The following is a 48,723-nucleotide window of genomic DNA, read 5'->3' as shown; positions in this document are numbered from 1 at the left end:
CAGGAGCGGCCCGAGGTGCTGCAGCGCTTCGCCCGCCACTACCAGACCGGCGAGCCGTTGCCGGACGACCTGCTGCAACGGTTCCTCGCCGCGCGAAAATTCAACCAGGGCTTTGCCACGGTCGAGTTCGTCTCCTCGGCGCTGGTCGATCTCGAATTCCACACCCAGCCGGCCTCCGCCGCGCAAGATGTCCGCGCCTTCGAGAAGAAGGAGTTGGAGAAGATCGGCATGCCCGAGGAGATCTCGCTGCGCCACCGGCCCACGCAATTCGGCCATATCTTCATCGGCGATCATTATGCCGCGGGCTATTACAGCTACATGTGGTCGGAGGTGATGGACGCCGACGCCTTCGGTGCATTCGAGGAAGCCGGCGACATCTTCGATCCTGCGGTCGCAAAGCGCCTGCACGACGACATCTATTCGAGCGGCGGATCGGTCGATCCGGAAGCGGCCTACGAGGCCTTCCGCGGCCGTCCGCCGGAACCCGACGCGCTGCTCCGCCGTCGCGGCCTGCTCGACGACGCCAAGGCGGCCTGATCGGCATGCGTGCCCTGCTCAGATGGCTGCTCGCCGTCGGCCTGTCGCTGGCGGCAAGTGCGGCGAGTGCCCATCCGCATGTCTGGATCACCGCGACCAGCGATTTGCTTTACGCCGAGGACGGCACCATCACCGGCGTCCGCCACGCCTGGACCTTCGACGACATGTTCTCGGCCTATGCGGTGCAGGGGCTCGAAAGCAAGACCAAGGGCGCCTATACGCGCGAGGAGCTGGGGCCGCTGGCGCAGACCAATGTCGAGTCGCTGAAGGAATATGCCTATTTCACCTTTGCGCGAGCCGACGGCAAGAAGGAGCGATTCCAGGAGCCGGTCGACTACTTCCTCGACTACAAGGATACGGTGCTGACCCTGCACTTCACGTTGCCGCTGAAGAATCCGGTCAAGCCCAAGCAGCTGATGCTCGAAGTGTTCGACCGCTCCTTCTTCATCGACTTCCAGATGGCCAAGGACAATCCGGTCAAGCTGGTCGGCGCGCCCGCCGGCTGCCAGATGAAGCTGGATCGGCCTAGCGACGGCTCGGCGACCGCCCAGAAGCTCAACGAACAGACCTTCATGAACGGCGAGAACTCGAATTTTGGCATAATGTTCGCCAACAAGATCACGGTGGATTGCCCTTGATCGGTCGTCTTCACTCTCCGCTTGCACGCGCGCTGCTCGCCTGCACTGCGGTTCTCCTCGTCGTGGCCGTGGCCGATGCCGCACTTCACGATCTCCTCGCGCAAAACCCGTTCGGCGCACCGCGCCCTGCGCAGGCGGCCGAGCCCGAGGCCAGCGGCCTCATCGGCTGGCTCTTGGCAAAACAGTCGGAGTTCTATCGCCAGATGTCGGCGACCATCCGCGCCGCCAAGACCGACGGCTCGGCGGTGTGGACGCTGCTCTTCATCTCGTTCGCCTACGGCATCTTCCATGCCGCCGGCCCCGGCCACGGCAAGGCGGTGATCGCCTCCTATCTCGTTGCCAATCGTGAGACCGCCCGGCGCGGCATCGCCCTGTCGTTTGCATCCGCGCTGATGCAGTCGGTGGTAGCGATCCTGATCGTCGGCATCTCGGCCTGGGTGCTGAATGCGACGGCCAAGACCATGTGCAAGGCGGAAGGCGCGATCGAGATCGCGAGCTATGGCCTGATCGCGCTGTTCGGGTTGCGTCTGGTCTGGGTCAAGGGCGGCACTTTCATTCGTGCCCTCCAGGCAGCCCAGCCGGTGCCGGCGATCGCGGGCGCGCCGCATCACCATCATGATCACGGCCACCATCATCATGATGCGCACGATCATGGCCAGCACGATCACAGCCACGGCCACGCGCAGGCCCAACAGCACCACGGGCACGACCACGTCCACGACGAGCATTGCGGCCATTCCCATGGCCCGACGCCGAGCGAGCTCGCCGGCCCCGGCGGCTGGCGGCGCGGGTTTGCCGCGATCCTGACCGTCGGCATCCGTCCCTGCTCGGGCGCGATCCTGGTGCTGGTGTTCGCGCTGGCCCAGGGCCTGTTCTGGGCCGGCATCGCCGCGACCTTCCTGATGGGGCTCGGCACCGCGATCACGGTCGCCGCCATCGCCGTCGTCGCCGTCTCCGCCAAGGACATCGCCGCCCGCCTCAGCGCCGGGCGCGACGGCGGCGGCGCGCTCTTTATGCGCGGCATCGAGCTCGCTGCCGCCGCCCTCGTGCTGCTGTTCGGCGCGGGTTTGTTGCTCGGCTATATCGCGGCCGAACGGACGACGTGTTTTTGAGCCGAACTCTCGCGCCCCGGACACAGGGCAGCGTCCCTTCGACGATGCACTGCAGAGCCGGGACACGGTCCCTCACACCGGGAGAAACTGCTTCAACGCCGGCATGAAGAAGATCCCGAGATTGATCGCAAAACCGATGCTCCAGAGGATCGAGCGCAGCGTCGGGCGGTTGCCGAGATAGGTCAGCACATAGGCGATCCGTACGATCAGGAACAGCGCCGCGAGTTCGTCGATCAGGCGCTGCGGCGAATCCCTGTATTCGGCGAGCAGCACCGCGAAGGCGAAGAACGGAAAGGTCTCGATGCCGTTCTGGTGCGCGCCGAGCGCGCGTTGCGCGATGGCGTCCTCGAAGAAGGCAGGGTCGCGCGGCCGTGAATTGTCGAATCCGCCAAATCTGATCCATTTGATCGAGACGATCGTTATGAGATACAGCAGCAGCGCCCCGAGAACGCACCATTCCGCCAGCGTCATGGTTCTTCCCCCCTACGCTGACCCTAGCGAAACCGGCCCAATCTTGACAAGTTCGGAACAACGCGCGACGCAACGGATCATGATGACAATCGCCCCCACCGAGACCGCGGTGCCGGCCTCGCAGCCCGTCCCCTCGCGCGTCGGCGTGCTGCTGGTCAATCTCGGCACGCCCGATACCGCCGACGCGCGCGGCGTGCGGGTCTATTTGAAGGAATTCCTCTCGGACGCCCGCGTCATCGAGAATCAGGGCTTGATCTGGAAGGTGGTGCTGAACGGCATCATCCTGCGCACCCGCCCCCGCGCCAAGGCGCGCGACTATCTGAAGGTCTGGAACAACGAGAAGAACGAGTCGCCGCTGAAGACCATCACGCGCGCCCAGAGCGACAAGCTTGCAGCCGCATTGTCGGATCGCGACCACGTCGTGGTGGATTGGGCAATGCGCTACGGCAATCCCTCGATCAGATCGGGCGTCGATGCGCTGATTGCGAAGGGCTGCGATCGCATCCTTGCCGTACCTCTCTATCCGCAATATTCCGCCGCGACCTCGGCCACCGTCTGCGACGAGGTGTTTCGCGTGCTTGCGCGGCTGCGCGCGCAGCCGACCCTGCGGGTGACACCGCCTTACTATGAGGACGAAGCCTATATCGAGGCGCTCGCCACCTCGATCGAGACTCATCTGGCGAACTTGCCGTTCAAGCCGGAACTGATCGTCGCCTCCTTCCACGGTATGCCGAAGGCCTACGTGGACAAGGGAGATCCTTATCGGGGCCATTGCGTGGCCACGACCGAGGCGCTGCGGCGCCGGCTCGGCATGGACGAGACGAAACTGCTGCTGACGTTCCAGTCGCGCTTCGGATTCGACGAGTGGCTGCAGCCCTACACCGACAAGACCATGGAGCGTCTGGCGAAAGAGGGCGTGCGCCGCATCGCGGTGGTCACGCCCGGCTTTTCCGCCGACTGCCTGGAGACGCTGGAGGAGATCGCGCAGGAGAATGCCGAGATCTTCAAGCATAATGGTGGCGAGGAGTTTTCGGCGATCCCCTGTCTCAACGACAGCGATCCCGGCATGGATGTGATCCGGACGCTCGTGCTGCGCGAGCTTCAGGGCTGGATCTGATGGGCGCGCCATGAACCGCCGCGAGATTCTGGCGCTTCTTGGGATAACCGCGGCGCTGCCGGCCTCGGTGGTAGCGCAGCAGCCGACTGCGACGCGGCGGCTTGGCGTGCTCTCGGTCACCGCGGCCGACGATGCGATCGGGCAGACGCGCAGCGCCATCCTGGTCGAGGCGCTTGCCGGTCATGGCTGGAAGGAGCACGCTGGCCTCAACATCGATTGGCGCAACGGCAGCGGCGACCGCGCGCGCATCGCGCGGTTCGCCGACGAACTCGTGGCGCTCAAGCCCGACATCCTGCTCGCGGTCGGGACGCCCTCGGTGGAGGAGCTGCGCCGGCGCACCACGACGATCCCGATCGTGTTCGCCGTCGTCACCGATCCTGTCAGCCAGGGCTTTGTCGAGAATCTCGCCCATCCCGGCGGCAACATCACCGGCTTCACCGATTACGACGGTCCGCTCGCCGGCAAATGGCTGGAGATGCTGATGCAGGTCACGCCAAAACTGTCGCGTGTCTTCGTCGTCTACAATCCCGCCACCGCGCCGTTCGCGCCTCTGATGCTGCGTACGATCGAGGACGCTGGCCGCGCGCTCCATGTGACGGTGGAGCCGGCGCCGGTCCATGACGCGGCCTCGATCGCCGCGTTGGCCTCGCGAAAGGACGGCGGCCTGCTGGTGCTGCCGGACTTCTTCACTCTGGCCAACCGCGCGCTCCTTCTGGCCGCGATCGGGGAAGCGCGCGTGCCGGCGGTGTTCTGGAGCCGCACCTTCGTCGACGAGGGCGGGCTGATGTCCTACAGCACCGACAGCGCCGAGCAGATCCGCCGCGCCGCCTCCTATATCGATCGCATCCTCAGGGGCGCACAGGCAGCCGACCTTCCGGTCCAGAATCCCACCAAGTTCGAGCTGGCGATCAACCTGAAGACGGCCAAGGCGATCGGCGTCACGCTTCCGCCAAGCCTGCTCGCAACCGCGAACGACGTTATCGAGTAGGATTGGGTTGCGGCCGCCGGGCTGGCGGGATTCGTTAACGTTCGCCGCTAGGTCTGCGCCCGTACGCTTTCAAGAGCATCTCGCAAATACATAATCGCGACCATTCCCTCTCCTGACGTCTTGTGTAGAATCGCGCCGATGCCGAAATTATCCGCGACCGCTGAACCCATCGCTGAACCCTTTACTGAACCCTCCCCTGAACCCTTGGGGTCGTGATCCCGACCAATGACAGCGCGGGAAAGGGCTTTTTCCCGCCTTGGAGGAAATATGAGCGGTTTCGACATTTTCGCGATTGTTCTGGTGTTGCTCGTCATCGTCACGCTCGTCGCTGGCGTGAAGACGGTGCCGCAGGGCTATGACTGGACCATCGAGCGGTTCGGCAAATACACCCAGACGCTGAGCCCCGGGCTCAATCTGATCGTGCCCTATTTCGACCGGGTCGGGCGCAAGATCAACATGATGGAGCAGGTGATCAACATTCCCGAGCAGGAGGTGATCACCAAGGACAACGCCACCGTGACGGTGGACGGCGTTGCCTTCTTCCAGGTGTTCGATGCGGCCAAGGCGAGTTACGAGGTTTCCAATCTCGAGCAGGCGATCATCGTGCTGACCATGACCAACATCCGTTCGGTGATGGGTTCGATGGATCTCGACCAGGTGCTGTCGCACCGTGACGAGATCAACGAGCGCCTGCTGCGCGTGGTCGATGCCGCGGTCTCGCCCTGGGGCCTCAAGGTCAACCGCATCGAGATCAAGGACATCGTGCCGCCCGCTGACCTCGTCGAGGCCATGGGCCGGCAGATGAAGGCCGAGCGCGTCAAGCGCGCCGACATCCTCCAGGCCGAAGGTGCACGGCAATCCGAGATTTTGCGCGCCGAGGGTGCCAAGCAGGGGCAGATCCTCCAGGCGGAAGGCCGCCGCGAAGCCGCCTTCCGCGACGCCGAGGCGCGTGAGCGGTCGGCAGAAGCCGAGGCCAAGGCGACGCAAATGGTCAGCGAGGCCATCGCCAAAGGCGATGTGGCTGCGCTGAACTACTTCATCGCCGACAAATACATCAAGGCGTTCGGCCAGTTTGCGGATGCACCGAACCAGAAGATCATCATGCTGCCGATGGAGGCCGTGAGCTTGCTGGGCTCGCTCGCCGGCATCGGCGAGATCGCCAAGGCGACGTTCGGCGAAAGCGCTGCATCCGCTTCAGCCGCCGCCCGCCGCGGCTCGGTGCCATCGTCGGCGCCTACGCCGCCGGCGGTGCCGCCGCGGCAGGGATAGTCGCATGCCCCGGAAAAGTGGACGCCGGTTTTCCGATAAGGGCATGCGTCACTACAAAGAGGTCGTGTCATGACCGACATGTTCGTATCGCTCGGCACCTGGAACTGGCTGATCTTCGGCTTCGTCCTGATGGCGCTGGAGGTGCTGGCGCCGGGCGTCTTCCTGTTCTGGCTCGGACTCGCTGCGCTGCTGGTCGGCCTGATCTCGTTTGGCATTGCCGTGTCCTGGCAGATCCAGCTCGTGATGTTCGCGGTGTTCGCCGCAGCCGCGGTGCCGGTGTGGCGCCGGCTCGCGCGGCCGAACCTGGATGCGAGCGCCAGCCCGTTCCTCAACAAGCGCACCGAGGCGCTGTTAGGGCGCGAGTTCACGCTGGAAAAGCCGATCATCGACGGCAACGGCACCGTGCGCATCGGCGACACGGTTTGGCGCGTCGCCGGCCCGGATACGCCGGCGGGGACGCGGGTGAAGGTCGTGCAGGTGGATGGCGCGAACTTGACGGTGGCTGCGGCGTAGGCCACCGTCATTGCAATGACGAGCTTGCTGACGCGGCGCCGCTAGACTCTGGCACCGCTCTTGCTGCGCCACCTCTCCGCAAACCGGTGCAACGGCATGAACGTCTCGCGCAGCTCGCGCCCGAACGGCGTCAGCCCGTAACCGCCACCTTCGCCCAGCTCGACGAACCCCGCTTCGCGCAATTCCGTCAGCCGTGCTTGCAGCACCGTAGGCGAGGCCTCGTCGCAGGCTGTTCGCAATTCGCGCGAGGTGAGGGGCTCGTCGCGTAGTTCCCACAGGATACGCAGGCACCAGCGGCGGCCGAGCAGGTCGAGAAGCGCCATGATCGGCCGTCCGGTGCGTGAGCCGCGGACGTTCCCTGATGCAGCTTGTTTCGCCATTGTCGCCCCTTGCGTCTTGCTACAGATAATGTAGCGTGATGCTACAATAATTGTAGCAACGGAGACGGCCAGTGTCCCAGGCCACACCCCGCATCGCGCCACTCAACCCGCCTTATCCCCCGGAGATCCAGGCGCAGTTCGACCGCATCATGCGCGGTGCGCCGCCGCTGCTGCTGTTCCGGGTCATGGCGGGCCAGACCCGCGCCTGGGACAAGTTTCGCGCCGGCGGCCTGCTCGATCCGGGCCCGCTGTCTTTGCGTCAACGCGAAATCGTCATCGACCGCACCTGTGCGCTGAACAAATGCGAGTATGAATGGGGCGTGCATGCCGCGATTTTCGCCGGGCCTGCGAAGCTCACGAAGGAGGAGGTGCGGGCCACAGTGCAGGGCGACGCGACGTCGTCGTGCTGGTCGCCGGCCGAGCAGGCGTTGATCGCGGCGGTGGACGCGCTGCATCATCGCGCGACGCTCGACGACGCGGAGTTCGCCGGGCTGTCGGCGCACTATGACGAGGCGCAGATCCTGGAGATCATGTTGCTGTGCGGCTTCTATCGCACCGTGTCGTATCTGGCGAACGGGCTGCGGTTGCCGCTGGAGGAGAGCGCGGCAAGATTTCCGGCGTAGCTTTCAATCCCTCATCCTGGGGAGCGCGTCTTCGCGCGTCTCGAAGGATGGAGGCCCGGCTGGTGGCCTCGCCCTTCGAGACGCGCGCGGAGGGCGCGCTCCTCAGGGTGAGGGTCTTCTGATGCTTCGCTGCGCTCGCAATGACGAGTGGAGAGCGCCTTACGCCACGCCCGCGCGCAACAGATCGTGCAGATGCACGATGCCGACCACCTTGTCCGCCTCGGTCACGATCAGCGTCGTGATCTTGCGGGTGTTGAGCACCTCGATCATCTCGGTCGCGAGCATCGAGGGCGGCACGGTCTTCGGCTGCCTGGTCATGATGTCGTCGACCGCCACCGTCAGCAGGTCGGGCCGCATGTGACGGCGGAGGTCGCCGTCGGTGATGATGCCCGCAACCCCGCCGGAATCATCGACGATGCAGACGCAGCCGAGTCCCTTGGCCGACATCTCCATCACCGCGTCCGACATTTTTGTGCCGAGCGGCTTGAGCGGAATCTCGGCGCCGGTGCGCATGTAGTCGCGGACGAATTTCAGCATCGCGCCCAGCTTGCCGCCGGGGTGGAAATGCGCGAACTCCAGCGCAGTGAAGCCGCGGCCTTCGAGCAGCGCGATCGCAATGGCATCGCCGATCGCGACCTGCATCATGGTCGAGGTGGTCGGCGCCAGATTGTGCGGGCAGGCCTCGCGCGCCTTCGGCAGCTCGATCACGATGTCGGCGGCCTGTCCCAGCGAGGATGCCGCGCTCGACGTCACCGCGATCATGGGGATCGCGAAGCGCGCGGAATAGTTCACCAGCGTCTTCATCTCCGGCTGTTCGCCGGACCAGGACAGCGCCATGATGACGTCGTCGGTGGTGATCATGCCGAGGTCGCCATGGGCGGCTTCGGCGGTGTGCACGAAGAAGGCGGGCGTGCCGGTCGAGGCCAGCGTCGCCGCGATCTTGCGGCCCATATGGCCCGATTTGCCGAGGCCGGTGACGATGACGCGGCCCTTGGCGTTGCGGATCAGATCGACCGCCTTGGCGAAGCTCGCGCCCAGCGGGCCGCGCAGGGCGGCGGCGAGCGCGTTGATGCCGCCGCTCTCGGTCTCCAGCGTGCGGAGTGCGGATTCGACGCTGTCGGGGATGGGGCCGGATGATTGGGTCATCAGCGGTTTCGAACTCGGCATGTTCTGGTCCAGGGAGGAGGGACGTTCGCCCGTTGACGTCTGCTTAGCATGCCGCGGCCTTCGAGGCGACGAGGGCGTCCCAGCCCTCAACCGGTCGTTAACCATAATTGTTTTAACTCCATTAACGATGGTCTCCGTCAGTCGGTCGGCGGCCATCGCGAAAGTGTTTGATTTCGTTGGAGTTCTTCCATCGTGGGGTCGTCTCCAGGCACGAGCCGGAGCAAACGCGCGCATCTCCTGCGCGCTGCTTTGCCGTGTCTTGCGCTGACGGCCTTGGGAAGTTTGCCGGCAACCGCCCAGAGCCTCACCCCCGACCTGTTCAATCCCAGCCGCGGCGGTTTCGCCTCGCCCGACACGCTGCCGACGCGCCGCACCGCGGGCGTGCCGCAGGCACCGTCGGATGCGCTGCCGGTGCTGCCCGATCCCAACGCCGATCTGCGCAAGCGCCAGCAGACGCCAGCGCGCGCGGGCCAGAACCCGACCAACCCAAACCCGACCAACCAGGTCCCGATCTACGGCCTGCCCGCGGCCAATGGCGCCAGCGCCTCCGGCTACGATTCGCTCAACCGCAAGCGACAGCAGCCCAAGCTCTATCCCGGACAGCCGAAGCCGAAGCGTCCGGTCGGTCCCGGCTCGCCGGTGCCGCCGGCAACACCGGATCGGACGCTCGGCCCGCCGCGCATCGCGCCGCCGCCGTCCGAGACCGCGCACAAGACGCCGGTGCCGCCGGCGATGGCCGGCAACGTGCCCGGCCAGCCGCTGCGCCGCCGGCTCAAGCTCGACGAGGATCCGTTCGGCGCCGTCGGCGACTATGCCGGCAGCTTCCTGATCAAGGGCGGGCTCGAGCTCTCGACCGGCTACGACACCAACCCGGCGCGCCTCAACAAGCCGGTCGGCTCGCCGGCCTATGTGGTCGCGCCAGACCTTCTCGTGATGTCCGATTGGGAGCGCCACGCGCTGGTCGCCGATTTGCGCGGCTCGTTCTCGGGCTACACCAACAACATGCCGGCCACGATCGACGGCTTTGCCTCGCCCTCGCCGGTCGAGGTCGATCGTCCCGATTTCAACGGCCATGTCGACGGCCGCTTCGACGTCAACCGCGATCTCAAGCTGACGTCGCAGTTCCGGCTGCGGCTCGCCACCGACAATCCCGGCAGCCCGAACGTGCAGGCCGGCCTGCAGAAATATCCGGTTTACGCCACCTATGGCGGCACCGTCGGCTTCGACCAGACCTTCAATCGCTTCCAGGTCGCCGCCGGCGCCACCGTGGATCGCACCGCCTACACCAATTCCAAGCTCACCGATGGCTCGAGCTTCAGCAACGACGACCGCGACTTCAACCAGTATGGCGGCGTCGGGCGCTTCTCCTACGAGCTCAAGCCGGGGCTGAAGCCGTTCGTCGAGATCCAGGGCGACACCCGCGTGCACGACCAGCCAGCCGATCGCAACGGCTACTTGCGCGATTCAAACGGCGGTTATGCCAAGGTCGGCTCGTCCTTCGAGTTCTCGCGCATCCTCACCGGCGAGGTCTCGGTCGGCTATTCCGCGCGCAACTATACCGACCCGCGCCTCAGCCAGCTCGCGGGCTTCCTCACCTCGGGTTCGCTGATCTGGAATGCCAGCGGCCTCACCACGGTGAAATTCGTCACCGACACGCAGATCGCCGAGACCACCATCCCCGGCTCCTCCGGCGTGCTGGTGCGCACCTATGGAGCCGAAGTCGACCACGACTTCCGCCGCTGGCTCACCGCAGTTGGCAAGTTCACCTACGGCACGCTCGACTACCAGGGCCAGAACCGCAACGACAAGACCTACTCGCTCGAAGGCAATCTGATCTACAAGCTCAACCGCAACATCTGGATCAAGGGCACGCTACGTCACGACATCCTGGATTCGAACCAGCCGGGATCGAGCTCGCAGGCGACGGTGGTGATGGTCGGGGTGAGGCTGCAGAATTAAGGTAGCCGTCTTCCTCTCAGGTCTTTTGCGGTGCGGCATTTCGTGTCGAGGCAGGAAGATACTCTCAATCAGTAAGCTTCTAGTAGCTGGCCTATATTGCAGACTTCCGCTACTTTGGCGAGCATAGTGCGAGGCTGCGGACCTATCTTTGTGTGGAGAGGGTATGAGACTTGAGAAAGTTCAGATTAAAAATTTTCGTTCTATTCAGAGTGTAGATTTAGAGCTGACTCCTAGTTGCCGAATCCTTGTAGGTATAAACGAGTCTGGTAAATCCAATATCCTGCGCGCCATTTCGTCACTTGGGGATTTTACTCCTTCAAAGTCAGATGACGTTCGAGAGCCCGCGCCAGGAGAAGGTCCGATCGAAGAATCTTTTGTTAGATTCTGTTTTGCATTGGAGAAAGAAGAAGTTGAAAAGCTCATCGGGATCGTTTCAAACTCTATCTTTGCTACCAATTTGACCCGTGGTGCGATCGCTACTTTTAAGGGCAAGCCGCTTTCTCTGAATGCCTTTGTTCAATCAAGAAGTACGGGCCTCTATGAAGCTGACTTGCTGAACGAGGAAAAAAACTCAAAATATTGGACGATCGGAAGTGAATTCGCATTAGCAGAGGGATGGAGTCGCCCTTCTAAGGCCAGTCCCGATGACCATTACGTTACACGAAGAGATGGGACGAAAGTCCGGTTAAAGAACTTGCGGCTCCTTAGAGCTGCCGATTGTCCGCAGGCGGTTGAGTGGCTCGAGCCTGCCGATATCGGTGACCTTGAATCTCTTGTAGGAGGAGCTCTAGCTAGTCAGATCAAAGCAAATCTTCCTGAGGTGCTGTTTTGGCAATATACTGAACAGAACCTTTTGCCCGGCTCCATCAATCTTGACGGATTTATCGCCGACCCCACTTCCTGCCTGCCCCTCATGAATATGTTCGCACTTGCGGACATAGATGACATACCCGAGGCGGTTGCTAAGGCCCGAGCAGGATCGCGAAACACGCTCCACAATTTCTTTTCTAACATTGCGAGCAAGACTACTGCGCACTTTCGGAGTGTCTGGAAAGAACACAAGTCGATTGAATTCGAATTGGTCCCAGATGGAGCTGAATTGATCGCTGGCGTGCGGGAGAAAAACCGGTTTGACTTCGCGAAGAGAAGTGACGGTTTCAAGAGGTTTGTAAGCTTTCTCCTGCTTATTTCTGCAAAGGTGAAGAGCGGTGATCTATCGGATACGGTCCTGCTTATTGATGAGCCTGACATTAGCTTGCATCCATCAGGAGCGCGGTTTCTTCGCGATGAGCTAATAGAAATATCGAAGACAAATACGGTGGTGTACAGCACTCACTCAATCTTTATGATCGATCGAGAGAATGTGGGTCGCCACATAATCGTAACTAAACAGCACGAGAAGACCCGGCTTTCAGAGGCGAATGAATCGAACGTCGTAGATGAAGAGGTTCTATTCAACGCAGTTGGCTACTCCATTTTTGAAAGTCTTCGGAAGAAAAATTTGGTCTTCGAGGGCTGGCGCGACAAGCATCTATTTCAGGTCGCGATAACGCGGATGCCTAAATCTGCGGTCTCGGCAGCGAGGATTCTAGCAGAAGTCGGCGTCTGTCATGCAAAAGGCGTCAAGGATATCAGAAATATTACCCCGATGATGGAGTTGGCAAATCGCTACTGCTTGATCATCAGTGATGGCGATGGTCCAGCCCGGGAAAGGCAGCGAGACCACGTTGAGAGCCGTGGATATGGCCTCTGGAAGCGATACGACGAGGTCTTGGATGCCGAGCAGGCGATCGGCATCGTAACGAGCGAAGATTTTCTAGAGATCGCTGCGTTCAAGCCGGGCTTGCAAGACGCTCGCGATCGACTAGGGATTACCGACTTTGACGACCAGAAATGGGGCGGCCCGCAGGGATCGCTTTATGCCATAGGCGAGTGGCTTAGAGCGGGAAACGTAGGGAAAGATATCCGCGAGAAGGAAATTCAGCGTATCAAAAAGGCGGTTTGGGATGAACTCAGCGCGCGAGATATTCGTGAGCTGTACTACACTTACCTCGTTAAGCTCGCTGCAGATGTAAAAGGTATGAAATAGAGATCGCCAGAATCTGGACGCCGTCGAAGCACCTGCGAGCGTTCGCGCCGGATCGCCCGCATTCCCGGACAATGACAGATCGTAAGACTGACAGCAGAGCCGAGCAGCTACCGCGGCAGATCCGTCTTCCCCATCAAGAACGTGTCGATCGACCTTGCGCACAGCCGCCCTTCGCGGATGGCCCAGACCACCAGCGACTGTCCCCGCCGCATGTCGCCGGCGGTAAACACGTTCGGGCGCGAGGTCTGGTAGTCCAGCGTATTGGCCTTGACGTTGCCGCGAGGGTCGAGGTCGACCGAGAGCAGCTTGAGCAAGCCCTCGTGCACGGGATGGACGAAGCCCATGGCGAGCAAGACCAGGTCGGCGTCGAGCTCGAACTCGGTGCCGGCGATCGGCTTGAACTTGTCGTCGACGCGGACGCAGTGCAGCTTCTTGACTTGGCCGTTCTCGCCGGAAAACTTCTGCGTCAGCACCGCGAATTCGCGGATCGCGCCTTCGGCCTGGCTGGAGGAGGTGCGCATCTTCAGCGGCCAGTTCGGCCAGGTCAGGCCCTTGTTCTCGTGCTCGGGCGGGGCCGGCATGATCTCGATCTGGGTCACCGAGAGCGCGCCCTGGCGCAGCGAGGTGCCGATGCAGTCGGAGCCGGTGTCGCCGCCGCCGATGACGACGACATGCTTGCCGCCGGCCAAAATCTCCGTGACGCCGCCGAGCGGCTCCTCGGAGATGCGGCGATTCTGCTGCGGCAGGAAATCCATCGCGTAGTGGATGCCTTGGAGATCGCGGCCGGGGATCGGCAGGTCGCGCGGGGCTTCCGCGCCGCCGGTCAGGGCCACGGCGTCGTACTCGTTGAGCATCTCGCGCGGATCGACATTGCCGTCAGCGCCGACATGGCTGTTGTAGTGGAAGGTGACGCCTTCGCCTTCCATCTGCGTGACGCGGCGGTCGATGACGTTCTTTTCCATCTTGAAGTCGGGAATGCCGTAACGCAGCAGTCCGCCGGCCTTGGCGAACTTCTCGAACAGATGCACGTCGTGGCCGGCGCGCGCGAGTTGCTGCGCGCAGGCCATGCCGGCCGGACCCGAGCCGACCACAGCGACCTTCTTGCCCGTCTTGACGGACGCGACCTCAGGCTTCAGCCAGCCATTGTCCCAGGCGCGGTCGACGATCGCGCATTCGATGGTCTTGATGGTGACGGGGTTGTCGTCGATGTTGAGCGTGCAGGACGCCTCGCACGGCGCCGGGCAGATGCGTCCCGTGAACTCCGGGAAATTGTTGGTCGAATGCAGATTGCGCGAGGCCTCTTCCCAGTTGCCCTGATAGACGAGGTCGTTGAAGTCGGGGATCTGGTTGTTGACCGGGCAGCCGGGCGTGCCGGGCGCGACCGAGCCGGTGCCGTGGCAATAGGGAATGCCGCAGTTCATGCAGCGCGCGGCCTGGTCGCGCGTTTCCTTCTCGGAGAGGGGAACGACGAACTCGCCAAAATGCTTCACGCGCTCGGCGACCGGGGTGTACTTGCGGTCGTGCCGTTCGATTTCGAGAAAACCCGTGATCTTGCCCATTAAACCCGAAGTCCCTGCCGCTTAAATTCGTTCTGTTTCTCTCTCCCCTCATCCTGAGGAGCGGCGCGCTTGGCGCCGCGTCTCGAAGGATGAAGGCCCCGCTGGTGGTTTTCATGGTTCGAGACGCGCTTCGCGCTCCTCACCATGAGGCTTTCTTATCTACGCCCCGATCGCGATTTTCGGCTCGGCGTCCGCGTTGGCGACCATTTCGCGCAGCGCACGCCGGTACTCGACCGGCATCACCTTGCGGAATTTGGGCAGCCATTCCTTCCAGTTGGCGAGGATGTCGGCGGCGCGCTTGGAGCCGGTCGCCTTCGCATGGCGCGTGATCAGGACGTGCAGCCGCTCGACGTCGGACGAAAGCAGGTTCTTGAACACGTCGACCCGGCCGTGCGCCTCGAGGTCACCCGAGTGGTGATAGGTGCCTGCGTTGATCAGCTCTTCCGACAGCACCGGCTCGAGTTCGACCATCGCCATGTTGCACAGCCTTTCGAAGTCGCCGGTCTCGTCCAGCACGTAGGCGATGCCGCCGGACATGCCGGCCGCGAAGTTGCGTCCGGTCTTGCCGAGCACGACCACGATGCCGCCGGTCATGTATTCGCAGCAATGATCGCCAGCGCCCTCGACCACCGCCACGGCGCCGGAATTGCGCACGGCAAAACGCTCGCCGGCGATGCCGCGGAAGTAGCACTCGCCCTGGATCGCGCCGTACATCACGGTGTTGCCGACGATGATGCTCTCTTCCGGCACGATGCCGCTGTTGGCCGGCGGCTTGACGATGATCTTGCCGCCCGACAGGCCCTTGCCGACATAGTCATTGCCTTCACCCTCGAGCTCGAAGGTGACGCCGTTGGCAAGCCACGCGCCGAATGCCTGGCCGGCGGTGCCCTTGAGGCTGACATGGATGGTGTCTTGCGGCAGGCCGGCATGGCCGTAGATCTTGGCGATCGCGCCCGACAGCATCGCGCCCGCAGAGCGGTTGGTGCTGTTGATCGTGGCCTCGATCTTCACCGGCGCGCCGCGGTCGAGCGCAGGCCTCGCCTTCTCGATCAGCATGCGGTCGAGCACGGCTTCCAGATGATGGTTCTGGCGCTCGGAGTGATAGATCTTCTGGCCCTTCTCTTCCTTCTGCTTGACGAACAGCTTCGAGAAGTCGAGGCCCTTGGCCTTCCAATGCGCGACCAGCTTGGTCTGGTCGAGCAGCTGCACCTGGCCGATCATCTCGTTGAAGGTGCGGAAGCCGAGGCTCGCCATGATCTCGCGGACTTCTTCCGCAACGAAGAAGAAGTAGTTGATCACGTGTTCGGGCTGGCCGGTAAAGCGCTTGCGCAGGATCGGGTCCTGGGTCGCGACGCCGACCGGGCAGGTGTTGAGATGGCACTTGCGCATCATGATGCAGCCTGCCGCGATCAGCGGCGCGGTGGCGAAGCCGAACTCGTCGGCGCCGAGAAGCGCGCCGATCACGACGTCCCGGCCGGTGCGGAAGCCGCCGTCGACCTGGACCACGATGCGGCTGCGTAGCCGCTCGCGCACCAGCGTCTGGTGCGTCTCGGCAAGGCCGATTTCCCAGGGCGAGCCGGCATGCTTGATCGAGGTCAGCGGCGATGCGCCAGTGCCGCCCTCGAAGCCCGCAATGGTGACATGGTCCGCGCGTGCCTTGGCGACGCCCGCGGCCACGGTGCCGACGCCGATCTCCGAGACGAGCTTGACCGAGACCGCGCCGTCCGGGTTGACGTTCTTGAGGTCGTAGATGAGCTGCGCCAGATCCTCGATCGAGTAGATGTCGTGGTGTGGCGGCGGCGAGATCAGGCCGACACCGGGCGTCGAGTGACGAACCTTGGCGATGGTCGCGTCGACCTTGTGGCCGGGCAGCTGACCGCCTTCGCCGGGCTTGGCACCCTGCGCCATCTTGATCTGCATCATGTCGGAGTTGACGAGATACTCCGTGGTGACGCCGAAGCGGCCCGAGGCGACCTGCTTGATCGCCGAACGCATGCTGTCGCCGTTCGGCATCGGCTTGAAGCGGTCGGATTCCTCGCCGCCTTCGCCGGTGTTCGACTTGCCGCCGATCCGGTTCATGGCGATCGCGAGCGTGGTGTGCGCCTCGCGCGAGATCGAGCCGAAGCTCATCGCGCCCGTGGCGAAACGCTTGACAATGTCCTTGGCCGACTCGACCTGGTCGAGGGCGATAGGCTTGCGCTTCTCTTCGTCCGCGTTCTTGATCCGGAACAGGCCGCGCAGCGTCAACAGACGCTCCGACTGCTCGTTGAGGATTTTTGCGAAGGCGCGGTAGCGGTCCAGCGAATTGCCGCGCGCGGCGTGCTGGAGCAGCCCCACCGACTCGGCGGTCCATGCATGGTCCTCGCCACGGCTGCGGTAGGCATATTCGCCGCCGACGTCGAGCGCGGTCTTGTAGACCAGCGCATCGCCGAACGCGTCGGCATGGCGGCGCACGGCCTCTTCCGCGATCTCGGCGAGACCGACGCCCTCGACGCGGGTGTGCGTGCCGGCGAAGAACTTTCCGACGAACTCCGCCTTCAGGCCGATGGCGTCAAAGATCTGCGCGCCGCAATAGGACTGGTAGGTCGAGATGCCCATCTTGGACATCACCTTCAGCAGGCCCTTGCCGATCGACTTGATGTAGCGCTTGACGATCTCGTAGTCGTCGAGCGAGCCGGGCAGGCGGTCCTTCATCGCGATGATGGTTTCGAACGCCAGATACGGATTGATCGCTTCCGCGCCGTAGCCCGCAAGGCACGCGAAGTGATGCACTTCGCGCGGCTCGCCGGATTCGACGACGAGGCCGACCGAGGTGCGCAGCCCCGTGCGGATCAGATGATGATGCACGGACGCACAAGCCAGCAGCGACGGGATCGGCACGCGGTCGGTACCGACCATGCGGTCGGACAGGATGATGATGTTGACGCCTTCACGCACTGCGCTCTCGGCGCGCGCGCAGAGCTCGTCGAGCACCTGGTCCATGCCGGCCGCGCCGAGGCCGGCGTGGAAGGTGGTGTCCAGCGTGCGCGACTTGAAGTGCGATTCAGCGACGTCCGAGATCGAGCGGATCTTTTCGAGGTCCGCATCGGTCAGGATCGGCTGGCGCGCTTCGAGACGCTTGGTGGTGGCGAGGCCTTGCAGGTCGAACAGGTTCGGCCGCGGTCCGATGATCGAGACCAGGCTCATCACCAATTCCTCGCGGATCGGGTCGATCGGCGGGTTGGTGACCTGCGCAAAATTCTGCTTGAAATAGGTGAACAGCGGCTTGGCCTTGTCCGACAGCGCCGAGATCGGCGTGTCGTTGCCCATCGAGCCCGCGGCTTCCTCGCCAATGGAGGCCATCGGCGTCATCAGGATCGAGATGTCTTCCTGGCTGTAGCCGAACGCCTGCTGGCGATCGAGCAGCGACAAATTGGAGCGCACGCCGGTGGTCGGCACCTTCGGCAGCTCTTCCAGCACGATCTGGGTCCGCTCCAGCCACTGCTTGTAGGGATGGCTCCTGGCGAGCTCGGCCTTGATCTCGTCGTCGGGAATCAGGCGGCCCTGTTCGAGGTCGACCAGCAGCATCTTGCCGGGCTGGAGCCGCCACTTGGTGATGATCTGGTCTTCCGGGATCGTCAGCACGCCCATCTCGGACGCCATCACGATGCGGTCGTCCCTGGTCACGAGATAGCGCGCGGGCCGCAGGCCGTTGCGGTCGAGCGTGGCGCCGATTTGGCGGCCGTCGGTGAAGGCGATCGCGGCGGGGCCGTCCCACGGCTCCATCAGGGCTGCATGATATTCGTAGAAGGCGCGGCGGGTCTCATCCATCAGCGGATTGCCGGCCCACGCCTCCGGAATCATCATCATGACGGCGTGCGGCAGCGAGTAGCCGCCCTGCACCAGGAATTCGAGCGCGTTGTCGAAGCAGGCGGTGTCCGACTGACCTTCATAGGAGATCGGCCAGAGCCGGTTGATGTCCTTGCCGTAGAGGTCCGAGCTCACGGACGCCTGGCGCGCCGCCATCCAGTTGACGTTGCCGCGCAACGTGTTGATCTCGCCGTTATGCGCGATCATGCGGTAGGGATGCGCCAGCGACCAGGCCGGGAAGGTGTTGGTGGAGAAGCGCTGATGCACCAGCGCCAGCGCGCTCTCGAAGTCCGCCTCGTGCAGATCGGGATAGTACTTGCCGAGCTGGTCGGCGAGGAACATGCCCTTGTAGATCACGGTGCGGCACGACATCGAGCAGGGGTAATAGCCCGCAAGGCCGCGGTCGCGGCGCTGGTAGATCGCCTGCGAGATCGACTTGCGCAGGATGTAGAGCCGACGCTCGAACTCGTCCTCGGTCTTGGCGGTGCCGTTGCGGCCGATGAACACCTGCATGCAGGCCGGTTCGGTCGGCTTCACGGTGACGCCGAGCGAGGAATTGTCGGTCGGCACGTCGCGCCAGCCGAGCAGGGTCAGGCCCTCTTCCTTGATCTGGTCGGCAATGATGCTCTTGATGACGTTGCGCCAGGCGGTGTCGCGCGGCATGAACAACGCGCCGATGGCGTATTCGCCGGGCGCAGGCAGCGCGAAGCCGTTTTCTTTGGCCTTGCGGCTGAAGAAGGCGTGCGGGATCTGCACCAGGATGCCGGCGCCGTCACCGGCGCGCGGGTCGGCGCCGACTGCGCCGCGATGCTCGAGGTTGCAGAGGATGCTGAGCGCGTCGGCGACGATCTCGTGCGACTTCTTGCCCTTGATGTTGGCGATGAAGCCGACGCCGCAGGAATCCTTTTCCAGGCTCGGATCGTAGAGGCCTTCGGCCGGCGGACGCGAATTGTGTTCCTGAATCGGATCGGTCGTTTTCGAGGCGACCGTCGCCGACAGTTCTTCTGCCACGATGTTTGCGCGCTCGAATTGCGACCCGTTCATGGTTCTGTCCTCTCCATGCGGCAAGCTGCCTCACCGCTATCATCGGCGCACCTTGGGCGTTCCGCGGCACCCGCCTCTGGGTCACCGCTCGTCCGCTGCGAGCCGCATTTTCTTAAATTCAGGCCAAGAATTCAGACCAAGGCGTTCTTCGTCCCCGAGAACGGCTTTGCCTGTTGCCTTCCTGGCGCTCGAAAGCACCAACTTTCGTTGCAATCCCTATGCCGGAACCGCAAGCAAAATTGAGACAGTCTACCTGTCCTAACCATCACCTTGCCAAACTTTTGTCTATCACACAAGCGCGCGCAAGTCCCGATTCCCGATCTGTCAATCAATCGCTTTCCGAAAGTTGCGCGGCCCCGATTTTGAAGCAAACGCGCCCTGATCCGGCCCACGCGCCGCCGAAATCCCCAATGATGCTTCGGATCGGCCCTTCGAAAGGTGCGCCACGCCGCAAGAAGCGAAAGAGCGCGAGCCATCCGGGGCCTGACAGGAGCGTGTCGACCATGAAGTTTTTCACAGGATGTTTGGCCGCTGCCACGCTGGCGCTGGCTGCAACCGCGGCGCAGGCGCAAGTTCCAGCGAATGGTATCAGGAGCGGGACCGCTATCGCGGTGTCGGATTTCGGCGGACCCTATGGTCCATCGGATGCCTCGCCTCCACCGCCGCCGCGTTACGGCCAAGGCTCCCCTTATGGCTACGGCTATGGCTACGAAGAGCGTGGCCCTGCGCCGGCACTGCTGCCGTCAACCGAGGTCTATGCGGTGCTGCGCGAAAACGGCTTCTCGCCGCTCGGCATCCCGCGCCTGCGCGGCAGCGTCTACACCATCGCGGTGATCGACCGCCGCGGCGAAGACGGCCGGCTCGTGATCGACGCCCGCGACGGGAGAATTTTGCGCTTCATGCCGTCCGCCGACGCCTACGGCATGGCGCCGGCCTACGAGCAGCCCGCGGTTGCGCCTTACCGCCCGCAAAGCGCGCTGCCGCCGCCGACCATGGTCCGTGGCGGCCCGCCGCGTCCGCCCGCGCCGATCCCGCATGTCGCCAGCCGCAATGTGCCGCTGCCGAAGGCCGCGCCCCCGCACGAGGCGCGGGTCGCCGCCAAGCCGGCCGAGCCTGCGACGCCGCAGGCGGCGCAGCCTCAGCCAGCGCAGCCATCACAGCAGACGGCTGCCGTCCAGCCCAAGCCGGCCGACACCGCGCCGCAAGTTGTCGCCGCCCCAACGGTAGGTCAGGCTAAGGCCGCGCCGACGATCCTTCCGACGCAAGAGATGCCAGCCGCACAAGGGTTGGACTAGGAAACCTGCGCGTCACACCAACGGTGTCCTCCTGGCGAAAGCCAGGACCCATACCGCGAGGTCTGTCGATTGTGCGTGGTGTGAGTACCGGATTGCTAGTCTTCGCCAAACATCCCCTTGGGGTAATGGGTCCTGGCCTTCGCCAGGACGACGTTGGGGAGAGAGTTAGCCAGACAAAAGGCGCCTGAGCATTCAGGCGCCTTTTGCATCCCTGTAACCGCCGCTCAGCTGCGCGGATACCCCGCAGCTTCCAGGATCAGATTTGCGACCTCCTTCGGATGCGACACCAGCGAGAGGTGGCCGGCCTCGAGCTCGACCGTGGTTGCGTTCATGCGCTTGGCGAGGAAGCGCTCGAGATCGGGATTGATGGTGTAGTCGTTCTTCGAGACCGCGTACCAGCTCGGCTTGGCGTGCCATGCCGCCTCCGTGGTGCGACCGGCGAAGATCGAGGCCGCAGTCGGCCATTGCACCGCATAGAGCTCCTTGGCCTGCTCCGGCTTCACGCCATTGGCGAAATACTTCAGGAAGGCGTCTTCCGACAGCTTTGTGTAGCCGTCGTGCTCGACGATGCCGGCGCGCACCGGGCCGGTCGGAAATTGCTTCGACAGGGCGACGAAATCCTCGTTGGCATCGGGTGCGCGGGCGGCAACATAGACGAGTCCCGTGACCTTCGGGTCGGTGCCGACCTGGCTGATCACGGTGCCACCCCAGGAATGCGCGACCAGCACGGTCGGACCATCCTGTTCGGCCAGCGCGCGCTTCGTCGCCTCGACGGACTCCGACAGCGACGACAGCGGATTCTGCACGGCAGTCACGTGCAGGCCTGCGGCCTGGAGGATTGGGATCACCTCCGACCAGCTCGAGCCGTCGGCCCAGGCGCCGTGCACCAGCACGACATTCTTGGCCTTTACGCTCTGCGAAGTCTGGGCGTGAGCAAGGCTGAGGGGGGCCGCCAGCAGGCTCGCGGCGACGAAAAGGCTGCGCCAGAAAGTCATGATCGTTCTCCGTCTTGTTTTGGGCTCGATATCCACAGGACGAGGCACAGGGCGGTAGCGTTACGCCGTTTCACGGCTCTGTGATGCGGCGCAACAGCCCCAGCAACGCAGTTCAGCAATCGGTGACGTCCTGGCGAAGACCCAGACCATCACCTGAGGGAAGGTATGGCAGATCCGTCGTTCGGTATTTCTTCCGCGCACGATTGATAGATATCGCGGCAGGGGTTCCCCGGCCTCCGCCGGGACGACAACCGGGACCAGGAGGGCCAAACAAAAAAACGCCCCGGGGCACCGGGGCGCTTTCGCAACTTGGTGGCTGTCGATGTACTTAGGCGGCGACCGAGTTCTCGATCACCTGCGCCTTCGGCGCGCTGGTGTTGATCACGATCTGACGCGGCTTCTTGGCCTCGGGAATCTCGCGCACAAGGTCGACGTGAAGCAGCCCGTTTTCGAGCGAGGCGTCCTTCACCTGCACGAAATCGGCAAGCTGGAAGGCGCGCTCGAAGGCCCGCGCGGCGATGCCGCGGTAGAGCACTTCGGCCTTCGAGTTCTCGTTTGCGACTTTCTCGCCCTTGATCGTCAGCGTGTTTTCCTTCGCGACGATGGAGAGCTCATCCCTGGCGAAGCCCGAGACCGCAACGGTGATGCGGTAGTCGTTCTCGCCGGTACGCTCGATGTTGTAGGGGGGATAACCGGGGCTGCCGTCCGAACCGGCCTGGTCGAGCAGGTTGAAGAGGCGGTCGAAGCCGACGGTGGAACGGTAGAACGGGGTGAGGTCGTAGGTACGCATGGTCAAGTCCTCCATTGAGCGACTGTTTCAAGTAACCCGCCCGCCTATCGGGCCGGGCTTTAGTCTGTGTGCAGCCTGATGTTCCGGTTCCGAAACACTGGTAGCGGCCTGCACCATGGTGATATGGGTTTTGGGGAACGGCGTTCAAGAGGGCGGCAAGTTGCGCCTTTTTGACGCTCCCGCCCCTTCATTTGCAGCACTTCGCGCCCAAGCACTTCCAATCATGACGCTGGTCTCGATTCCGTCCAATCCCGTTCCCGAAGACGTCGTCAGCGGCACCATCAAGACGCCCGATGGCGCCGAGCTGCGCTTTGCGCGCTGGGCACCGCCGGCGAACCGCAAGGGCACGGTCTGCGTCTTCACCGGACGCAGCGAGCAGATCGAGAAATATTTCGAGACCGTGCGCGACTTGCGCGACCGCGGCTTTGCGGTGGCGATGATCGACTGGCGCGGGCAGGGCCACTCCTCGCGCCGGCTGCGCGATCCGCGCAAGGGCTACGTGCGCGACTTCGCCGAGTTCGAGATCGACGTCGAGACCTTCGTGCAGCAGGTGGTGCTGCCGGATTGTCCGCCGCCGTTCTTCGCGCTGGCCCATTCCATGGGGGGCACGGTGATGCTGCGGGTGGCGCATGCCGGCAAGCGCTGGTTCGACCGCATGGTGCTGTCGGCGCCGATGATCGATCTGCCCGGCCGGGCCACCTCGTTTCCGGCGCGGGCGCTGTTGAAGACGATGCGTATGATGGGAATGGGCGGCCGCTACGTCCCCGGCGGCACCGACCACATCACCGGGCTCAATCCCTTCATCAACAATCCGCTGACCAGCGATCCCGTGCGCTACGCGCGCAATGCCGCGATCCTGGAGGAGGATCCGACGCTGGGGCTGGCGTCACCGACGGTCGCCTGGGCCGATACCGCCTTCCGCGCGATGCACACCTTCAAGGGCAAGGACTACCCCTCCGAGATCCGCCAGCCGATCCTGATGCTGGCGGCCTCCAGCGACGCCGTGGTCTCGACCGCGGCGATCGAGGAGTTCGCCTATCATCTGCGCGCCGGCTCCCATCTCGTGATCGCCGGCGCCAAGCACGAGATCCTCCAGGAGCAGGACCGCTACCGCTCGCAGTTCTGGGCTGCCTTCGACGCCTTCGTGCCGGGCACGCCGCTGTTCAAGTGAGGGGACAGTGAGAGTGCGCTGCCTCGCCCGTTCTTACGGGCGAGGCAAGAAAACGACCTCACAGCGTCTTCAGATACTCGATCAGATCGTAGCGCTCGTTGTCGTCCTTCAACACGCGGCCGATCACGCCGTCGCGTTTCGGCTCGCCCTCCTTGCGCTCGAAGGAATGGCCGAGCACGCTGTTGCCCTGGACCGGATCCTTCTCCGACCCCGCCGAGAACTGCGTTTCGCCCGTTTTGCAGCGCTCGTCGGTGCCGACCGCAAAGCCGACGGTCACGGGATCATAGTCGCGGCGGCCCATGCAGAATGTCTGCGGGCGCTCGCTCGCCGGCTTCAGCAACCAGTAGAGAGACGGCACCGAACCATTGTGCAGATAGGGCGCGGTGGCCCAGATGCCGTTCAGTGGTCGCGCGCGATAGCGTGCTCCCCCCACCGGATTGAGGCAGTTCTTGCGCGCGAGATTCCACAATTTCGCCCGCTCGGCCTCCGGGGTCTTCTCATCGTCCATCCACTTGCGGGCGACGAGGTCGACCACCGTCATGAGCCCGAGCGCATACACCATCTCGGTCGGCGAGCTCGCGGTCGAGACGTCGCATTGCCACCATTTCTGGAGGTCGGCCGTATTCACCTTCAGGAAGCCGGGCATATCGACGATCCTGTTGCTGAGCACGAGCGACTGCTCGGGATCCGTGTTGATCTCCTTGAGGGGGATCGTGACCGCGTTCAGCACCTTGCTGTCGCCGCTTGGCTCCCAATGTCCCGACGACCAGAAGGCGGGGGTGTCGACGGCCGGCAAATGGCATCCGGAACACATCTCGGCGTAGATCTTGCGGCCCCTCTCGGCCTTGTCCTTGTCGATCCTCCAGGCGTCGCCGAGGATCTGCGAGGGCCATTTCGGCGACAGCAGGCCGCCGAACTTCGGCTCGGCCGTCTTGAACGGATCGGGGCCCCTCAGCATATCCTCGATCCAGCCGAGCGTGTTGATGTGAACCGAGGACCGCCACAGCCGATCCTCCGGATAGGCGTCGGACAGGTTGAGCAGGGCGGTCACGCCGAGCGCTTCGCCGGCGTTGCGAATCAGCGGCTGCTCGATCGAGGCGTCGTATTGGGCGAACTTGAACCACGGCACGGTCCAGATCGGGGGGTAGCTGACCGGGGCATCCTCGGCATGCAGATTCTTCTCGAACCCCTTGAGCCCGCTCAGCGCGAGATCCTGCGAGAACACCTGATTGCCGATGCGATTGAGAGCGTCGAGGCGGCCGAACCCTTCCTCGGTGTCCTGCTGCTGCCTGCCGTTCCAGGTCTTCTTGCCTTCAATCGTCTTTTGCTGGGTTTTCGCCCAGTCGATCAGGAAGCCGCCGATCGCGCCGAGCTTCTGCTTGAGTGCATCGCGGTCCGTCTTGCTGGCGTCGGGGCCAAGCACGCGATCGGCGAAGCGCTGGAAGCGGAACGGGACGTAGAGCGTGTAGGCGATCGACAGGCCGGTGGAGAGCTCGAGCTTCTTCAGGTCGGTCATGGCCGGCCCGCCGTCGAAGCGGACGTCGATGCCCTGGTAATGGATCTGGCCGGTATGACAGGCCGCGCAAGTCAGCCCGATCTTGTCCTGCTCCTGGCGGCCGGTCGCGGGATCGGTGACGCCGGTCATCCGTGCGAAGCCGACCGGCAGGCCGTCGACGTTCTCCGCCGGCGTCCACCTGGTCGACCAGTCCGGCACTTGCGTCGTCTCGTAGACATTGGCGTAACCGTAGCGGCGCAGCGTCGTCGTGTCGGTCTGGATCGACTGCGGGCTCGGGATGAAGCCGAAGCGCTCCAGATAGGCGCTGTCCTTCATCATGCCGGGCCGCGAGAACAGATGCAGACGCGGCTGCTCCAGTGCCATGAACCATTCATAGGGTACCGGGAAGGTCGCGGTGCCCTGGCTGGCATGGTGAAACCAGTGCCGGTCCTTGAGCGACCAGTTCTGCTCGAGCCAGAAGGCGGCCTTCGTCTCGGGGACCGTGGGAAGGGGTGGCGGCAGGAGATTCACCAGGATGCCCTTTTGCGGCAGCATGGCGCGGACCTGGTTGGGGAATTCGGCGACGGCAACGAGCAAGACGAGACCGAGGGCGACGAGCAGTGCCGCCAACTTGAGGGCGCCCCGCACCACGCGCTGGCAGGTCGACAGCACCGGCTGCGATACGAGCCGCTGGTTGATGCGAGCTGGGAATTGGCGCTCGTTGCACAGCGTGCGCACGTCGGCCACGCTGAGATAGCGGTCCTCACCCTCGCCCTTGCCCACGATCTTCAGGAGGATCGGCCATTCGAACTTCATCAGCAGGGGGTAGTACCAGCGCGCGGCGCTGCCGGCGCGCTTGAGGTTGTCGCCCATGAAGACGCCGATTTCCGAGGCGTTGAGACCCGGCTCGGAGCCGCCGCCGTTCGGATCCTGATAATTCCGGCCGAAGCTCGCAAACCGCGCGAGCTCGCCCTCATCGACCTTGCCGTCGACGCCGAGGATGCGCGAGCCGGCGCCGAGCTTGTCCAGCGGGCCGCCACGCAGCGCGTCGAGCTGCGCGCCCGAGAAGATGCTCTTGAAGATGTGACCGAGACCGTTGGCGATGAGCGCGACCCCGCGGACCTGGATGCGGGCGAAGGCCTTCTTCAGCCCGGTCTCGCCGCTCGCATTCGCGATCGTTTGCGACAGCGTGCCAAGCGGGACGGTCCCGCCGTCGACAAAACCTTCGCCGACGAGGCCGCGCAGGAATGGACAGGGATTGTCCGGCGAGACTGCGATCGAGGGGTCGAAGGGGGGCTTCGAAGCGAGGTCATGCATGGCCCAAAATCCTGAAAACAGCTAATCGTGAAATACAGACGCGCGATCAAGCGCGGAAAGTGCTAACAAACCGGCGGTGCATTATGCTACTTCAGCGTGTAGCGAAGTGTGGCTGAATTCACTCTCGTGTCAATAAAGGTGCTCGGGAAATTGCCGCGTGGCCGCGGCTCGCCCTCAGGATTCGGCGGCGCGCTTGACGTCGCTCTGGACCAGGGTCAGCCTGCCGAGCGGTACGCCGGCCTTCAGAAGTCCGTCGCGGTAATGGGCGAGGTCCTCGGGCCGCTTCCAGTTGAAGTTGCGCAAGTGACGGTCGACATTCAGGGTCGGGTAGTTACCCATGAGCACGTGGGTCGCTTCGCTCGCCTCAGCGTCCCGCCCCAATTGCGCCAGCGCCGCGGCGCGGATCGCCAGCGCCTGCATGTGGTTCGGGTTGATGTAGAGCTGCTCGCGGGCCCATGACAGGGTCGCGTCATATTGGCCCAGCAGATAGTGGCTGAAGGCATTCAGCGCCGCCCATTGGTAGCGCGGATCGCTGTTGTCGCGCTGCGCGGCCATCGAGAACAGCTCGATCGCCTCGCGGTGCTCGCCGATGACGAAATGGCAGATGCCGAGCACGCCGCGCGCGCCGTTGTCGTAGGGGTTGAGCGCGACCGCGCGCTTGGCGGCGTCCATTGCGGCCTCGTAATGCCCCTCCATGGCGTGGGCCCATGACAGGCACGAGAACGCGAAGGACGAGCGCGGATCGAGCCGGACGCTGGTTTCGGCGAGGTTCATCGCCTCGGCCCACATCTCCCGCGTGCCTTTGACCCAACCGAACTGGATGCTCTGGATCTGGATCGTGGCGAGATAGGCGTGCGCGATCGACAGCTTCGGATCGACCGCGATCGCCTCCCTGAACAGGGCGACGGCCAGGTTCAGGTCCTCCTTGGTCTGCCGGTAGTAGTGCGACAGCCCCTTGAGGAAGCGGTCCCAGGCGGTCACGTCGGTCGTGAGCCGCGCCGGCGCCGAGGCTTCGGCCCGGACGATCTCGGTGGCGATGGCGGCGGACAGGTTCGTCGTAATCTCGTCCTGCATCGCGAAGAGGTCGCCGATGTCGCGGTCGTAGCGGCCGGTCCAGAGCTGCTCGCCGGTCTCCGGCGCGATCAACTCGGCGGTGACGCGGATCTTGGCTCCGGCGCGCCGCACCGAGCCCTGGATCAAATAGGTCGCGTCGATCTCCCGCGCGATCAGGCGCGTGCTCGTGTTGTTGCCTTTGAACGCGAAGGTCGAGTTGCGGCTCAGCACGCGATAGAAGGATTGCAGCGACAGCGCGTGAATCAAATCCTCGGTCAGGCCGTCGGAGAAATATTCGTCCTGGGCGTCGCTGAGATTGGCAAAGGGAAGCACGCCGACGATGGCGGTCCGGTACTGCTGCGAGAGGGCGGATGCCTCCTTCAGCGCGGGCGCAAGCGCCGGTGCGCCCTCGTGCGTCCAGGTCCAGATGCCGACCGGATCCTTGATGTTCTTGAAGCGGTGATTGCCTGCATCGGCCAGCGGCACTGTGAGGTGCTTGCCCGCTTCCTTGTAGGCCTTGGCCGAGATGGCGAAGCCGCCGGGGCTCGCCACCGATTCGAGGCGGACGGCAATGTTGACATCGTCACCGAAGACCTCGTCTTCATCGGCGATGACGTCACCCATATGGATGCCGAGGCGGAACTGCATGGCACGATCGGCGGGCAGATGATGGTTACGCTCCGCCATCACCGTCTGCATCGCGATTGCAGCCTCGGTGGCGCCGACGATAGAGGGAAACTCCAGCAGGAATCCGTCCCCGGTGTTCTTCACGACCCGGCCGCCATGATTGAGGATGATGGGGTGGATCGCGCTGCGATGGGCCTTGAAGGCGGCATGGGTGCCGGCCTCGTCGCTGCCCATCATGCGCGAATAGCCGGCGACATCGGCGCAGACGATGGCGGCCAGACGTCTTTCCATATTCCGGAGCTCCAAGAGACTTGGAAGAGATCGAGGACCGGCCACGGCGTGGCAGTCGCCTCGAATCCCGTATTTCAAGAACCCTGTCTTTATAGAGCAGATGAGGCCGAGCGAAAGCATGATCCGCATTGCAAATTCGATGCAAATCCTCCGCAATTCCGGCGGTGGACGGGGACGAGCGAACCGACTAAGCCGGCCCCTGAGGGCGACGGTCGGGCGGCGGAGGCACCTCACACATGCTGGGCATCCACGAAATCTGGCTGTTCGTCCTGTCGGGCGTGCTGCTCAACATTACCCCCGGACCTGACACGGTTTATGTGATCGGCCGCAGCATGCAGATGGGCTGGCGCGGCGGCGCCGCTGCCGCATTGGGTATCAGTTGCGGCTGTTTTTTCCACGTGGCGGCCGCGGCGATCGGCCTTTCGGCCCTGCTGATGGCCTCGTCGACCGCGTTTTCGATCCTCAAGCTGGTCGGCGCGGCCTATCTCGTCGTGACAGGGCTTCAGATGTTGTGGTCACGCCCGGTGCTGGCCTCGGCCATCGACGAGCCGGTGCGGAGCTCGCTGCGGCGGGTCTTCCTCCAGGGCGTCTTCACCAACGCCCTCAATCCCAAGGTCGCGCTGTTCTTTCTGGCCTTCCTGCCGCAATTCGTCGCAGCCGATTCACCGCACAAGCCGCTGGCCTTCCTGACGCTCGGCCTGATCTTCATCTGCACGGGAACGCTGTGGTGTCTGGTGCTGGCGGCGTTCGCGGCAAAGGCGGCCCACCGGCTGCGCAAATCCGAGGGCGCGATCGCCTGGGTCAACCGCGCCTTGGGCGGCCTCTTCATCTATCTCGGCATTCGCGTCGCCATGCTGGAGACGCGGTAATTTCCTTCAGGCGAATTCCTGCAGCAGCGCGCTGCCGGCGAGATAGAGGCCGAGCAAAATCATCGCGATCAGGAACCAGCGGCGAAACGCTTCCGCGGGCATCCGCGCGCGCACCGACTGGCCGATGAACATGCCGGCAAAGGCGCAAGCCATGCCCACGGCACCCGGCACGGCATTGGCCGGCGTCAGCAATCCACCCGCCGTCAGGTTGAAGGCGAGCGCTAGTGTCGCCGTCGTGAAGAACACGCCGAGCGCCTGCACCAGCTCGTCCTTTTCCATGCCGATCGCCTGCATGAACGGCATCGAGGGGATTACCTGCACGCCGGTCGAGGCCGAGATCACGCCGGTGATGACGCCGACCACGCCGCCGACCCATTTCTCGTTCTGCGGCGCGACGCGGAACTGGAATTTGTTCAGCCCGATGACCGCGTAGAGGACAAGCAGGATTCCGAGCACGATCGTGCCGTAGCGCGCATGCGGACCGGTCAGCGCGCCGGCATTGAGCCAGCAGCCGATCACGGTGCCGATCATCAGCGGCCACAGCCGCTTGAGGATGTCGCGCAAATGAGGGCCGACGAAGGTCTGCCAGATGTTGGTGACGATGGCGGGCACGATGACGATGGCTATGGCGCGGCTCGGCGCCATGCTCACGGCGAGCAGGCCCATGGACACCGTCGGCAGGCCGAGCCCGACCACGCCCTTGACGAATCCGGCGATCAGGAAGACGGCGGCGATGACAATGAGGAGGGGGTCGATCATGTCTCGCACATTGACCGAAGCCGCGCGTCGGCACAATCTGCAGGTTACGGAGCAAGCCTTCGTCTTGGGCGAAGGCTTGCCGGAGACATACCATGCGCTTCGACCTCGTCGATCTCCAGCTCTTCATCGCGGTGGCCGACCAGCGCAGCATCACCCGCGGCGCCGAGCGGTCGCACTTGGCGCTGGCCTCGGCCAGCGCGCGCATCAAGGGGCTCGAGGGCGCGCTCGGCGTCGCGCTGCTCAAGCGCGGGCGCCGCGGCGTGGAGCTGACCGCGGCGGGCGAGAGCCTGCTCGACCATGCGCGGGTCGTCATCCACCAGATCGACGCCATGCGCGGCGATCTCGCCGGCTTTGCCAGCGGCGTGCGCGCGAGCGTGCATTTCCTCGCCAACACCTCGGGCCTGTCCGAGCATCTGCCCAAGGCGCTCGCCGGTTTCCTGCGCGAGCATCGCGACGTCGCCATCGACATCGAGGAGCGCGAGAGCACCGACATCGCAGCTGCGATCACCGCGGGAGCCGCCGATCTCGGCTTCGCCGCCGAGCACGCGCTGCCCGATCATATCGAGCGCTTTGTGTTCAGCGAAGATCGTTTGACCTTGGTGACATCCAGGCGCGGCCCGTTCGCCGGCCGCCGCCAGATCGATTTCCAGGAGGCGGGCGCTTGCGAGTTCGTCGGGCTGACCAGCGCCACCGCGCTTCAGATGCATATTTCGAAGCACGCAGCGCGGCTCGGCATGCGTCCGCATTTCCGTGCACGGTTGCGCGATTTCGACGCCATCTGCCAGTTGGTCTCAGCCGATGTCGGCGTCGCGCTGGTGCCCGAAGCCGCCGCCCGCCGCTGCGCCAAGCTGATGCCGCTCACCATGGTCCGCCTGCGCGACGCCTTCGCCAACCGGAGGCTCGTGATCTGCGCGCGGAGTTTCAAGGCGCTGCCCCGGCCGGCCAAGATGCTGGTGGAGCATTTGCGGGCGGCGGCGGTGTGAGGGGAGGGTAAGACAGAGCTACTTCGCCGTCTCCACTCCGGCGTCCTTGATCACCTTCGCCCACTTCCTGGTCTCGTCCGCGATGAACTGCCGAAAATGGTCTGGCTCGTCGCCGACCAGCGTTGCGCCTTGGGCGGCGAGCTTCTCCTTCACCGCGGGATCCGCCATGGCCTTCGTCGCCAGGTCGTGCAGTGCTGCGACGATTTCCTTCGGCGTGCCCTTCGGCGCGACCATGCCGTACCAGTTCTCGATGCGGAGGTCCGGAAAGCCCGCTTCCGCCGTGGTCGGCACCTCGGGTGCGGTCGGTGCGCGCTCGGCCGAGCCGACCGCGATCGGCCGCAGGGCGCCGGCCTTGACCTGCGGCAGCAGCACCGGCAGGTCCAGGAACGTCATCTGCACCTGCTGGCCCAACAGATCGTTCACGGCCGGAGCCGCGCCGCGATAGGGCACGTGGACGATGTCGATCTTCGCGGTCAGCTTGAACAATTCACCGGCGAGATGCGGCAGGCTGCCGGGGCCGGAGGAGGCGAAGTTGAGTTTTCCGGGCTGCGCCTTGGCGAGCGCGATCAACTCGCCGATGTTTTTGGCCTCTACATTGGTGGCGACCACCAACATTTCCGGCACGGTTGCGACCAGCGTCACCGGTGTGAGGTCGTTGAGCGTATCATAGGCGACCCTCTCCATGCTCGGGCTGATCGCCAGCGCGCCGGCGCTGGAGATCGCGATGGTGTAGCCGTCGGGCGCGGCCTTGGAGACGGCGTCGGTGCCGAGCACGCCGCCCTGGCCGCCGCGATTGTCGATCAGCACCGGCTGGCCGCTCAATTCGGACATGCGCTGGCCGATCACGCGGGCAATGATGTCATTGGGCCCGCCGGCCGGGAACGGCACGATCAGCTTGATCGGCTTGGCGGGAAAATTCTGGGCGGAGGCGAGGGTGGGAAACAGAAGCAGAGCCGCGAGCAGGAGCGTTTGCCGGTTTGTCATGCAGGCTCCTTGAAGCATGATCCGGAAAAGTGTGCAGCGGTTTTCCGAAAGGATCATGCGCAAACGATAACCTAAAGCGCGAAGGCGCGCTTTAGGGCACCTATCCGTTGAGCAGTTTCAGGGCTTCTTCGTGAACCCTGGCGTCGCCGGCCGCGATGATGCGGCCGCCGCCCTGGGCCGGCTTGCCTTCCCAGGTGGTGACGACGCCGCCGGCGCCGGTCACGATCGGGATCAGGGCTGCGATATCGTAAGGCTTCAGCTCGGTCTCGACCACGAGATCGACGTGGCCTGCGGCCAGCATGCAATAGGAGTAACAGTCGCCGCCATAGCGCGACAGCCGCGCGCCCTTCTCGATGCGGCCGAAGATGGCGCGGTCGCGCTCGTTCATCAGCAACGGGCTGGTCGTGTAGGTCGTCGCCACCGACAGCGAGGCACAACGGCGGACCTGCAGCCGGCGCTCGCCGGAGGGGCCTTTATAATTGGCCGAGCCGTTGTCGCCGGAGAAGCGCTCGCCGATGAAGGGCTGGTGCATCATGCCGTACACCGGCGTGCCCTTGTGCAAGAGCGCGATCAGCGTGCCCCAGATCGGAAAGCCGCCGATGAAGGACTTCGTGCCGTCGATGGGATCGAGCACCCAGACATAGTCCGAGTCCTCGCGCTCGTTGCCGAATTCCTCGCCGACGATGCCGTGCTGGGGGAAGCTGGCCTTGATCAGCCGCCGCATCACCGCCTCCGCGGCACGGTCGGCCTCGGTGACGGGGTCGAAATCCTTGGTCTTGCTCTTGTCGTCGATCGACAGCGAGGTGCGGAAGAACGGCAGGATGGTTTCGCCGGAAGCGGTGGCGAGCCGTCCGATGAAGGCGGAGAAGTCGATCACCGTCACGGCGCATCCTCAAAACGAAAGTCGGGTGAAGCTCGCTCCTGCCTAGCTCAATTCGCCGCTCGCGGGCAGCGCCTCTCTTGATTTTCACCCTGGTATTTTGGATGCCGAGAGGGGCTGCCTCATGCCCGTCACATGGCCGCCAAAAATCGATCATTGAGTTGAAAACTTAGTTCCGGATTTGCCTTGTTCGTATGCAAATGACTATCAACCCATTGAATTTCCTTATCAAAGAAACTGAATCTGGGTTTCCGTAGAAGCAACCGAGCCATGTGCGTTCTGCATGGGAAACCGCTGAAAAGCCCTTGCACTTTGTGCGTCGCGGCCGCATATTGTTGCGGTGCGGTAGCGCTTCTCGCGTTACCGCTGCCCTCCTTGGGCGTTTCCTCCCTAGACTTGGGCCGCTTCTTCATCAGAAGCGGCCCTTTTTTCTTTGGGCCTATGTTTCGTTTTGACGCGCGCTCGGATGCGAAGCGAAAACATGCCCGCACTGCTCGCACACCCCAGATCGTCCGAAGAAAAGCTTCGGCCTATTCCGCTGCGGCCTGGAACGGGCCGAGATCGCCGAACGGGATCGTCGTCGCCAGCACGTCGGCAAGCACGCCGAAGTCGGACGCCACTTGCGCAAAGCGCGGAGTGCGCTCACGCCGCCGCTCGTCCATGTAGATCGCGCGGTTGAGCTCGAGCTGCACGGCGTGCAGGCCGCTGGCCGGGTTGCCGTAATGCTCGGTGATGAAGCCGCCGGCATAGGGCTTGTTGCGGCCGATCGAATAACCGAGCCCCGCCATGGTCTCCTCGACCCTGTCGGGCAACAGCGGCGTGCAACTCGTGCCGTAGCGGTCGCCGATCACGATGTCGGGCCGCCGCGGCTCGTCTCTGCTGACGCCGACCGAGGGCATCGAGTGGCAGTCGACCAGCACCACGGTGCCGAACATCTGGTGCACCTTGTTGATCAGCCGGCGCAACGCACGATGGTAGGGCTTGTAGAGCGTCTCGATCCGCGCCAGCGCATCGTCGACCAGGATGCGGTCGCGATAGATCTCCTGGCCGTCGCCGACCACGCGCGGAATGGTGCCGAGCCCTCCGGCGACCCGCATCGAGCGGGTGTTGGCAAAGCTCGGCAGGCGGCCGGTGAACATCCGGGGATCGAGCTCATAGGGCTCGCGATTGACGTCGACATAGGAGCGCGGAAAGTTGACCCGCACGGTCGGAAAGCCGCGCTCGCTCAGATGGCCGATCAGCTCGTCCATGAAGGAATCTTCGGACCGCCGCAGCGTCGGCAGGTCGATCCTGGAGGCGCTGAGGAATTCGTCCGGATAGGTCGAGCCGGAATGGGGCGAGTTGAAGATGACAGGCGCGCGCCATTGCGCGGGCTCCACGATCTCGAAAGCTGGCGACGTGTCGCCGTCAAACCGGGTCATCTTCTCAGGCTTCGTCCCTTTTTCTCACGCTTCGTCCCTTTACGCCAAGATCTTTACGCCAAGATCTGGACGTCAAGATCTGGCGCCACAGGATCCGGCTGGGCCGGCAAAGGCTTTGGCGAATTGATTCGGCCGGTCGAGCGGCTCTTATGTGTCGCCATTGTCCGGAATCGCAACCATCCTGCCAAGCGAAAAGATGTGATCTGCGCTGGAACATGTCTTAACCCTGCGGGCAGCGAGGTGGGGATCGGCAGGCGCGGCTCGATTGCTTCGTGCCGCATTCCGGTTCAGAAGGGACCGCAGCGCGAGCTGCCGAGGGTAAAGATTTTCACCCCAAATTTACCCTCCGTCGGGCTTAGTGACCTCTGCTGACCTCCTCTGGGGATTCGACGTTTCCGCTATGGCAAAAATCCTGCTCGCCGAAGACGACAACGACATGCGCCGTTTCCTGGTCAAGGCGCTGGAAAACGCCGGTTTTCAGGTTTCGTCCCACGACAACGGCATGGCCGCCTATCAGCGGCTGCGGGAAGAGCCGTTCGAGATGCTGCTCACCGACATCGTGATGCCGGAGATGGACGGCATCGAGCTCGCCCGCAGGGCCTCGGAACTCGACCCCGACATCAAGATCATGTTCATCACCGGCTTCGCCGCGGTCGCCCTGAACTCGGATTCGGACGCCCCCAAGAACGCCAAGGTGCTGTCCAAGCCCGTGCATCTGCGCGAATTGGTCAGCGAAGTGAACAAGATGCTGGCGGCCTAAATCGGCCCCCTTCCGTCCTTGCACCGGCTCCGCTGAGCCGTTATAGGGACCCGACCCGATCTAGACGACATCTAGGGCGCGTAGCTCAGCGGGAGAGCACTACCTTGACATGGTAGGGGTCACAGGTTCGATCCCTGTCGCGCCCACCATCCTTCGCTCGCGATAGCCGAGAGAAGGATGCCACGCCCAAGCCCAACGGGCGCAGGTGTACTTTTGATCGCAAGCCACCGCGATCCTCCCTTGCGGCGGTCAAATCGATCCAGGCCAAGCGCGTCAGGCACAGCCTCAACGAACTGAGGACCGCGCCGATTTTCTTTCGCCGCTCCGGCAAGGGATCTTCGCGATCCCGGGCACGGCCCGCACCTCCTGACGAGATGCGGGCGGCGCGTTGCCGCTCATTCCCAGTGACCGAGGTCCGCATCCCGCCTCAGCCTCCGCTCAGGTCAGCGGCAGAAGATGGTCCGGGATCGGCACCGGCGCGGCCGGCACCAGCGATGCGACGGAGACGTGCGGCCAGGTCAGGCCGGCGAAATCCAGCATGACCTTCTGTGAGTACTGGATCTGCGTCGTCGCCACCCTGACGTGGCCGCCCTTGAAGCCCTTGTTGGGGACGAACGGGATCGCGGCGACGAAGCTCGGAACCAGCGGCACGCTGCCTCTCTGGCGCGGTTGCAGGATCACCGGCGGCGTTCCCGGCGGCAGGTGCGGCACGTCGATGTCGTAAACCACCGTTTCGATCCAGAACACCGCGTCCATCTGGAAGGCGTTGGCGTTCGCGCCGTTGCCGCCGGGCGGCGGAACGGGCAAGCCCTGAAGGAATGCGATGTTCGAGGTGCCGCCGGCGAAGTTCGGCGCCTGCGGATGCGGGCCGGGCGCGGGGATGGCCGGCAAAGGTCCGCCGGACAGCGGCGTACCGGGCTTCGTCGACGTCTCGATGACGATGGTCTGGGTGATGGTCTGATTGGCGATCTGATCGCGCAGCATTGTGTTCGGGTCGGTGATCATGGCCTGGGTGAGCTTGCCGGAGGCCATCAGCGCGGTCAGATCCTGCGGCAGCCTGCGGGTGTTCTTGTTAGTCGCGGTCTGGTTCTGGAACGGGATCTTGTTGTTCGGATTGCCGCCGATGAACGGGGTGATGTCGATCGCCGCGATCGTCGGCTTGCCGGCGACGGGTGGCAGCGCAGTCCCCTGCGCGGTGATCGTCGTGCCGTGAGGGATAGATGCCATGCGCGCAACGGTGAACGGCTCGTTCGGATGGGTGGTGGCCGGCACTGCCAGCCAGATGCCAGGCTCGAAGTGGATGCCGACAGGCGTTCCCGTGGTGACGTCGTTGATGGTCTGAAGATACGGCACGCCGTTCAGGAATGCGTCTGCCTGCTGCTGCGAGCCGCGATTGGGGATCGAGCCGAGATTGTTCGAGAAGGACATCGTCTCGTCGGTGAGGTTCAGCTCCAGCACGTTGTCGTCCGGGTCCGTGGTGTTGATCGGTCCCGGCATCGCTGTCGGCGTGATCTTGCTGTCGGGCCGGAAGATCGTATTGAATCCCTGTCCAGTGAACGTGCCCGTGAAAGCCGATAGCGGACCGAGGATCGGCGGCGGGGTGACCTGCGGAGGCGCAACCCGGGCGGCGGCCGCCGCGGCGGGCTGTGCGGCGTCCCTGAACACGTTATCGACCTGGTGGATGGAGAAGTTTGCGGTCTTCGCGAATGTACTCGTCAGCGATTTGGGCTCGTCCATGGTGATCCTCGTGATGCTGCAACTGTCGATGCCGGCATTCTCCCGGGCCGGCCTTCCGGGCAGGCGAGTCTTTCGTTATCGCGCATCGTGATCCCGCCCGACGCCGGGCATGGCACGTCGTTCACGCGCGCTCATGCGCGCGTAGTCACGGAGAACATTGAGTGGCCTTACGTCGCCGGCCCGGTGATATGCTGAACGGGACTGCGTGAATCGATCGTGATTTTCAACTTATGGTTCTTGCAAGTATGAGGTCGAGCAACAGGGTGAGCACTGCGAGTTGGGGTGAAGGCATTGCCTCCTCCGACTCCGTGCGCGAAAATGAGATCATCAAGAATGGATTTCGGGCGCGTGCCTGCCCGGTAAGGGACAGATATAAGATGCGATCATACAACCTTAAGATGGTCGCAAATGTGTTCCATTTCACTTGGCCAAAGAGTCGCAGCAACAGGAAACCAGCAAGGCCGCACCACATCAGTGTCGGAGCTTGGCTTCCTGCTGACCTGCACCGCCGACTTTGCGACTGCGGAAGGGTTTGGTCGCGACGTCAAGCTCACGCGGGCGCAAACGATCATGCAGGGTGCCGATCATTGCAATTTCCGCTACCGTCACGAGGCGAGGGGATCACAGTGAAGGCAATGCGAATCATGCGGGCGAGCTGTCTCGCCTTGACCATATCGGTGCTGATCGCGTCGCGCGCCGACGCGGCGATCATCGACTGGCAGGCCGAACTCCAGCGCTGCCGGACGCTGCGTGAAAGCGTGGCGCCGCTGCTGCAGGCCGGCGAGGGAATATCCGCCGTCGGCCGCTCCAACAGATCCGTCCGCCGTTGCATCTGGATCCAGCGCATGGCGGTGCGCAAGAAAATTCCCGGCGCGGAGACCTGGTAGCGAGGGGATCGTCAGGTGGACGTCTTCTTCCGCCCGAGCAGCAAGTCCTTCAACCCGGTCGGATAGAGGCTCGGTCCGCCCGCGCCGTCGAGATCGGCGAGGTCGAACCAGCGGGCGACGATCTGCTCCCCGTTATCCTCGCGGAAATCGATGCGGTCCTGGCCGCTGAACGCGCCGTCCGGAAACGCGACCTCCGCGACGAACATGACCTCGTGCCCGGTCGCTCCCTCGTGCATGAAGATGTTCTCCATCATCGACGGCTCGCCCGTGATGGTGATGTCGATGCCGAGCTCTTCATAGAATTCCCGCACCAGCGCCGCGCGCCAGCTTTCGCCAAACTTGATCTCGCCGCCGAGCGGACGCACGCCCTTGATCCGGCCCGCATCGTCACGAACTTCCGCCGCCAAGAGGCGCCCATCCCGGCAGTGCAGGCCGATCGCGACGACGCGGATGTGAGGGTGAGGGCGCCATGTGGTCATGGGGAGATCGTTATAGTGCTCGCCGCCCGCTGCGCAATGCGCTGAGGGGAGCTGTTGCCGGGCCGGATCCGCTCCGCCTTCTGCAAAGCTTCGCTGTCTTGATCCGCTATTGGCCGCCTGCCATTGTCTCGTCATCTACCACGGCAATGAGTCTGGTGAGATCGAGGTTGAGGCGTTCGGCGAGATATCGCTTAGCTGGACGTGAAAAGAAGGCAGGTTATCGAGATGAGCAGCGTGAACAAGCCGGGCGGTAACTACTTGCCGGTGATCATCCATGGCGGAATTGCATATGTCAGCGGTCAGCTGCCGCGACGTGGTGAAGACCTGCTGTACGCGGGCAAAGTCGGGGCGGGTGTCGATATCGAGTCCGCACAGGAGGCCGCAGCCCTCTGTGCTGATCTCTGCATTTCGGCCATCAACCAAGCAACAGGCGGAGAAGACAAGATCGTCCAGGTCCTCCAGCTCGTTGGGTACATTGCCTCGGCGCCTGGATTTACTCGGCAGTCGCAAGTCATGAACGGTGCCTCCGACCGGCTGATCGAACGCCTCGGCGATCGCGGTCGTCACACGCGTACGTCTGTCGGCGTCGCCGAGTTGCCGCGAGGGGCTCCGGTCGAGCTGAATATGATGGCCGCTGTTCGGGCGTAGGATTGGGTCCTATGTCACAAGATATTTGGCGACCGCCGCCTCGTCCCACGCAATGCCGTTGCCCGGCTCCTCGCCTGGCAACGCAAAGCCGTCCTTGATCTGCAGCCGTGTCGAAAGCACCGCGTCGGCCCAGTCGACATATTCCAGCCAATGCGCGGTCGGCGTCACGCAGAGCAAATGCGCGCTGACCTCCGAGAACAGATGCGTCGACATCTCGATGCCGGCGGCATGTGCCAGCGCGGCGGCGCGCAGCCAGCCGGTGACGCCGCCGATGCGCTGCACGTCGGGCATCACATAGTCGCAGGCTTCCGCGGAAAGCGCCGATTGCATCGCGAACGCGCTGTCGAAATTTTCGCCGATCTGGACCGGCGTGCGCAGCGCGTCCGCGATGCGGGCGCAACCCTCATAGTCGTCGTGGCGGATCGGCTCCTCGATCCAGGTCAGGCCCTCGTCGTCGAGCATCTCGCCGCGGCGGATTGCCTCGGTGACCGTCAGCGCCTGGTTATAGTCGCACATCAAGGTCACGTCGTCGCCGACCGCCTTGCACACGGCGCGGACCACCTTCAGGTCTTCCCGTGCATCGGGCCGGCCGACGCGGATCTTCGCGGCCTGAAAGCCTTCGGCCAGCAGCTTGTGGGCTTCCTCCACCGCGGCGCCGGCCGGCATGATGCCGAGCCCCTTCGAATTATAGGCCCTCACCGGTTTCGGCGCGCCGCCGAGCAGCCGCGCCAGCGGCAGGCCTCGAGCCCGCGCCAGCGCGTCCCACACCGCCATGTCGATGCCGGATTGCGCCAGCCGCTGCAGGCCGGCGAGGCCCAGCAGCGTGAAGCGCTGGGTCAGCTTGCGCTCGATCTCGAACGGCAGCAGCTCGTCGCCGGCGACGAGCTCTGACATTTCCGTGACCATCGCCGTCAGCGGCTTCAGGGCCGAGGGCGTGATCGAGAACAGATAAGCGTGCCCCATCGCGCCCTGGTCGGTCTCGCAATCGATCAGCACCAGCGGCGCCTTGTCGACCGCGCCGGTGGCGGTCTGGAGCGGCAGGTTCATCGGCACGATCACGGGCCGCGCAATAAGGCGCTTGATGCGGATGGTCTCGGTCATGGGGTCTCCAGGCGGCGCAGGTACAGGACGATGCTGATTTTAAACGTCCATTGTGAAACGAAAAGCTGCCTGCCGCGACTCCCATCATAGGGGGTTGTGCCGGCCTGCGTTCGCGGGTTCCGTGCCGCCGCCTGTCGTACAGAAATTCCCCCGAATTTGCGACAAAACGCCCACAACGGAGCCACAGCGTGAAGCAAGAGATCTCCGAAGAACAGCACAAGAGCGGCATCCTGACCGGCGCCGTGATCGCCTTCCTGCTGCTCGCCCTGCCGCTGGCGGTGTGGCTGGACCTGACGGAGCTGAGCAAGACGGCGCTGCGCCGGCAGGCTGCCGATCTCAATTCGGTCATTACCAGCGTGCGCAGCTATTATGCGGCCAACGTGGTCGGCCGCGTCCTCGCCAATCCGAATGGCTCGACCAAGGTCGTTCACAACTACGAATCCGTCCCCGGCGCGATTCCGATCCCGGCGACATTATCGCTGGAGCTCGGGCGGGTGATCGGCGCGCAACAGGAGAACATCACCTACCGTTTCGTCTCGGACTTCCCGTTCCAGAACCGCGCCCCGCACCAGCTCGACAAATTCGAGAAGGACGCGCTGGACGCCCTGCGCGCCGATCCCGAGCGGAAGATCGTCGAGACCGAGACCTCGCTGTTCAACGACAAGGTCCGGTTGATCGCTCCGGTGACGATGGGTCCAGCCTGCGTCAGCTGCCACAACAGCCACCCCGAGAGCCCGAAGAAGGACTGGAAGGTCGGCGACATCAGAGGCATCCAGGAGGTGATCATCGCCCAGCCGATCGCCGCCAACATCTTCTCGTTCAAGTTCCTGCTGGCTTATTTCCTGATCGCCGCCGGCAGCGGCCTGTCGTTCCTCTCGCTCCAGCGCCGTCAGTCCGGCCGCATCAAAATCATGAACAAGGAGCTCGAATCCGCCAACGACTTCCTCGCCTCGCTCTCCATGAAGATCTCGCGCTATATCCCGCCGCAGGTCTACAGGAGCATCTTCTCCGGCCAGAAGGACGTCACCATCCACACCGAGCGCAAGAAGCTCACCATCTTCTTCTCCGACATCCAGAATTTTACCGCGACCGCCGAGCGGCTCCAGCCGGAGCTGCTGACCCAGCTCCTCAACGAATATTTCACGGAGATGTCGGCGATCGCGCACGAATATGGCGGCACCATCGACAAGTTCATCGGCGATGCCATGTTGATTTTCTTCGGCGACCCCGAGACCAAGGGCGACCGCATCGATGCGCAGGCCTGCCTTCAGATGGCCTGGCGCATGCAGCAGCGCCTTGGCGAGCTCAACGCAAAGTGGCGCGCCTCCGGCATCGAGCTGCCGTTCAAGGCGCGCATGGGCATCAACTCGGGCTATTGCAATGTCGGCAATTTCGGCAGCAGCGACCGCATGGACTACACGATCATCGGTGCCGAGGCGAACCTCGCCGCGCGCCTGCAATCGATCGCCGAGCCCGGCGGCATCGTGCTGAGCTACGAGACCTTTGCGCTGGTCAGCGACATCGTTCGCGCCCACGCGTTGCCTGGGATCACGATGAAGGGCATCAGCCGCGAAATCATTCCCTATTCGGTCGATGCGCTGAACGACGCGGCGGCGGAGCGAAGCGGGGTCATCACCGAGCGTGCACCGGGCCTGGAGCTCTATCTCGACCCGGCCGTCGTGAAGTCCGGTGATGCCGCACGGGTGCGCTCGCTACTGGAGGGCGCGCTGGCCTCGCTGAATGCGGCGTGAGGCAGTTCACGATCGGTCTGATTGAGCCTGACCTGTGGCCACAAATAAGGTGCGCTCCCTCTCCCGCTTGCGGGAGGGCTGGGGAGGGGGCTGCCTCCATAAGCGATATCCCGCGAGCGGATAGAGCCCTCACCCGGCGCTTCGCGCCGACCTCTCCCGCAAGCGGGAGAGGTCGAGCCCGCGGGCCCATCTGTAGCCCAAATAAGGCCAGATTGCTTTCGCAGCCCGCGCGTCTCGAACTACCGTACCAGCAGAGCCCAAGTCCGCTCACCTTGCCGCGCCTTCCGTAAACGCGGTCTCGATCACCTCACCAAACGGCTGCCATGACCGGCCGTCAAACTGGACCAGCCGCATCTGCCTGATCGGCAGATAGCTGTTCGGGGAGGTGTTCATCCTGATATTGGGCAAGGCGACAGAGGGGTGCTGGTCCCTGAGCGAGGCCGCCTGACGCATGATGTTCTCGCGCGAGACATCGTCGCCGCATTGCTTCAGCACTTGCGTCAGCGCCTCGGCCGCGGCGTAGCCATAGAGCGCGGCGCTGTTGTTGATGCTTTCGACGTGATGGTACTTGTCCATGAAGGCGAACCAGTCCTTCATGGCAGGATCGTCCTTCCATGCGGGATCGCTCGGATCCTTCAGAAAGGCGGCCGAGATCACGCCGGAGGAATTCTCCAGCCCCGCGGGCGCCATCGCGTTGGCGATCGAGGCGGAGGCGTCGTTGACGATGAAGACCGGGCGCCATTTCAACGACGCCGCCAGCTTGATCACCTTGGACGCCGTCGACGGCACGCCGAGAAAGACGAAAATATCGGCGCCGGCGCGCTTGAGGATCGAGACGTGTCCATCGAGATGCTCATCGGCAAGGTCGAAGGCGATGTCGACGAGGACGAGACGGTTCAGATCGCCAAGACCTTCCTCCATGCCCTTGAGAAGTGCACGCCCGAACTGGTCGTTCTGCCAGAGCACCACGATCTTCTTCCGGGGGTAATAGGCCTGGATGTAGTTCGCGTAGATGCGTCCCTCCGACCGGAACGACGGCTGCCAGCCCATGGTCCAGGGAAACGCCTTGGCCTGGCTCAGCTCCTCGTCGCCGGAGGCGACGAAAAGTTGAGGGATCTTCTTCTCGTTCAGATACCAGCGCGTGGCGAGATTGCCGGGCGTGCCGAACGATCCGAACATCAAATGCACGTCGTCGGTCTCGACCAGATTGCGCGTCAGCTCCAACGCGGTCGTGGGATCGGAATTGTCATCGCGGGTGATGAAGCGGATCTTGCGGCCGTTGATGCCGCCGCGCGCGTTGATCATGTCGAAATAGGCGGCCTCCGCCTGGCCGATGGCGCCGAATTCCGAGAGCGGTCCCGAATACGGCATGACATTGCCGATGCGGATTTCCTTGTCGCTGGTGGGTTGGTCCGCGCGTTGCTCGGACATCGCGCCGAGCGATGCGAGTGCGATCATCGAAACGAACAGCATCTTGCCGATGACGCGCATGTTCGACACCTTGACGTTGGCCCCCTCATCGAGGTCGGCTCAATCCGCACCAGGGCCGGTTGATCTAGGTCAAGCGTTTGTCATTCCTGTGGCTGAGCGGCCGCTTCAAGGCGGCGCAATTATCAGCCCCGAACGAAAACGACAGGCGTGCTGACGCGCCGCCGGCAACAGCCCGCTACGGCAGCCCCCGCGCCTCCAGCTGCTTCACCAGCAGCAGCGTCGGTTCGGCGAGGCTGTCGCCGGAGCCGTCGAGGCCGAAGGCGGCGGCGATGCCGTCGCGGCTGCGCAGCAGTGCGCTGCGCGGGCAATGGCCGGCGCCGCAGAGCGTCTTCTTCAGGATCTCGCCCTGAGCCACGAGCCCGGCGGAATCGTCCGCGGCCCAGGCCAGCACGATCGGTACATCGACATTGAGGATGCCGGGGAAGACCGACCGCTTGTTGTACTGGCTGGCGTCGCTGCCGAGATAGGCCTTCTCACTGTCGCTGGCGTCCTTGCCCGCGCGGTAGACGCCGGATACGAGGACCACGGCGGCGACGTCGGCACGGTCGGTCTGGAGCTCGGGATGCGCCAGCAGGGTGGCGACATGGAAGGCGCCGGCGCCGTAGCCGACCGCGACGATCTCGCGGGCATCGCCGTTGAACAGGTCGATATTGCCGTGGACCCAGGACAGCGCCGACGCCACGTCGGTCGCCCCGGTGGGCCACGTCGCCGAGGGCGCCAGCCGGTAGTTGACGCGCACGCCGATCATGTCGTTGCGCGCGGCAAAGCACATGGCCTGGTCCTGGATCTGGCGCGACAGCTCCGGCGCGGCGCGGTCGCCGGTGAAGGTGTCACCGGCCACGAACAACAGCACCGGCCGCGGCGTATCCGCCTTGGTCGTGCTGGTGGCGACATCGAGCACATTGGCTTCGCTGTCGCCGTAGCGCAGGCCGCGCGAGAAGGTGACCTGCTCGCACAGCCGCGCCGTGCCGCCGGCCGTGGTGTCGTTGTCGGTGAGGCCTGTTTGGACAAGATCGGAGGGCGCCGAAGGGCGCACCGGCAACGGGCCGTGCGCGGACGCCGTTGTCACGGTCAGAACAAGGAGAAATGCGAGATAATTCTTCATCATACCGGTGCTGGCCTTGCGTGCCCGATATGGGCTCGCGCGTTTGGCCTGTCTTTTCAATTCGCCTTATTAGTTAGTTGGCCTTGAGGCGATTTCACGGCACCTTCGTTCGTCCTCCATGTTCGGTTCAATTTCCCGGCTGGAACGTGCAATCGGCCCCGCTTCCGTCCTTTCGCCTGATAGCGTTGGGGTCGATCGTGCAGCTCAATTTGCTCAGGCTCTCGAAATTCGATCCCGCGGCGCCGTCGGGCGGAATGCCGGCCAGCGCTTCGGTGGCGAAGATCTCGTTGGCCGTGGAGCCGTTCACGGTCCTCGTCTTCTTGCCGAAGGTGACCTCGCAGCTCCGCACGGTGATGTCGACATTGCCGGTGCGACAGACGATTCTATCGGCGGTCACCACGATCGGTTTCTTGTAGGGAATGTCGCTGTTGGCGGCGAACAGCATCGCCATTGCCTTCTTCTCGGCGCCCGACAGGATCGGCGACAGCGGCGCGATCACCCCCGCGAGCGCCAGCGCCGTCGAGCCCGAGACGTTTGCGGGCGCCGCGCCGGAGGCACCGGCAATGCTGGAGGCGCCGGCAAGAACGAGGGCAGGGACGGTGCAGCCCCACATCTTGAGTCGAGACCAGGTCGTGAATGTCATTCGCGTCGCGCCTCCCCGCATCACGGCTTCGACGCCGCGAGAGGTCTCGATCCTATGACAGAATTGCCGTTCGTGGCAGAGCCTTGCGCTCCAGCCTGCTTGTCGATGGCCTTGATGATCGCAGCGGCGGCCGTCTGGCCGGACTGGAGCGCGCCTTCCATGTAGCCGAAATAGGCAAAGCAGGTGTGCTCGCCGGCAAAGAACAGACGGTCCTCAAAACCCTTGGCCAGCAGCGGCCCGGCGCGGCAAACTTCGCCGGGAGCCGGACAGGAATATCCGGCAGCGGTCCATTCGTCGCGCGGCCAGGCCATGAATTCGGGCTTATCGGCCAAATGCGCCACGTAACCCTTGTAGACGCCGCCGATCTGCTGCGCATAGAACGCGTCGACCTGCGTCTGGTTGCCGGGCTGGTAGTGCTTGAGCGCTTCCTTCGCGGCGTCGGCGCCGGCAAACAGGCTGAGCTCGACCGGGCGCTCGGGCGGCCCAATCTGGTTGTCGGTCCCTTCCCAGGTGACGCCGAAGCGGTTCGAGGTTGCCGTCGGGGCAAGGCCCTCGCCGATCCAGAAGCGCCGCTTCAGCGGGCTGAGATATTTCACCGCCGTTCCCATCGTGACGTAGTAGTCGCGCGGCAGCTCGGGCGTGATGGCGATTTTGGCGTTCGGTGAGGCCGGCCACAGGCTCGGGGGGATCGCGAGCACGGCGTAATCGACAGTGAAGGCGGCGCGCGTCGTGCCGTTCCTGGAAGGGCTGAAGTCCAGGGTCACGCCCTCGTCGTCGATGCGGATGGCGCGCACCGGTGTCGACAGGTGAGTGCCGGCGCCGTTACGTCCGATGTCATCGGCGAGACGAATGGCGAGCTCCTGATTGCCTTCCGAGCAGCGCAGCGTTTCGGTCTGGGTGAAGAAGGCGTCGATCTGATGCTTCATCCGTCCGCCGGCGACGACGGCGAGGTTGGCGAGGAAGCTCTGCTCGGTGGTCGGCTGGCCGGCGTCGTTGGAGAATTGCTCTTCGATGGCATGCCGGGTGAGCTTCGAGCAGTCGAGGTCTGCGATCCACTCCGCGATCGTTCTTGCGTCGAGCTTCCTTGCGCCCTTGGTGCGCCAGGGCTTGCGAGGGTCGACCTTGCCGGCCCACCGGCTGAGCTTGCCGAAGGCGTCGTCCATCTCGCGATATACCAGCTTCATCTGGCCCTCGGACAGCTTGTGGCCGTCGAGGAACAGCGGCATGTCGAGCTCGAGCGCGTCGAAATTGGTGTCCGAAGTGATGACGGACAGGCCGAGCTCGTAACGCTTGGCGTATTTCAGCCAGAGCGGATGGTTGTAGCCGATCAGCTCGCCACCAGCCTCGACGATTCCGCTCGGCTTCTTCTTGCTGAAAACCCGGCCGCCGAAGCGGTCGCGCGCCTCGAACAGCGTGACGTCGCAATGCGCGACGAGCTCGGATGCCGCCATCAGCCCGGCGAAGCCGCCGCCGATGATCGCGACCTTCGGGCGCCGCTGCGCCAGCGCGCGGCGAGCGACGGGTGAGCGGATTGCGGGTAGGGCGGGTTGTAGGGCGAGCTTGTCCTTGACCCGCCGCTGGCGCTCCGCCCCCGAAATCCTGGGCCCGTAACGCCGGTGCAGCCGCGCAAACAGCGAACGCATCGGATGCTTCCCCTGAAAATGTCTTCTGCCGGGCGGCGCTGTGGCCGCCCTGTTCACAAATGCGACGAGGCCCGCCGGAAATGGACGGATAGTACCGAGATTAACGTACAATTTTAGGGAGAGTCGAGGGCGACGCCGCTACTACCGGCGTTCCGCCGTGTGCGCCGCAAGAGAGGTGGCGGCGTGCCTTCAGGCCGCCTTCTTGCGCTTGACGGCCTTCTTCGTGGCCTTCTTGGCCGCCTTCTTCTTCTTCGCCGCCTTCTGCGCGGCGAGATAGGCCTCGACCTTCTTGGCGGAATGGCCGGCTGCGGCGACGGCGGCCTTCAGCCTCGCCGGGGTGATCTTGAACTTCTTCGACCAGTAGCGCACCTCATAGGCCTCGCTGAGCGCGATCCGGCTCTTGTCGGCGGCGCGGTGCTTCTGGATCTTGATGTATTCCTCGACCTTTTTGGCGGAGTGGCCGACCTTCTTGACGGCGTATTTCAGTTTGGCCGGGGTCACCTTGAACTTCTTCGACCAGTAGGCGACTTCGTATTTCTCGGTGAGCGCGATCAGCGCGCGATCCGCTCCGCCCCGTTTTACCTTGTTATCGGCCATGCTTTCCCTCCTGCCGTGGATCGCATCCAGTCTAGCATGCAACCGGATTCGGAAGGCAAGGTGCAGGTCACACGGCGATTGCACGGAGCGGCCGTTTTGCACCCGGGCGTCAAATGCTTGCGTGGCGCGACCCAGCCTCGAGCCGGCAACGGTCTTCTACTGTGCATGGGGTTGTTTTCGCGTTTTTTGTTTTGGCCAGTCGGTCAGGCCTGCTTCATGGTCCGGAAGGTGATGGAATAGCGGCACGCCTCGACCGGCGGGATGCTGTGCTCCCATTGCGATCGCGCCTCGCCATCCATCATGTAAAGCGAGCGTGGCAGGGCTTCGAGCGTGTGGCGCTCCCATTTGTCGCCGCTGCGTCGGCGGAAGCGGAATTTGCAGGACGAGCCAAGCGACAGGCCGAGGATCTTGTCGAAGTGCGGCTTGTCCCGATGCCAGCCGATGCCGACGCCGGCCTCGTATTCGGTGCAGAGCACTTGGCGGACGCTGCCGCCGGCGAGCCCCGCCCATGCCTCGACTTGCCGCGCGACAGGGAGGACCCAGTCCGGGATCGGCTCGGCCTCGGCCAGCCGCTGCAGCGTGTAGTCATAGCGATAGCCGAAGGACGCCACCCGGCGGTTGCCCTCGAAGGCGCCGAACTGGAAGCGCTGGAGCGGCAATGCTGCGATGCGGTCGATGAGCGCCTGCTCGGCGGCGGCCTCGACGAAGTCATCGGCATAGCGAAGGCCGGCGGGCCCTGCTTGCGGATTGGCGAACAAACCAAGCTGCGTCATTCCTCGCACTTCCGTGATGGAACCTAATGGGTGCTGATGCGACTTACATATGACGCGGAAAGTAACGTGCGAGGCTGTCATGGCACATAAGCATACCGCCGATCCGGCAGAGATCATGCGGGCGACCGGTCATCCCGAGCTGGAATACGCCGCCGGATGGACCATCGCCGGTCTGGTCACCATCGGCACCATTGTCGCCGCCTGGGTGTTTGCGATCTAGCCTCAGGTGACGGGAAACTGTAGCTCGAAGGTCGCACCCTCGTCGGCCGGCTTGAGCCTGATCGAGCCGCCATGGCTCGCCATCACCGCGCGCGCGATTGCCATCCCGCTCCCGCCTTGGTCGCGGCGCGTGGTGAAGAAGGCGTCGAAGATCCTGTTACGATTCGGCGCCGAGATCGGCTCGCCGTCATTGCTGACCGTCAGAAGCAGGGTGGTGCGCTCGTCGACCGCCTCCAGCCGGATTGACCCCGCCTTGTGGCGCACCGCGTTGTCGGCGAGGTGCGACAGCACGATCAGCGCCTTCTCGCCGGACATGCCGATCGTCCGCTCGAGGCTGCCGCCGGCCGAGATTGTGCTGGCCGGAAACCGGCTCCTGAGGTCGGCACGGCGCGCAGTTCAACCGGGTCTTTGCCTGCGCCCTGGAGGGATCGCGGCACGGCAAGCTCGACGCGGCGATGCTGCGTGCGAGCGAGGCACGACTGGAAAGAGGTTTTCCAACGGAGCAGGCGCGAGCCGCTTCACGCGCTGTGCGTGTCGTTGACAGGAATCAGCCTTTCGCGAACTGACGGTAGTCAGGTTCACGATGAAACCAGAACTCGTAGCCGGTGATGGCCTTCTGCATGGCGACGTCGTGGATCGGCTGG

The 48,723-nt window shown here is 64.0% G+C and carries 43 protein-coding genes, 1 tRNA gene and 1 pseudogene (1 of these 45 cut by a window edge); 21 read left to right on the top strand and 24 right to left on the bottom strand.

Annotation, left to right across the window (positions count from 1 at the left end):
• From IVB31_RS14600 to IVB31_RS14590, 3 genes are all read left to right on the top strand, one after another.
• Nucleotides 1–537, top strand: a 537-nt coding sequence (locus tag IVB31_RS14600; protein ID WP_247323262.1) for a M3 family metallopeptidase, incomplete at its 5' end; no start/stop codon positions are given.
• Between the two features lie 5 nt (nt 538–542).
• Complete coding sequence (locus IVB31_RS14595; RefSeq protein WP_247323260.1) at nt 543–1,175, top strand: DUF1007 family protein; 633 nt, start codon at nt 543–545, stop codon at nt 1,173–1,175.
• Nucleotides 1,175–2,287, top strand: a complete 1,113-nt coding sequence (locus IVB31_RS14590; protein ID WP_247323697.1) for a nickel/cobalt transporter — start codon at nt 1,175–1,177, stop codon at nt 2,285–2,287. The genes IVB31_RS14595 and IVB31_RS14590 overlap by 1 nt, the downstream gene beginning before the upstream one ends.
• A gap of 72 nt (nt 2,288–2,359) precedes the next feature.
• Here the strand turns inward: IVB31_RS14590 and IVB31_RS14585 are convergent, their stop codons facing one another.
• The gene (locus IVB31_RS14585) at nt 2,360–2,758 is read right to left on the bottom strand and encodes an MAPEG family protein (protein WP_247323258.1); all 399 of its coding nucleotides are present in this window, start codon (nt 2,756–2,758) and stop codon (nt 2,360–2,362) included.
• Nucleotides 2,759–2,837: 79 nt separating this feature from the next.
• On the opposite strand from IVB31_RS14585, the gene hemH reads away from it, so the two are divergent.
• The 4 genes from hemH (at nt 2,838) to IVB31_RS14565 (ending at nt 6,645) form a co-directional block, all read left to right on the top strand.
• A complete protein-coding gene (hemH, locus tag IVB31_RS14580) occupies nt 2,838–3,875 on the top strand; it encodes a ferrochelatase (RefSeq protein WP_247323255.1) in 1,038 nt (345 codons plus the stop codon).
• Between the two features lie 10 nt (nt 3,876–3,885).
• A complete protein-coding gene (locus IVB31_RS14575) occupies nt 3,886–4,863 on the top strand; it encodes an ABC transporter substrate-binding protein (protein WP_247323254.1) in 978 nt (325 codons plus the stop codon).
• Nucleotides 4,864–5,130: 267 nt separating this feature from the next.
• The gene (locus tag IVB31_RS14570; protein ID WP_247323251.1) at nt 5,131–6,132 is read left to right on the top strand and encodes an SPFH domain-containing protein; all 1,002 of its coding nucleotides are present in this window, start codon (nt 5,131–5,133) and stop codon (nt 6,130–6,132) included.
• A 69-nt stretch (nt 6,133–6,201) separates the two neighbouring features.
• The gene (locus tag IVB31_RS14565; protein ID WP_247323249.1) at nt 6,202–6,645 is read left to right on the top strand and encodes an NfeD family protein; all 444 of its coding nucleotides are present in this window, start codon (nt 6,202–6,204) and stop codon (nt 6,643–6,645) included.
• Between the two features lie 41 nt (nt 6,646–6,686).
• Here IVB31_RS14565 and IVB31_RS14560 read toward each other — a convergent pair whose 3' ends face one another.
• Nucleotides 6,687–7,025: a winged helix-turn-helix transcriptional regulator gene (locus IVB31_RS14560; protein ID WP_247323247.1), complete on the bottom strand. Its 339-nt coding sequence runs from the start codon at nt 7,023–7,025 to the stop codon at nt 6,687–6,689.
• Between the two features lie 71 nt (nt 7,026–7,096).
• On the opposite strand from IVB31_RS14560, the gene IVB31_RS14555 reads away from it, so the two are divergent.
• Complete coding sequence (locus IVB31_RS14555; RefSeq protein WP_247323245.1) at nt 7,097–7,648, top strand: carboxymuconolactone decarboxylase family protein; 552 nt, start codon at nt 7,097–7,099, stop codon at nt 7,646–7,648.
• 159 nt (nt 7,649–7,807) lie between these two features.
• Here the strand turns inward: IVB31_RS14555 and IVB31_RS14550 are convergent, their stop codons facing one another.
• Nucleotides 7,808–8,815 (bottom strand): KpsF/GutQ family sugar-phosphate isomerase, encoded by a 1,008-nt coding sequence (locus IVB31_RS14550; RefSeq protein WP_247323243.1) that lies wholly within the window; start codon nt 8,813–8,815, stop codon nt 7,808–7,810.
• A 192-nt stretch (nt 8,816–9,007) separates the two neighbouring features.
• On the opposite strand from IVB31_RS14550, the gene IVB31_RS14545 reads away from it, so the two are divergent.
• Nucleotides 9,008–10,774 (top strand): outer membrane beta-barrel protein, encoded by a 1,767-nt coding sequence (locus IVB31_RS14545; protein WP_247323241.1) that lies wholly within the window; start codon nt 9,008–9,010, stop codon nt 10,772–10,774.
• A 163-nt stretch (nt 10,775–10,937) separates the two neighbouring features.
• Entirely contained in the window at nt 10,938–12,863 is a 1,926-nt protein-coding gene (locus tag IVB31_RS14540; protein ID WP_247323240.1) for an AAA family ATPase, read from the top strand.
• Between the two features lie 107 nt (nt 12,864–12,970).
• On the opposite strand, the gene IVB31_RS14535 is transcribed toward IVB31_RS14540, so the two are convergent.
• Entirely contained in the window at nt 12,971–14,422 is a 1,452-nt protein-coding gene (locus IVB31_RS14535) for a glutamate synthase subunit beta (RefSeq protein WP_247323239.1), read from the bottom strand.
• A 159-nt stretch (nt 14,423–14,581) separates the two neighbouring features.
• Complete coding sequence (gltB, locus tag IVB31_RS14530) at nt 14,582–19,315, bottom strand: glutamate synthase large subunit (RefSeq protein ID WP_247323238.1); 4,734 nt, start codon at nt 19,313–19,315, stop codon at nt 14,582–14,584.
• A gap of 503 nt (nt 19,316–19,818) precedes the next feature.
• Between gltB and IVB31_RS14525 the strand changes: the two genes are divergently transcribed.
• Nucleotides 19,819–20,610: a hypothetical protein gene (locus IVB31_RS14525; RefSeq protein ID WP_247323237.1), complete on the top strand. Its 792-nt coding sequence runs from the start codon at nt 19,819–19,821 to the stop codon at nt 20,608–20,610.
• Between the two features lie 224 nt (nt 20,611–20,834).
• Here IVB31_RS14525 and IVB31_RS14520 read toward each other — a convergent pair whose 3' ends face one another.
• A complete protein-coding gene (locus tag IVB31_RS14520; RefSeq protein ID WP_247323236.1) occupies nt 20,835–21,605 on the bottom strand; it encodes an alpha/beta hydrolase in 771 nt (256 codons plus the stop codon).
• A gap of 328 nt (nt 21,606–21,933) precedes the next feature.
• Nucleotides 21,934–22,395 carry an Hsp20 family protein gene (locus tag IVB31_RS14515; RefSeq protein ID WP_247323235.1) on the bottom strand — a complete coding sequence of 154 codons (462 nt, stop codon included), beginning with the start codon at nt 22,393–22,395 and terminating at the stop codon, nt 21,934–21,936.
• Nucleotides 22,396–22,618: 223 nt separating this feature from the next.
• Here IVB31_RS14515 and IVB31_RS14510 point away from each other — a divergent pair, with 223 nt between their 5' ends.
• On the top strand, nt 22,619–23,566 hold the full coding sequence (locus IVB31_RS14510; protein WP_247323234.1) for an alpha/beta hydrolase: 948 nt from the start codon (nt 22,619–22,621) through the stop codon (nt 23,564–23,566).
• A 58-nt stretch (nt 23,567–23,624) separates the two neighbouring features.
• Here IVB31_RS14510 and IVB31_RS14505 read toward each other — a convergent pair whose 3' ends face one another.
• Both IVB31_RS14505 and IVB31_RS14500 read right to left on the bottom strand, forming a co-directional pair.
• Entirely contained in the window at nt 23,625–26,378 is a 2,754-nt protein-coding gene (locus IVB31_RS14505; RefSeq protein ID WP_247323233.1) for a di-heme-cytochrome C peroxidase, read from the bottom strand.
• A 174-nt stretch (nt 26,379–26,552) separates the two neighbouring features.
• A complete protein-coding gene (locus tag IVB31_RS14500; protein ID WP_247323232.1) occupies nt 26,553–28,349 on the bottom strand; it encodes a tetratricopeptide repeat protein in 1,797 nt (598 codons plus the stop codon).
• 236 nt (nt 28,350–28,585) lie between these two features.
• Between IVB31_RS14500 and IVB31_RS14495 the strand changes: the two genes are divergently transcribed.
• Nucleotides 28,586–29,218, top strand: a complete 633-nt coding sequence (locus tag IVB31_RS14495; protein ID WP_247323230.1) for a LysE family translocator — start codon at nt 28,586–28,588, stop codon at nt 29,216–29,218.
• A gap of 6 nt (nt 29,219–29,224) precedes the next feature.
• Here IVB31_RS14495 and IVB31_RS14490 read toward each other — a convergent pair whose 3' ends face one another.
• Nucleotides 29,225–29,977 (bottom strand): sulfite exporter TauE/SafE family protein, encoded by a 753-nt coding sequence (locus tag IVB31_RS14490; RefSeq protein WP_247323229.1) that lies wholly within the window; start codon nt 29,975–29,977, stop codon nt 29,225–29,227.
• A gap of 92 nt (nt 29,978–30,069) precedes the next feature.
• On the opposite strand from IVB31_RS14490, the gene IVB31_RS14485 reads away from it, so the two are divergent.
• A complete protein-coding gene (locus IVB31_RS14485) occupies nt 30,070–30,960 on the top strand; it encodes a LysR substrate-binding domain-containing protein (RefSeq protein ID WP_247323228.1) in 891 nt (296 codons plus the stop codon).
• A gap of 18 nt (nt 30,961–30,978) precedes the next feature.
• Here IVB31_RS14485 and IVB31_RS14480 read toward each other — a convergent pair whose 3' ends face one another.
• The 3 genes from IVB31_RS14480 to IVB31_RS14470 form a co-directional block, all read right to left on the bottom strand.
• Nucleotides 30,979–31,944 (bottom strand): tripartite tricarboxylate transporter substrate binding protein, encoded by a 966-nt coding sequence (locus tag IVB31_RS14480; protein WP_247323227.1) that lies wholly within the window; start codon nt 31,942–31,944, stop codon nt 30,979–30,981.
• Nucleotides 31,945–32,044: 100 nt separating this feature from the next.
• Nucleotides 32,045–32,827: a histidinol-phosphatase gene (gene hisN / locus IVB31_RS14475; protein ID WP_247323226.1), complete on the bottom strand. Its 783-nt coding sequence runs from the start codon at nt 32,825–32,827 to the stop codon at nt 32,045–32,047.
• 527 nt (nt 32,828–33,354) lie between these two features.
• On the bottom strand, nt 33,355–34,245 hold the full coding sequence (locus IVB31_RS14470; protein ID WP_247323214.1) for an N-formylglutamate amidohydrolase: 891 nt from the start codon (nt 34,243–34,245) through the stop codon (nt 33,355–33,357).
• Nucleotides 34,246–34,645: 400 nt separating this feature from the next.
• On the opposite strand from IVB31_RS14470, the gene IVB31_RS14465 reads away from it, so the two are divergent.
• Together IVB31_RS14465 and IVB31_RS14460 are read left to right on the top strand one after the other, a co-directional pair.
• Nucleotides 34,646–35,005: a response regulator gene (locus IVB31_RS14465; RefSeq protein ID WP_028179810.1), complete on the top strand. Its 360-nt coding sequence runs from the start codon at nt 34,646–34,648 to the stop codon at nt 35,003–35,005.
• A gap of 74 nt (nt 35,006–35,079) precedes the next feature.
• Nucleotides 35,080–35,154, top strand: a tRNA-Val gene (locus tag IVB31_RS14460).
• Between the two features lie 289 nt (nt 35,155–35,443).
• Here IVB31_RS14460 and IVB31_RS14455 read toward each other — a convergent pair.
• Nucleotides 35,444–36,742 (bottom strand): heme-binding protein, encoded by a 1,299-nt coding sequence (locus tag IVB31_RS14455; RefSeq protein ID WP_247323212.1) that lies wholly within the window; start codon nt 36,740–36,742, stop codon nt 35,444–35,446.
• A gap of 408 nt (nt 36,743–37,150) precedes the next feature.
• Between IVB31_RS14455 and IVB31_RS14450 the strand changes: the two genes are divergently transcribed.
• A complete protein-coding gene (locus IVB31_RS14450) occupies nt 37,151–37,372 on the top strand; it encodes an L-2-amino-thiazoline-4-carboxylic acid hydrolase (protein ID WP_346730867.1) in 222 nt (73 codons plus the stop codon).
• A 14-nt stretch (nt 37,373–37,386) separates the two neighbouring features.
• Nucleotides 37,387–37,629, top strand: coding sequence for a hypothetical protein (locus tag IVB31_RS14445; RefSeq protein WP_247323694.1), 243 nt, complete (start codon nt 37,387–37,389; stop codon nt 37,627–37,629).
• A gap of 11 nt (nt 37,630–37,640) precedes the next feature.
• On the opposite strand, the gene IVB31_RS14440 is transcribed toward IVB31_RS14445, so the two are convergent.
• Nucleotides 37,641–38,108, bottom strand: a complete 468-nt coding sequence (locus tag IVB31_RS14440; protein ID WP_247323211.1) for an NUDIX hydrolase — start codon at nt 38,106–38,108, stop codon at nt 37,641–37,643.
• 225 nt (nt 38,109–38,333) lie between these two features.
• Here IVB31_RS14440 and IVB31_RS14435 point away from each other — a divergent pair, with 225 nt between their 5' ends.
• Entirely contained in the window at nt 38,334–38,756 is a 423-nt protein-coding gene (locus IVB31_RS14435; RefSeq protein ID WP_247323210.1) for a RidA family protein, read from the top strand.
• A 9-nt stretch (nt 38,757–38,765) separates the two neighbouring features.
• Here the strand turns inward: IVB31_RS14435 and IVB31_RS14430 are convergent, their stop codons facing one another.
• A complete protein-coding gene (locus tag IVB31_RS14430; RefSeq protein ID WP_247323208.1) occupies nt 38,766–39,857 on the bottom strand; it encodes an enolase C-terminal domain-like protein in 1,092 nt (363 codons plus the stop codon).
• Between the two features lie 188 nt (nt 39,858–40,045).
• Here IVB31_RS14430 and IVB31_RS14425 point away from each other — a divergent pair, with 188 nt between their 5' ends.
• Entirely contained in the window at nt 40,046–41,608 is a 1,563-nt protein-coding gene (locus IVB31_RS14425) for an adenylate/guanylate cyclase domain-containing protein (RefSeq protein WP_247323207.1), read from the top strand.
• A gap of 267 nt (nt 41,609–41,875) precedes the next feature.
• Here IVB31_RS14425 and IVB31_RS14420 read toward each other — a convergent pair whose 3' ends face one another.
• The 6 genes from IVB31_RS14420 to IVB31_RS14395 form a co-directional block, all read right to left on the bottom strand.
• Nucleotides 41,876–43,099, bottom strand: a complete 1,224-nt coding sequence (locus tag IVB31_RS14420; protein ID WP_247323205.1) for an ABC transporter substrate-binding protein — start codon at nt 43,097–43,099, stop codon at nt 41,876–41,878.
• A gap of 175 nt (nt 43,100–43,274) precedes the next feature.
• Entirely contained in the window at nt 43,275–44,204 is a 930-nt protein-coding gene (locus IVB31_RS14415; RefSeq protein ID WP_346730868.1) for a carboxylesterase family protein, read from the bottom strand.
• 127 nt (nt 44,205–44,331) lie between these two features.
• Nucleotides 44,332–44,847, bottom strand: a complete 516-nt coding sequence (locus IVB31_RS14410) for a hypothetical protein (protein WP_247323201.1) — start codon at nt 44,845–44,847, stop codon at nt 44,332–44,334.
• A 20-nt stretch (nt 44,848–44,867) separates the two neighbouring features.
• Nucleotides 44,868–46,490 carry an NAD(P)/FAD-dependent oxidoreductase gene (locus tag IVB31_RS14405; RefSeq protein ID WP_247323199.1) on the bottom strand — a complete coding sequence of 541 codons (1,623 nt, stop codon included), beginning with the start codon at nt 46,488–46,490 and terminating at the stop codon, nt 44,868–44,870.
• Nucleotides 46,491–46,679: 189 nt separating this feature from the next.
• Nucleotides 46,680–47,087, bottom strand: a complete 408-nt coding sequence (locus IVB31_RS14400) for a DUF3606 domain-containing protein (RefSeq protein WP_247323198.1) — start codon at nt 47,085–47,087, stop codon at nt 46,680–46,682.
• A gap of 203 nt (nt 47,088–47,290) precedes the next feature.
• A complete protein-coding gene (locus IVB31_RS14395) occupies nt 47,291–47,860 on the bottom strand; it encodes an alpha-ketoglutarate-dependent dioxygenase AlkB (protein ID WP_247323195.1) in 570 nt (189 codons plus the stop codon).
• A 79-nt stretch (nt 47,861–47,939) separates the two neighbouring features.
• Here IVB31_RS14395 and IVB31_RS14390 point away from each other — a divergent pair, with 79 nt between their 5' ends.
• A complete protein-coding gene (locus tag IVB31_RS14390; RefSeq protein WP_018321489.1) occupies nt 47,940–48,080 on the top strand; it encodes a hypothetical protein in 141 nt (46 codons plus the stop codon).
• Between the two features lie 2 nt (nt 48,081–48,082).
• Here IVB31_RS14390 and IVB31_RS14385 read toward each other — a convergent pair.
• Together IVB31_RS14385 and IVB31_RS14375 are read right to left on the bottom strand one after the other, a co-directional pair.
• A pseudogene (locus IVB31_RS14385) lies at nt 48,083–48,463 on the bottom strand (ATP-binding protein); the annotation flags it as partial.
• A 163-nt stretch (nt 48,464–48,626) separates the two neighbouring features.
• On the bottom strand, nt 48,627–48,723 hold the 3' end of the coding sequence (locus tag IVB31_RS14375; protein ID WP_247323193.1) for an ABC transporter substrate-binding protein. 1,523 nt of this gene lie beyond the right edge of the window; the window shows 97 of its 1,620 coding nt (coding positions 1,524–1,620); its start codon lies off the right edge, out of view; the stop codon is at nt 48,627–48,629.

This window comes from Bradyrhizobium sp. 21 (assembly GCF_023073335.1).
GTDB lineage: Bacteria > Pseudomonadota > Alphaproteobacteria > Rhizobiales > Xanthobacteraceae > Bradyrhizobium.
This window is presented reverse-complemented; position numbering and strand designations above follow the sequence as displayed.

Coding starts and splice junctions, on each gene's coding strand:
- gltB (WP_247323238.1), bottom strand. CDS start 19,315: ATGAACGGGTCGCAATTCGAGCGCGCAAACATCGTGGCAGAAGAACTG.
- IVB31_RS14430 (WP_247323208.1), bottom strand. CDS start 39,857: ATGACCGAGACCATCCGCATCAAGCGCCTTATTGCGCGGCCCGTGATC.
- IVB31_RS14415 (WP_346730868.1), bottom strand. CDS start 44,204: ATGAAGAATTATCTCGCATTTCTCCTTGTTCTGACCGTGACAACGGCG.
- IVB31_RS14495 (WP_247323230.1), top strand. CDS start 28,586: ATGCTGGGCATCCACGAAATCTGGCTGTTCGTCCTGTCGGGCGTGCTG.
- IVB31_RS14560 (WP_247323247.1), bottom strand. CDS start 7,025: ATGGCGAAACAAGCTGCATCAGGGAACGTCCGCGGCTCACGCACCGGA.
- IVB31_RS14480 (WP_247323227.1), bottom strand. CDS start 31,944: ATGACAAACCGGCAAACGCTCCTGCTCGCGGCTCTGCTTCTGTTTCCC.
- IVB31_RS14420 (WP_247323205.1), bottom strand. CDS start 43,099: ATGCGCGTCATCGGCAAGATGCTGTTCGTTTCGATGATCGCACTCGCA.
- IVB31_RS14575 (WP_247323254.1), top strand. CDS start 3,886: ATGAACCGCCGCGAGATTCTGGCGCTTCTTGGGATAACCGCGGCGCTG.
- IVB31_RS14525 (WP_247323237.1), top strand. CDS start 19,819: ATGAAGTTTTTCACAGGATGTTTGGCCGCTGCCACGCTGGCGCTGGCT.
- IVB31_RS14470 (WP_247323214.1), bottom strand. CDS start 34,245: ATGACCCGGTTTGACGGCGACACGTCGCCAGCTTTCGAGATCGTGGAG.
- IVB31_RS14410 (WP_247323201.1), bottom strand. CDS start 44,847: ATGACATTCACGACCTGGTCTCGACTCAAGATGTGGGGCTGCACCGTC.
- IVB31_RS14550 (WP_247323243.1), bottom strand. CDS start 8,815: ATGCCGAGTTCGAAACCGCTGATGACCCAATCATCCGGCCCCATCCCC.
- IVB31_RS14465 (WP_028179810.1), top strand. CDS start 34,646: ATGGCAAAAATCCTGCTCGCCGAAGACGACAACGACATGCGCCGTTTC.
- IVB31_RS14570 (WP_247323251.1), top strand. CDS start 5,131: ATGAGCGGTTTCGACATTTTCGCGATTGTTCTGGTGTTGCTCGTCATC.
- IVB31_RS14585 (WP_247323258.1), bottom strand. CDS start 2,758: ATGACGCTGGCGGAATGGTGCGTTCTCGGGGCGCTGCTGCTGTATCTC.
- IVB31_RS14440 (WP_247323211.1), bottom strand. CDS start 38,108: ATGACCACATGGCGCCCTCACCCTCACATCCGCGTCGTCGCGATCGGC.
- IVB31_RS14510 (WP_247323234.1), top strand. CDS start 22,619: ATGACGCTGGTCTCGATTCCGTCCAATCCCGTTCCCGAAGACGTCGTC.
- IVB31_RS14400 (WP_247323198.1), bottom strand. CDS start 47,087: ATGGCCGATAACAAGGTAAAACGGGGCGGAGCGGATCGCGCGCTGATC.
- IVB31_RS14500 (WP_247323232.1), bottom strand. CDS start 28,349: ATGGAAAGACGTCTGGCCGCCATCGTCTGCGCCGATGTCGCCGGCTAT.
- IVB31_RS14485 (WP_247323228.1), top strand. CDS start 30,070: ATGCGCTTCGACCTCGTCGATCTCCAGCTCTTCATCGCGGTGGCCGAC.
- hemH (WP_247323255.1), top strand. CDS start 2,838: ATGATGACAATCGCCCCCACCGAGACCGCGGTGCCGGCCTCGCAGCCC.
- IVB31_RS14445 (WP_247323694.1), top strand. CDS start 37,387: ATGCGGGCGAGCTGTCTCGCCTTGACCATATCGGTGCTGATCGCGTCG.
- IVB31_RS14565 (WP_247323249.1), top strand. CDS start 6,202: ATGACCGACATGTTCGTATCGCTCGGCACCTGGAACTGGCTGATCTTC.
- IVB31_RS14535 (WP_247323239.1), bottom strand. CDS start 14,422: ATGGGCAAGATCACGGGTTTTCTCGAAATCGAACGGCACGACCGCAAG.
- IVB31_RS14515 (WP_247323235.1), bottom strand. CDS start 22,395: ATGCGTACCTACGACCTCACCCCGTTCTACCGTTCCACCGTCGGCTTC.
- IVB31_RS14390 (WP_018321489.1), top strand. CDS start 47,940: ATGGCACATAAGCATACCGCCGATCCGGCAGAGATCATGCGGGCGACC.
- IVB31_RS14455 (WP_247323212.1), bottom strand. CDS start 36,742: ATGGACGAGCCCAAATCGCTGACGAGTACATTCGCGAAGACCGCAAAC.
- IVB31_RS14595 (WP_247323260.1), top strand. CDS start 543: ATGCGTGCCCTGCTCAGATGGCTGCTCGCCGTCGGCCTGTCGCTGGCG.
- IVB31_RS14450 (WP_346730867.1), top strand. CDS start 37,151: ATGTGTTCCATTTCACTTGGCCAAAGAGTCGCAGCAACAGGAAACCAG.
- IVB31_RS14520 (WP_247323236.1), bottom strand. CDS start 21,605: ATGACTTTCTGGCGCAGCCTTTTCGTCGCCGCGAGCCTGCTGGCGGCC.
- IVB31_RS14405 (WP_247323199.1), bottom strand. CDS start 46,490: ATGCGTTCGCTGTTTGCGCGGCTGCACCGGCGTTACGGGCCCAGGATT.
- IVB31_RS14490 (WP_247323229.1), bottom strand. CDS start 29,977: ATGATCGACCCCCTCCTCATTGTCATCGCCGCCGTCTTCCTGATCGCC.
- IVB31_RS14540 (WP_247323240.1), top strand. CDS start 10,938: ATGAGACTTGAGAAAGTTCAGATTAAAAATTTTCGTTCTATTCAGAGT.
- IVB31_RS14505 (WP_247323233.1), bottom strand. CDS start 26,378: ATGCATGACCTCGCTTCGAAGCCCCCCTTCGACCCCTCGATCGCAGTC.
- IVB31_RS14435 (WP_247323210.1), top strand. CDS start 38,334: ATGAGCAGCGTGAACAAGCCGGGCGGTAACTACTTGCCGGTGATCATC.
- IVB31_RS14395 (WP_247323195.1), bottom strand. CDS start 47,860: ATGACGCAGCTTGGTTTGTTCGCCAATCCGCAAGCAGGGCCCGCCGGC.